A 57,671-nucleotide genomic window follows, 5' to 3' on the forward strand; every position below is an offset into this window, starting at 1 on the left:
GCATCAGGTCGACCACGATGGCGGGATAGCGGGCGCTGAAGGCGGCGATCAGTGGCACAACGGTCAGGCGGCCGTGGGCCAGGGCTGCGCTGACTCTGAGGCGTCCGCGGGGGGCGCCCTGGTCGGTGATGGCGTCTTCGATTTCGGCCATGTCGGCCAGGATCCGCCGGGCGCCGCGCAGGTAGGCTTCGCCTTCGGCGGTGAAGGTGATGGCGCGGGTGGTGCGCAGCAGTAGCCGGGTGCCGATGCGCCGTTCGGTGCGGGTGATGATGCGGCTGATGGACGACGGCGTCAGCCCCAGGGCGCGCGCGGCGCCCGACAGGCTGCCGTGCTCGGCGACCATGACGAACACTTCCATCTCTCCCGAGCGGCCGCCGATGTCCATTTGTGCCTCCTGCGCAAAGGTGTAGTTCCCAACCAGGGGCTACTGCTGCAAAAGGCTGGATTGTAGCATTCGGCACACAGATGAGGAGTCACCCATGCGTATCAATCCACCCCTTGTAGCCTTGTCCATCGGTGCCTTTGGCATCGGGGTCACGGAGTTTGCCCCCATGGGCATGTTGCCCGGTATTGCCGCCGACCTTGGCGTATCCATCCCCGCCGCCGGGCTGTTGGTGAGTGCCTATGCCATCGGCGTGCTGATCGGCGCGCCGATCATGACGCTCGCGACGGCCAGGGTGCCGCGTCGGTATCTGTTGATCGGGCTGATGGCGATTTTCACCTTGGGTAATCTGCTGTCGGCGCTGGCGACCAATTACCAGACCTTGATGATCGCCAGGCTGGTGACGTCGCTGAACCACGGGGCGTTTTTCGGTATCGGTTCGATTGTGGCGGCCAGTGTGGTCGCGCCGGAGAAGCGCGCGGGGGCTGTGGCCGCGATGTTTTTGGGGCTGACATTGGCGACCATTGGCGGCGTGCCATTGGCCACCTGGTTTGGCGAGAACTTCGGCTGGCGCACGGCGTTCTGGGGCATCAGCGGGCTGGGCGCGGTGGTGATGGCCGCGCTGTGGTGGGCGCTGCCGAATGCACCCGCGCCGAAGGGTGGCAGCCTGATGGCGGAAATCCGCGTACTGGGGCGCGGGCCGGTGCTGGCGGCGTTGGCACTGACCGTGGTGGGCTCCAGTGCAATGTTTACGGTGTTCACTTACATCGCGCCGATTTTGCGCGATGTCACCCATGCGTCGACCAACTTCGTCACCGGTATGCTCGTGCTGTTCGGTATCGGGCTGACCCTGGGCAACGTGTGGGGTGGCAAGTCGGCGGACCGTTCGGTAGACCGCACGTTGATTACCTCGCTGGTGGTGTTGATCGCCGTGCTGCTGGCCTTTTCGGTGCTGATGCAATGGCCGCTGCCCGCCGCGCTGTCGATCCTGCTGTGGGGCGCCGCGAGTTTTGCCCTGGTACCGCCGTTGCAGATGCGCGTGATGGAGGCCGCCAAAGATGCGCCTAACCTGGCCTCGGCAATGAACATCGGCGCGTTCAATTTCGGTAATGCCATCGGTGCGGTGCTGGGCGGTGCGGTGATCAATGCCGGGCTGGGCTACCCCGCCATTTCCCTGGCAGGTGCGTTGATGGCTGGCCTGGGTTTGTTGATGGTGCTCGGGTTGGGCTGGCGTTCGCGGCGCGCGGGTGCTTGTGGTAAAGACGCCCTGGCGTAGCGATCGTCTAGACTCCAGGCACCTTTCAACCTGAGGAGCCTGCGATGAACAATAAAAATACGATTTGCCTCTGGTACAACGGCGATGCGCTGGAGGCGGCGACCTTCTACGCCCAGACGTTTCCGGATAGCGAAGTGAAGGCGGTGCACTACGCGCCTGGCGACTACCCGGCCGGTAAGCAGGGCGATGAATTGACCGTGGAATTCAGCCTGCTGGGCATCCCTTGTCTGGGCCTGAATGGCGGCCCTATGTTCAAGCACAGTGAAGCGTTTTCCTTCCAGGTGGCGACCGATGACCAGGAGGAAACTGACCGGTTGTGGAACGCCATTGTCGGCAATGGCGGGCAGGAAAGCGCGTGTGGCTGGTGCAAGGATAAATGGGGCCTGTCGTGGCAGATCTCGCCACGGGTGTTGGTCGATGCGGTGACAAGCAAGGACCCGGCGGTCGCCAAGCGAGCGTTTGACGCGATGATGACCATGGGCAAAATTGACATTGCCACTATTGAAGCCGCCATCGCCGGGCGCTGATGGGGTGTATGAATGTGGGAGCGCACGAGCTTTAGCGAGGCCGCGATAGCGGTGGGTCAGGTGGTTTATAGGCCAGCAGTACCGCCGCCTTCGTAGCCTCGCTGGGGCTCGACAACTCCCACATTTGATCTGCATTGCCTGCGGGTGCTGTGCCCGCCATCCACCTCCCCCCTCACCCTCCATGCGCCAAAAAAAGTCATGCATCGGACCGCCTGGTTGCAGCCCGGGCGGGACCGGCCTATGTTTCTAGCCATGCTGTGCATTCTGCTGTCCCCCACCCTACGCCCATTCCGTAACCAGGTGACGACATGCCTAACCTCCCCCGCCCCGCCGTACTTGAACTGATCGGTAACACGCCGCTGGTCAAGGTCAGCCGCTTTGACACTGGCCCTTGCACCCTGTTTCTCAAGCTTGAATCGCAAAACCCCGGCGGTTCCATCAAGGACCGCATCGGCCTGGCGATGATCGACGCCGCCGAGCGTGACGGTCGCCTGCGTCCCGGCGGCACGATTATCGAGGCCACCGCCGGCAACACTGGCCTGGGCCTGGCACTGGTCGGCCGGGCCAAAGGCTACCGGGTGGTGCTGGTGGTACCGGACAAGATGTCCACGGAAAAAGTGCTGCACCTCAAGGCCATGGGCGCTGAGGTGCATATCACTCGCTCCGATGTGGGCAAGGGCCACCCCGAGTATTACCAGGACGTGGCCGCGCGCCTGGCCAAGGACATTCCGGGTTCGTTCTTCGCCGACCAGTTCAACAACCCGGCCAACCCCCTGGCCCATGAAACCAGCACCGCACCGGAGATCTGGGCGCAGACCCAGCATGATGTGGATGCGATTGTGGTAGGCGTCGGCTCGGCCGGCACCCTCACCGGCTTGACCCGTTTCTTCAAGCGCGTGCAGCCCGAGCTGGCCATGGTGTTGGCCGATCCGGTGGGTTCGGTGATGGCCGAGTACAGCCGCAGCGGTCGGCTTGAAACCCCTGGTTCCTGGGCGGTGGAAGGCATCGGCGAAGATTTCATCCCGTCGATTGCCGACCTGTCCAGCGTGCGCCAGGCCTACTCCATCAGCGATGAAGAAAGCTTCGACCATGCCCGCCAGTTGCTCAAGGCCGAAGGCATTCTTGGCGGCTCGTCCACCGGCACCCTGCTCGCCGCCGCGTTGCGCTATTGCCGCGAGCAGACCGAGCCCAAACGCGTGGTCACCTTCGTGTGCGACACCGGCACGCGCTACCTGTCCAAGGTCTACAACGACCAATGGATGAACGACGCCGGCCTGTTGCAGTACAAGCACTACGGCGACCTGCGCGACCTGATCGCCCGTCGCTTCGAAGATGGCCGGGTAATCAGCGTGAGCCCCGACGACACCCTGCTCACCGCCTTCCAGCGCATGCGCCTGGCGGATGTCTCGCAACTGCCGGTGCTGGTGGACGGCAAGCAACTGGCGGGCGTTATCGATGAGTCCGACCTGCTGCTGGGCCTGCACCAGGACGCCACGCATTTTTCCATGAGCGTGGCCAGCGCCATGACCCGCACCCTGCACACCCTGGCCCCCAGCGCCAGCCTGGCCGAACTGCAGGCGGAGCTGGATCGCGGCCTGGTCGCCATCATTGCCGACGCCTCGGGCTTCCATGGCCTGATCACCCGCGTCGACCTGCTCAACCACCTACGGAGATCCCTTGCATGAGCCAGCCCGATAAAAGCGCCTTCGCCACCCGTGTGATCCATGCCGGACAGTCGCCCGACCCGGCCACGGGCGCGCTGATGCCGCCGATCTACGCCAACTCCACCTACCTGCAAGATAGCCCCGGCGTGCACAAGGGCTTTGACTACGGCCGCTCCCATAACCCCACGCGCTTTGCCCTGGAACGTTGCGTTGCCGACCTTGAAGGCGGCACTCGGGCCTTCGCGTTTGCCTCGGGGCTGGCGGCGATTTCCACGGTGCTCGAATTGCTCGATGCCGGTGCGCATATCGTTTCCGGCAATGACCTGTACGGCGGCACCTTCCGTCTGTTCGACAAGGTGCGTCAGCGCAGCGCCGGGCATACGTTCAGCTATGTGGACTTGAGTGATGTATCGGCGTTTGAAGCGGCGTTGCGGGACGACACGCGCATGGTCTGGGTCGAAACGCCCAGTAACCCGTTGCTGAGCCTGACCGACCTCAGCGCCATCGCCCGCCTCTGCCGCGCCCGCGGCATCCTCTGCGTGGCCGACAACACCTTCGCCAGCCCGTGGATCCAACGCCCGTTGGAGCTGGGGTGCGACATCGTGGTGCACTCCACCACCAAGTACCTGAACGGCCACTCGGACGTGATCGGCGGCATCGCCATCGTCGGCGACAACCCTGATTTGGCTGAGCGCCTGGGCTTCCTGCAGAACTCGGTGGGCGCCATCGCCGGGCCCTTCGATGCGTTCCTGACCCTGCGCGGCGTGAAAACCCTGGCCCTGCGCATGGAGCGCCATTGCCGCAACGCGCTGGAACTGGCGACCTGGCTGGAGCAGCAACCGCAGGTGTCGCGGGTGTATTACCCGGGCCTGAAATCCCACCCACAGCATGAACTGGCCCAACGGCAGATGCGCGGGTTTGGCGGGATGATTTCAGTGGACTTGAATAGCGACCTGGCAGGCGCCACGCGCTTCCTGGAAAGCGTGAAGATCTTCGCCCTGGCCGAGAGCCTGGGTGGCGTGGAGAGCCTGATCGAGCATCCGGCAATCATGACCCACGCCAGCATCCCGGCGGCGACGCGCGCGCAGTTGGGGATTGGGGATGGGTTGGTGCGGTTGTCGGTGGGGGTTGAAGATGTGGAGGACTTGCGCGCGGACCTGGCCCAAGCCCTGGCCCGCATCTAAAGTCAGAAATCGATCAAATGTGGGAGGGGGCTTGCCCCCGATAGCAGTCTGTCAGCCACTGGGTCAGGTGACTGAACCACCGCTATCGGGGGCAAGCCCTAATGCCAGTCAGTTAAGGACGAACACTGTACCTGTGGCGAGGGAGCTTGCTCCCGCTGGGCCGCGAAGCGGCCCCAAAAATGGGACTGCTGCGCAGTCCAGCGGGAGCAAGCTCCCTCGCCACAGGTTACTTTTTACCCTTTCTACTTCTTAACTGACTGGCATTAGGGCAAGCCCCCTCCCACATTTTGCCCCTCATGCATCAGATAGCCATCAATGTGCCGAGGTAGCGTTTGCCCTTGCCGCATGCAGTTTCTTGTAGCTGTCGATCAGGCGCAAATGCCGGTCCAGCCCTTCCAGCTTCATGCTGGTCGGCGTCAGCCCATAAAACCGCACGCTGCCGTTGACCGAGCCAATCACCGCGTCCATGCGTTCGTTACCGAACATGCGGCGGAAGTTGGCTTCGTAGTCGGCCAGCTGCAAGTCGTCGTCCAGTTCCATTTCCAGCACCGCGTTCAACGCTTGGTAGAACAGCCCGCGTTCGACGGTGTTGTCGTTGTACTGCAGGAACATTTCCACGCATTCCTTGGCCTCCTCGTGCTGCTGCAGCGCGAGGAAGATCAGCAGCTTCAGCTCCAGAATGGTCAGTTGGCCCCAGGCGGTGTTGTCGTCGAACTCGATGCCGATCAGCGTAGTGATGTCGGTGTAGTCGTCCAGCTCGCTTTCGATCAAACGCTCCACCAGCGCTTGCAACTGCGCTTCGTCCAGGCGGTGCAGGTTGAGGATGTCTTCACGGAAAAACAGCGCTTTGTTGGTGTTGTCCCAGATCAGGTCGTCCACCGGGTAGATTTCCGAGTAGTCCGGCACCAGGATGCGGCAGGCGGTGGCGCCCAGGTGCTCGTAAACCGCCATGTACGACTCTTTGCCCATGCCTTCCAGAATACCGAACAGCGTCGCGGCTTCCTGGACGTTGGAGTCGTCGCCGTGGCCGGAAAAGTCCCATTCGACGAATTCATGATCGGACTGGGCGCTGAAGAAGCGCCACGACACCACACCGCTGGAGTCGATAAAGTGCTCGACGAAGTTGTTTGGCTCGGTCACCGCCTGGGCTTCGAAGGTCGGCTGCGGCAAGTCGTTCAAACCCTCGAAACTGCGGCCTTGCAGCAGTTCGGTGAGGCTGCGCTCCAGCGCCACTTCCATGCTTGGGTGCGCGCCGAACGAGGCGAATACGCCGCCGGTGCGCGGGTTCATCAGGGTCACGCACATCACCGGGAATTCACCGCCCAGGGACGCGTCCTTGACCAGCACCGGAAAGCCCTGGGCTTCCAGGCCTTCGATACCGGCCAGAATGCCGGGGTATTTGGCCAGCACCTCAGCCGGTACATCCGGCAGCGCAAATTCGCCTTCGATGATTTCGCGCTTCACCGCCCGCTCGAAAATCTCCGACAGGCACTGCACCTGGGCTTCGGCCAGGGTGTTGCCGGCGCTCATGCCGTTGCTCAGGTAAAGGTTTTCGATCAGGTTGGAGGGGAAATACACCACCTCGCCATCGGACTGGCGCACGAACGGCAGCGAGACGATGCCCCGCGCTTCGTTGCCCGAGTTGGTGTCGAACAGGTGCGAACCGCGCAGCTCGCCGTCGCGGTTGTAGACCTTCAGGCAGTAGGCGTCGAGGATTTCACGCGGCAACTCATCGTCCGGGCCCGGCTGGAACCAGCGCTCATCCGGATAATGCACGAAGGGCGCGTTGGCCAGTTCCTCACCCCAGAACTGGTCGTTGTAGAAGAAGTTGCAGTTGAGCCGCTCGATGAACTCACCCAACGCCGACGCCAGCGCGCCCTCCTTGGTCGCGCCCTTGCCGTTGGTAAAACACATCGGCGAGTGAGCATCGCGGATATGCAGCGACCAGACGTTGGGCACGATATTGCGCCACGAGGCGATCTCGATCTTCATGCCCAGGCCCGCCAGGATCGCGGACATGTTGGCGATGGTCTGCTCCAGCGGCAGGTCCTTGCCGGCGATGTAGGTGCCTGCTTCCGACGTCGATCTGGGCATCAACAGCGCCTGGGCGTCGGCGTCGAGGTTGTCGACTTCCTCGATCACGAACTCCGGCCCGGCCTGCACGACTTTTTTTACGGTGCAACGGTCGATGGAGCGCAGGATGCCTTGGCGGTCTTTGTCCGAGATGTCCGCCGGCAGCTCGACCTGGATCTTGAAGATCTGGTTGTAGCGGTTTTCCGGGTCGACGATGTTGTTCTGCGACAGGCGAATATTCTCCGTGGGAATATTGCGCGTGGCGCAGTACAACTTCACAAAGTACGCCGCACACAACGCCGATGAAGCCAGGAAGTAATCGAATGGCCCCGGCGCCGAACCGTCGCCTTTGTAGCGAATCGGCTGGTCGGCAATCACCGTGAAATCATCGAACTTGGCTTCAAGCCGAAGGTTGTCGAGAAAGTTGACCTTAATTTCCATGCGGGCACACCAGAATAACGGGCTAAACAAAATGGCCGCCATTATGAAGATTTTCGCCGGGAAGTCTCAGGGTTTTGCGTGTGGGCTGCTGATCGGTATCGCTATGCCAGCAGCGCTTGAGCCGCTGGCATAACGTGATGGCCGGTCAGAGTTCGCGCGAAATCAGGCGTTGCGCCAGGCTGGTTCGATTGATCGCCAACTCGCTGCTGACGTCCGGCCCGCGATAGACCATGGACGTCTCATGGTGCACGTAATCGCCCGAACGCGCCGCGCTCAGCCAATTGAACGAGCCCACGCACAACAGTGCTTCATCGGCCATCACCAGCTTGCTGTGCACCTTGTTGACCACACGCACCTGCACCGCGTGGTGCTTCAAAGTGGCCAGCGCATCCTTGAATTCGGCGACTTTGCCGGGGTCACCGTCGGACTTGCTGCGGCCGATGCCAGTGTTGAAGTGCAAATCGGTATACACCGTGACCGGCACCCCGCGCTGCACGGTGCCGCACATGGCTTCAAGGGCGCCGCTTTCACGCATCCCCCTCAGGCGCACCCAGGGCGTCACGATCTGTACCTGCTGCTGCGCCGTCTCCAGGGTCTGCAACAGGAACTGATCATGTTCGGCAAACTCATGCAGGTGGCTCAACCCGGTGCGCGCCGTCAGCAAATCCGCCCGAGGCTGGAAATCAAACGTGAGCGCATTGTCCGCGCTGTTCAACAAGTACTGCGCCAACCGGCCACGCGGCTTGCTGGCGGGGATCTGGCTAAACAGGTCCATATCGCCGAACACCAGAAAACTGTCTTTGGCGCGGGAAACCGCCACGTTCAACATGCTGTCCCTACGGTCGATAAACGCACCGTCGGCATGCTTGGAATACACCGCAGAAAAAATCACCACCGGGCGTTCGGCGCCCTGGAAGGAGTGCACGGTGCCAACGGTCATTTCACCGTCGCCTTTGCCGGTACGAATGCCCAGGGCGGCGCACGCCTCGGTAATGGCCTGGGTCTGCGCGCCAAAGGGGGTGATCACCCCGAGAATTTCCCAGAGTTCCTTGTTATAGCGCTGGGTCAGCTGCTGTTCATTGGCCTTGATCCAGGCAGCGATGGTCTGTGCTTCCAGCAGGTTATGGCGGCTGCCGCCCTGCTTCTGCTGGCACAGCCCGTCGATATGCAGGTAACCCAGGCCCGGCAAGCCACCCTGCGGTTTGGCGCCGCGTCGCGGTTGCAGCTTGCCTTTGTAGCAGAGCGCATTGCAGTAATCGATGATCGAGTCATAGCAACGGCGGTGTTCATACAGGTAAAGGCCGCGGGCCAGGTCGCGGTCGTAGTGATAGCGGCTGGTGGACTGCGCAATCGCCATGACGCTGCCACTGGCGGCACTGCGCCCGCTGTCACAGAAGGCCTCGTACTCATCGTCCACGCGGCTGCGCGACAGCAGGCCGGCAGCGAGCAGGTTGCCGATATCCACCGACGGCGGCACCGACCAAATGGGTTCGATTTGTTGCGTGTCGCCAATCACCAACGCCTGCCGCGCCAGGGCGAAAGACGGCGCCGCCACCTCGGGCAGCACCTGGCCCGCCTCGTCTACAATCAGCAGGTCGATGAAGTTCAGCGCGTAATCGGCGACATAACCATTGCCGTCACGGCGGCTGCACGACAGCTCGGCCGGCAAGCGGTAGAACGTCGCCACCACGCAAGGCGTGAGCTTCATCCAGCGCCGCCAGTTTTTTTCCAGGGTCTTGCGGCCGTTTTTTTTGCGGCTTTTAAGAATCAGTGGCAGCTCATCGGCGACTTCCAACAGCCAGCGGCCCTCCCAATAATGCGTGGTCAGCAGGAACGTCTCGAAGCGCAGCGAGGTGTCCGCCCAACGGTCGCAGTCCTCCAGCGTCACCTCGGCGGCGGGCTTGCCGACGGCATTGGGTAACCGACCAATCACCGCCTGCCAGTTCAACAGCTCACGCTGCTCATCGCGCCGCAAGTGCTCCACACGCTCACGCTGGGTTTCAAGGATTTTCAGGCTTTGAGCGGTGTGCGCCACGGCGGCCGTCAGCAGGCGCTCTATCTCATGCACATCGTTGGCGCTCTGCAGCTGTGCATCAGTTTCATCGATGTGCAGTTTGGCCAAGCGCAGGCGCTTGGCGGCAATCGGGCCGAACCAGCCGAACAGCGTGTAAATCAATGACTCATGGGCCAGGTAATGCTTGAAATCTTTCAGGCGTGCCTTGGCGCTTGCCAACTGATCGGACTGCGCCCGACATTGCCCTTCAAGCGCCGCAATTGCCGTGTATGGATTATCGCCGAGCAAGGCCTTCATGGCGTCGCGCGCCGCGTTCAATCTTGCCCAGCCCTTCTCGATATCGCCCAGTTGCTGCTGGCGCAGTTGAATCAGGGCCTGCAGCTTGTCGACGGTGCCCTTGAGCGTGGGCTGCGACGGCCCGGGAAAGGCGATGGCGGCATGCTCCAGATACGCCTGCTGCGCTTTATCCAGATAGGCCTGTGTCTCCAGCTCCAGGTAAAAGCTTTTGGTCTGGTAGGTGCGGGCCATCTCCGCTTCCGCAGCAGCCTTTGGAAAGTAAGCGCCAAAGCTGTTGATATCCGGAAGCCAGCGCCCAGCAAAGGGGCCGGTGCCTGCCGAGAAGTCCTTGCCAAATGCCTTGATGATGTTGGTGACCGCCTGATTGTTCGTAGAACTGGCGACAATCACCGGCGGTTCGCCGCCCTCGGCAGCGGCCTTGGCCCAGAGCGAGGCGACGACCGACAAGAGCAACGTGGTCTTACCGGTACCCGGCGGCCCGTTGACCGCCAGGATATCCCCGGCGTTACCCGCCAGCAGGTGCGCGAGGCTGTCGCGTTGGGCAGGCGCCAGCGCGTATTCGTCGCCGGCATGCCCTCCTCGCCCGGCGAACAGGCTGTTGGCGGCCAGGCACGGCTCATCGGGCATACGCTCGCGTTGTGCGAACCGCTCGAACAACGGCGCATCCGGTTTGCCAAGGCGCAAATGATCGTACAGCGCCACGATATTGCGGCTGAAACCTTCGGCCTTCTGTTCCTTGAACACATAGCAATAGTTGACCGGATCAAAACCGTCGTCCACGCCGTTCCAGGCGTTGCAGACCGTCTGGAACATCGTCTTGCAATAGCGCAGGTAGGTGATCCACTGCTCGCGGTAGTGCTCCGGCTGCACCTCTGTGCCGGCGGGTGGCGGCTCGAACTGCGGCGCATCTTGTGCGGTTAGAAACGTATCCAGGTCATGCTGGGCGCCGATGGTGAAGTTGTCGCGATCCAACGGCTCCAGAATATCGCGCGGCACCAGCGTGGGCCCGGTCGGATAGATCAGCCCGTCGCGGGTGACCGACACACGGCAAATGATCGGCGTGATGAACGCCGGCAGCCCGTTGCGCGCCTGGCGGTGCTCCTGGCGTGAGGCGTACACGAACGGGCGTAGCGTGACCTCCACCTGGAGCAGTTGGGCCGGCTCGCCGGCGAATAGGCTCTCCACTTGCTCAACCGGCAAACAACCGGCGGCTAATGCAGCCAGGGGCACGGCAGCGTAGGTTTTGACGTGGTTCGGGGATAACGCACCATTGCCGTTTTCCGCGTCGGCCAGCGAGGTGCGCCAGTAGTTGGCGAGTTTCAGAGAATAATCGTTCATCGTCCTGATTCAATGCAGACCGTGACTCACTGTTACGGTCGGTGGGTGGGGATGTGGACCGAGGGTAACGGTTCAGGCAGCAGGTGGGCAATCACCTGGGTATTTTAGCTGGACCCATGGCGTTGCCCGAGCTGCCGATCACGTGCACATACGGGCTTTCAGTTGGCTTGATCGCCCTCTTGCACCATCGCCTGCCAGATCTTGACGCTGGCGCGCTCGTTCATCCTGGCATGCCAAGCCAGCAGCGCCTGGCATTCCTCGGGCACGGGCAGCTTGACCAACGACGCGAAAATCAGCCCGCCCAGCAAGGCGATGTCGGCCATCGAAAACGCCTCGCCCGCCACATAGGGCCGGGTTTTGAGGATGGCGTCGAAGTGGCGCATACCTCTTACGGCTTTGTCGCCCATGCGCTGACCCCATTCAGCATTCTGATAGAGCTCGACTTCAGGCCCCAGCCCAGGAGTGGCGTGGTGAAAGTAAACGCTGACCGCATCCATCAATTCGATTTCCGCGCGCCGCGTCATCATATGAATCAGGCCTTGCTCGGTCGGCGTTTTGCCGGTGAGCAGCGGGTTGCCATCCAGCACATCCAGGTACTGGGTGATAGCCGTGCATTCGGCGATCAGGGTGCCGTCCTGCAACTCCAGCACGGGCAGTGTTCCGGAGTAATTCAGGGCCAGGAAAGCAGGTTGCTTGTGCTTGCCCTCCCAGAGGTTGATCGACACGAATTCAGTGCGAGGGAGCAGCTCCTTTTCTGCCAGGGCGATTCGAACACGTGCCGGGTAAGGCCCGTTATACCAGTCGTAGATTTTCATCATTGGGTGAGTGGAAGCATTGGAATGGGTTTGCTGAAAAGTCATGATTCTGTCCGACTACCTGTCAAGTGGTAGGTAGAGATTGAGGCCTTCATTTGGGACTGTCAACCACTACCTGTCAGTTGGCAGGTAGATTTTCTCAGGTGTAGACTTCGCACTTTCACCCAACCACCGAGGACTCTATACGTGAGCGAAAACGCCCGAGAAGCCATTCTGGAAGCCGCCCGGATCGCGGCGCAGCATTTCGGCTACAGCGGCATCAACTTTCGCAGCATCGGCGAAACGGTGGGGATCAAGAACGCCAGTATCTACTACCACTTCCCCAGCAAGGCCGACCTCGGCGCGGCGGTCGCAAAACGCTATTGGGAAGACACCGCCAACGTGCTCGACGCCCTCCACCGCGAAACGCCTGACCCGCGCGACTGCCTGCGGCGCTACCCGAGCATTTTTCGAACATCACTTGAAAACGGCAATCGCCTGTGCCTGTCCAGCTTCATGGCGGCGGAATACCAGGACTTGCCCGAACCGGTCAAAAAAGAGGTGATTGCGTTCGCTGATATCAACGTCGCTTGGCTGGCCGCACGGCTCACGGAGCTCAAGCTGGGCGATGCAGACAGCTGCCAGCGCCGCGCCCGTGCGATTTACACCGCTGTCGCCGGCGCGCAATTGATTGCTCGCACGCGTGCGGATATCGGTTTGTATGATGAACTGGTGGCGAGTTATCAGGAGGCCGGGTTGCTGCCGGTGTGACGGGTTGAGGGTCACGCACATTGCGCTCAGCTCACTGTTCGCCGCCCTGCCGTGGCTGCTATGTTTCACGCCTCACACGCAAAAGGACAGCTCATGGAACCGTTAGCGATAAATGCGGCGCTGGTGATCATCGACATGCAAAAAGGTATGGGCGACCCCACCCTTGGTCGACGCAACAACCCAGACGCCGAACTACGCATGCAGCAGCTTCTTACCGCGTGGCGACAGGCGCAACGTCCAATTATTCATGTGCGACATATCTCTCGTTCCCCTGGCTCGGTGTTCTGGCCTGGTCAACCCGGCTGCGAATTCCAGGTCGCGCTGCAGCCCCTCGCCCATGAACAAGTGATGGAAAAAAACGTTCCGGATGCGTTCACCGCTACGGGGCTTGAGCGCTGGCTGCACACGCGCTCGATCAGGCAAGTGGTGATCGCCGGGGTCATCACCAACAACTCGGTGGAGTCCACGGCCCGCTCGGCTGGCAATCTGGGCTTTGACGTGATCGTGGTTGCGGACGCCTGCTTCACCTTCGACCAGACTGATCTGTCGGGCCGGCTATGGCCTGCGGAAGACGTGCATGCGTTGTCGTTGAGTAACCTGGCGATGGACTATGCGAGGGTAGTTGAGACCCAAGCGCTGCTGGGCTGAGCGCTTGTTCGGACGCGCATTTGATTGATTCCTTTCCGATCACAACGGTCACTGTGGCGAGGGAGCTTGCTCCCGCTGGACTGCGCAGCAGGCCCATTCTTTTAAAGCGAAGAGCGGGGCCGCTTCGCGCCCCAGCGGGAGCAAGCTCCCTCGCCACAGGTTATGGGTTTATTGCCGCTGCGAGGCCATCCAGTCAAGGAATGCATCAAGACGCAGCAGGAACGCTTCACCCTCGGCGCTTGGATTTCTGGCCTCAAACAGGAAGTAGGCGATTTGGGTGATCATGGTCGGGTAACGCTGCCGGAACAGCGCCACATGCTCCTCCAGCGTCTGCGGCCACATCGCAGCTTCTGCTGACCGCAGCGTATGCGTGGAACGGATCAACTTGCGCGCGGCTTCGCGCTGCAAACGCAGGCGTTGCGGTGTGTTCGCGGCCTGCACGATGTCTGCGCGATAGCGGCTCAGCACTTCCACAAAATCATCGTTGAGTGCCAGGGCGATATCGCGGCTTGGCCGGAATGGCTCGAACCGCAACCCAAGGTCATCGCCCCACAGGCACCGGCAATGGTGCTTGAGCCAGAACCCCCAGCGATTATGGTTCTGCGGTGCCAATACCTGTGCGCGGTGGCCGATGTCGAAATCGACCTTCGTGACACAGGGATGCCGCGGCTCCAGCGCCAGCCGTGCCAGCTCAAGCTGCTTGAGCAGGCACTCGTCGGGGGCATCGCGCAGGATCAGGGTGAGGTCCAGGTCAGACGCTTCGACACTGGCATCGCCTCGGGCGACACTGCCGTAAAGGTAGATGCCATCCAGCCCGAATGCTGGCTGTGAAAGCGTCGCCACCGCATCCGCCAGCAAAGGTTCGAACTCAGACTGCACAGGCGCGGCGCCCACGGTGACAACATAGCCGTTGGCGTCAACACCGACAGGTGGTTCAGCACTCATAAGCTATGCACCTCGATCACCAGGCCTTCCTCTTCGCTCGGCACACGAAAGTGGCGGGTAATCAGGTCGAATTCGGCATCGGTGGCGGCGAAATCATGCTCGCCGCTGGCGTTGCGTGCGTGCAGTCGAGTCCGGCAGGTGGCGTCATCCAGCTCCAGATAATGCAGGCAATGCGGTGCCCGGGCGGCCTGCGCCAGGGTGAGCAGCCATTCGCGATTGGCCAGGGTGTTGGCCGGAAAATCCAGCACCACATTGACGCCCGACTTCAGCAGATCGATCACCAGCGGCTCCACGACACCGCGGATCTGCCGGGCACAGGCCAGGTAATCGGCAATCATCTTGATCTGACCGGGATACAGCGTGGCGAGCCAATGGTCTTCGCTGAGCAAGATGGCAGCGTGATCGGTGGCAAGACTGCTGGCGAGCGTAGACTTGCCGGACGCAATCTTGCCGCAAAGCAGATGCAGGGTAGCCATGGGACGGTTCCTTTGTGGGGCCGCAAAGCATGCCATGTTTCAGGCGGATCGGTGCTGCCAATGCGTGTAGAACGCCAGGGCGGCGATGTTCTTGTCCTTGGCTTCGAGCATGATGTCGAAGCGATCCAGAAACTGCAGGGCATAGTCGTTGGTCCAGCGGTTCCACATCTGCGCGCTGTGGGCGTAGAGGTCGCGTTTGGAAACCACCTTCAGCAACGCCGCCATTTCCAGTTTGTGCTCGGCGTCAAAGCCCAGGACCTGCAGGCTTTCCGGGGGCTGGGAGTAATGCATCGTGGGCCGCACGCCGCGCCAGCTGTCGATGACCTGGGCGACGCGTGGGGAGTCGGGGTCGATGTAGTGGTCTTCGTTGATCCAGCAATGGTGAATGTCCAGTACCACCGGCGCGAGGTCAGCGACTTGCAGGCAATGGTCCAGGCCGTAGGTTTTCTCGTCATTCTCGAAGGTGATGCAGTTGCGCGCCACTTCGGACAGGCGCGACCACACCGCCCGCGTGCCTTCGACACCCAGGCGCCCGGCGATGTGCACGTTGCACTTGAGGTCCTGGAAGCGGCGGCCGTAACCCATCATGCGAATCATGTCGGCGTGGTATTCGAATTCGGCCAGGCTGTTCTCCACCACGCCGGGGTTTTCCGAGGCCAGCACACAGTACTGGCCGGGATGAAACGACAGGCGGATATCCGACGCCCGCGCCAGCTCGCCGATGGCGGCAAACCCTTCCTGCAATTGGCGCTGGATCGCCGGGTCCTGATACACAGCGGCAACGTCGGGGTGGCTGTAGAACGGCAACAGGTCACTGCTCAGGCGCAGCATGCGCAAGGTCGGCGGCAGCTCGGCAACATAGGCCAGCAGGCGCAATTGGGCGGCGAGGTTGTGGGTGACTACCTCGACCAGTTTATCCCGCGCCACCTTGGGCTCGACGCTGTTCATCCAGCGCAACGTGGTGGTACGCGGGTTGAACGGGCCTTCGATCAGCTTCAAGGCACTGGCCGAAGGCAGTCGTTCGGGATGCTTGTACTGGCATGCAAAGCCGATGCGCGGGTGGGTCATGGGAACGCCTGTAATAAGCAATGAAGGTTAGAGGCTTAGGTGAATCCGGCGGCCAAGGGTTCGAAAAACATCCGGACACGAACCTTCGGTGAACTTTCTCACAAACAGCGCGCTCCTTTCCTATGCAAAGCCTATGTGCAAAGCCTATGCAAAGTCATCGCACGCCTAGCCAGGCGTGCCGAACGATAAGGAGCTGCATCCCCCATGACTACCCTTCCCGCCTATCGCTGCACGCCAGGCCCGCTGCATGCGACCTTGCTCGCCGGCAGCGTGCCGCTGTTCCTCGGCGCTACGCTCAGTGACATTGCCTACGGCCAGACCTACCAGATTCAGTGGGCCAATTTCGCCTCCTGGCTGATCGCCGGTGCGTTGGTGTTCAGTGGGTTTGCCCTGTTATTCGCCCTGGTCAATCTGCTGCGCGCCGAACGCAAGGCCGGGCGCCCTGCCGCCTACTTTCTGCTGTTGCTGGCCGCTTGGGTGTTGGGGCTGATCAACGCCTTCCAGCACGCCAAGGATGCCTACGCCATGATGCCGACCGGCCTGGTGCTGTCAGTGATCGTCACGCTGCTGGCGATGGTGGCGACGTGGATCGGCCTGACTAACCTGCGTTCGGGAGCTGACCAATGAAAACCACCCAAACCTTGACCCTGTTAAGCGCAGCGTTGCTGCTGGCCGCGTGCGGCGGCGAAGGCGACAAGACTCAGGTCCACGGCCCCGACCCCAAGTTACCGGCCCAACAAAGCAGCCTGCTGCCGAGCATGAAGATCGCCGAGCCCGTCGCCTGGGGCGACCAGAAACCCAAGGTACCCGAGGGCTACAGCATCACGGCGATCGCCACCGACCTCGCCATCCCGCGCCAGACCCTGGTACTGCCCAACGGCGACATCCTCGTCGCCGAAGGCCGTGGCGGCAGCGCGGCCAAGCTCAAGCCCAAGGATGTGATCGCCAGCCTGATCAAGGCCGAGGGCAATACCAAGGTCAAGAGCGGCAACCGCATCACGCTGTTGCGCGATGCCGATGGTGACGGCACTTATGAACTCAAGACCGTGTTCGCCGACAACCTCAACGCGCCCTATGGCCTGGCTTACGCCGATGGGAAAATCTACGTGGCCAACCAGGATGCGCTGGTGCGCTTCGACTATGCCGACGGCCAGACCAAGGCCAGCAGCGCCCCGGTCAAGGTCACCGACCTGCCGGCGCAGATCAATCACCACTGGACCAAATCCCTGGCGGTGAGCGAGGACGGTCGCCAGCTCTATGTCGGGATCGGCTCCAACAGCAACATCACCGAGCGCGGCATGGAAGTGGAAATCGACCGGGCGATGGTCTGGCAGATCGACGCCGCGACCGGTGCACACAAGCCCTATGCCACCGGCCTGCGCAACCCGACGGCGCTGACTATCCAACCGGGTTCGGGGCAGCTGTGGACGGTGGTCAACGAGCGCGATGAACTGGGCCCGGACCTGGTGCCGGATTACCTCAGCTCGGTGCGCGAAGGCGCCTTCTACGGCTGGCCTTATAGCTACTGGGGCCAGAACGTCGACCCGCGTGCACAACCGCAGAACCCGGCCAAAGTGGCTGCGGCGATCAAGCCCGATTACAGCCTCGGTTCGCACGTTGCGGCACTCGGTGTGGATTTCTCCATCCCGGCCATGGGCGAAAAATTCGCCGACGGCGTGTTCGTTGGCGAACACGGCAGTTGGAACCGCGATAATCCGGTGGGCTACAAGGTGATCTTCGTACCGTTCAGCAACGGCAAACCGGCTGGCGAGCCTGTGGACTTCGCCACCGGTTTTCGCGGGGAGGGTGGCAAGACCCGTGGTCGCCCGGTCGGTGTGACGGTGGACCCGAAAGGTGCGCTGATCATTGCCGATGATTTGGCCAACACAGTGTGGCGGGTAACGCGTAATCGCTGAACCGACACTGCCGGAGCGGCTTGCCCGCTCCGGCACTCTCACTCAGAGGTCGGTGATTTCCTTATGGCGCGGCACCAGCGTCTTCATCACGCTCCACGCCACCAGGTACGCCAGGGCACAGATCGCGAACATGATCATGTAGCCGGTGTGGATGTCGTTGATGGATTTGTAGTAGTCAAACACCCAGCCGCCGATCTTGGTCATCACCACTCCGCCCAAGCCTCCCGCCATGCCGCCGATACCGACCACCGAAGCGACGGTTTTCTGCGGGAACATGTCCGATACTGTGGTGAAGATATTGCACGACCACGCCTGGTGTGCCGAGGCGCCCACGCCGATCAGCAATACCGGGACCCAGAAGCTGATGTAGCCCAACGGCTGGGCCAGCAGCACCACCAGCGGGAACAGCGCGATCACCAGCATGGCTTTCATGCGGCCATCATAGGGCGCGTCGCCCCGTGCCATGAAGTAACTGGGAAACCAGCCACCCCCGATACTGCCAACCATGGTCATGCTGTACAGCACGGCCAGCGGCATCACGATATCGGCGCCCTTCATGCCGTATTGCGCCGACAGGTAAGTCGGCAGCCAGAACAGGAAAAACCACCAGACGCCGTCCGTCATGAACTTGCCGAAGGCAAAGGCCCAGGTCTGGCGATAGGTCAGCAATTTGAACCACGAGACTTTTTTCGGTGTTGCGCCCGCAGCCAATGGCGTGAAGGGTTGTACGGTCTGGTCGCTGCGAATGTAGGCCAGTTCTTCGGCCGACAGGCGTTTTTGCTGCTCAGGTTTTTCGTACACGGCGGCCCACACGGCCACCCACACGAAGCCCAGCATGCCGATGACCATGAAAGCCGCTTCCCAGCCCCACATCCCGGCGATCAATGGCACACAGATGGGCGCCAAAATCGCGCCTACGTTGGCGCCCGAATTGAAGATCCCGGTGGCGAACGAACGCTCTTTCTTGGGGAAGTACTCGGCCGTGGCCTTGATCGCGATGGGAAAGTTGCCCGCCTCGCCAATCGCCAGCACCGCGCGTGACAGCATGAAACCGGCAATCGACACCGGGATCACCGCCAGGCCGACGGCAGTGCTGACCGCCGCAAGGCCCTCGCCCATTTGCACCGAGAAGGCATGCATGATCGCGCCGGTGGACCAGATGCCAATCGCCACGACGTAGGCGGCCTTGGTGCCGATCTTGTCGACAAACCGCCCGGCAAACAGCATGGAAATCGCATAGACGAATTGGAACACCGCCGCGATGTTGGCGTAATCGGTGTTGCTCCAGCCAAATTGCGTGGACAACTGCGGCGCCAGCAGGCTGAGCACCTGGCGGTCGAGGTAGTTGACGGTAGTGGCGAAAAACAGCATCGCGCAGATCGTCCAGCGATAGCTGCCGACCGCCTGGCCGACACGATGGGCACTGATGGGCTCGTTCAGATTCATGGCATCACTTTTTATTTTTGTTAGGTAGGACATATGCAACGTCATATGTCGTCGTACAACTGTGGCTTTTATATCGGGCTGTCTGGGCAGTGTCAATCTGAAAGATTGCTGTGAACGAGGATTTACAGGGGTGTGAAAACTGTCAGGCTGAAGCAGTTGTAGGATGACAAACGCGCATCACTCGGCTGGGTGCTTGGCCGGGCACATCATCGAGCAGGCCGAATGGCTGCATGCCGATCTTCTCCAACACCCGGATCGACGCGGCGTGCTCCGGTCGCACCAACCCGAAAACCTCCGGCAAGCCCAGCGTTTCGAATGCCAGCACTAAGGCATCGCGCCCCACCTCGGTGGCATAGCCCTGCCCCCAGGCTTCGACGGCGAAGCGATAGCCGAGGTTGATGCGCGGCACTGTCAGGTAGTTGAGCGGCGCAATGCCGCCGAAGCCGATGATGTGTTCGGGGGCCTCACGCCGTGCAACCGCCCACCAGCCGTAGCCCAGGGCAGACCATTGGTCGAGCCAGCGCTGCAGCAGGCGCTGCGCATCATCGACACTGGCCATGGGGCCGGCAGGGTTGAACAGGTTGGTCTGGGGGTCGCTGTAGATGGCGAATAGTCGCTGAACATCCGTTGGCCGTGGTTGGCGGTAGATGAGGCGTGAATGGTTGTTTGGCATACAAATGACGTCCCTATTGGCGGCATAACGCTGCGAGCCCAGTTTAACCAGCAGGTACACGCCTCGGTAGGCACACAGCTGGACAATGTGGGAGGGGGCTTGCCCCCGATGGCGGTGGGTCAGCAGCAGATGCATTCATTGACAGCCCCTCATCGGGGGCAAGCCCCCTCCCACATTAGAGTTTCGCTGACGCTTGGATACGCGCACTGCCGGGTGGCATGGATCACGACATTTTGGCTAATTCGAGAAAAAGTAGCCCAATGGGTGAATTATTTAGTGTCCGCTTGTATCTGAAGTGACAGAGCGGTGCCATCGCGGCGATGGCGCCTCCCGTTCAGCTTCTAGAGTGGCCCGCATGATATTACGTAAGAAACGCGTCAAACCCATCGGTTTGAACGACATCACCATTGTCGACGACAACAAGATGCGCAAGGCAATCACCGCCGCCGCACTGGGCAACGCCATGGAATGGTTCGACTTTGGCGTCTATGGGTTTGTCGCTTATGTGCTGGGCAAGGTGTTCTTCCCAGACGCGTCCCCCAGCGTACAAATGATCGCGGCGCTGGCCACCTTCTCGGTGCCCTTCCTGATCCGCCCACTGGGCGGTCTGTTCTTCGGCGCTCTGGGTGACAAGTACGGACGACAGAAAGTCCTCGCCGCCACCATCGTGATCATGTCCCTGAGCACCTTCGCCATCGGCTTGATTCCGGGGTACGCGTCCATTGGCATCTGGGCACCGATCCTGTTGCTGTTGTGCAAAATGGCCCAGGGTTTCTCGGTGGGCGGCGAATACACCGGCGCGTCGATTTTCGTCGCCGAATACGCCCCGGACCGCAAGCGCGGGTTCCTCGGCAGTTGGTTGGACTTCGGCTCGATTGCCGGCTTCGTGCTGGGCGCCGGCCTGGTGGTGTTGATTTCCACTGTGCTCGGCGAGGCGGATTTCGAGGCCTGGGGCTGGCGCCTGCCGTTCTTCCTGGCCCTGCCTTTGGGCATCATCGGCCTGTACCTGCGCCACGCGCTGGAAGAGACTCCGGCGTTCCAGCAACACGTCGAAAAACTCGAGCAGGGTGACCGCGAAGGCCTCAGCCATGGCCCCAAGGTGTCCTTCAAGGAGATCGCCACCAAGCATTGGCGCAGCCTGCTGACCTGCATTGGTATCGTCGCGGCCACCAACGTGACCTACTACATGCTGCTCACCTACATGCCCAGCTACCTGTCGCACAACCTGCATTACGCCGAAAACAGCGGTGTGCTGATCATCATCGCGATCATGGTCGGCATGTTGTTCGTGCAGCCGTTCATTGGCTTTGTCAGCGACAGGATCGGCCGCAAGCCCTTCATCATCGCCGGCAGCATCGGCCTGCTGTTCCTGTCGATCCCGGCGTTCATGCTGATTACCAGCGGCAAGACCGGGCTGATCTTCAGCGGCCTGCTGATTCTGGCAATTGTGCTTAACTTCTTTATCGGCGTGATGGCATCGACGCTGCCGGCGATGTTCCCCACTCACCTGCGCTACAGCGCGCTGGCGAGTGCCTTCAACGTCTCGGTATTGATCGCCGGTATCACGCCCACTGCAGTGGCCTGGCTGGTAGAAAGCACCAACGACCTGTACATGCCGGCCTACTACCTGATGGTGTTCGCCGTGGTCGGTCTGGTCACGGGCCTGACCATGAAGGAAACTGCCAATAAACCATTGCGAGGGGCGGCCCCGGCGGCCTCCGACATGGAAGAAGCCAAGGAATTGTTGCAGGAGCACCATGACAATATCGAGCAGAAGATCGAGGACATCGATGCTGAGATTGCGGCGCTCCAGGCCAAGCGCGAAAACTTGGTGCAGCAGCACCCAAGGATCAATTAAGACCTGGCTGTGCGTGGTCGCTGTCTGCGGCCACGCCTTTGGAGCGTTCACATGATTCCAAGCGTCACCTCTGCCCAATCGCTGCTGAGCGCCGACGAACGCGCTGCCATCGCAGAAATCGAAGCGACCACCAACATCCTTAAACTGGTCACCCGCCTGACCGGCATGCGCTTCGCCGGCATCGCCAAATTCACTGACCTGGAATGGATAGTCTGCTCGGCCTACGACCCCATGCAGATGGGCATCCATGTCGATGACGTGCTCGACCTGGAAACCACCCTGTGCAGTGAGTTCTGCGTCGATCCCCAAGCCTTGTTCGTCCCGCAGATCAGCCTCGACGGCCGCTTTGCCGCACGCCCGGTGGTCAAGCAATACGCCATCGAAAGCTATGCCGGCGCGCCGATCTTCCTGCCCGACGGGCGCCTGTTCGGTGCACTGTGCGCGCTGGATTCGCGCGCCATGCTGTTCGACGACCCCAACCTGCCGGAAACCCTGAGCCTGTTCGCACGACTGATCGGGTGCATCTTTTACGCTAACTTGACTCCGTCAGATCAGTAACACCTGCCCTGCCCCGCAGCGCGGCCATGTCGCGCTTGGGCGGTACGCCGAACAGACGGCTGTACTCACGGCTGAACTGCGATGGGCTCTCATAACCGACTTTGAACGCGGCACTGGACACATCCTGGTGCTCGTTCAACATCAAGCGCCTGGCCTCGTTCAAGCGCAGCCATTTCTGATACTGCAGCGGACTCATCGAGGTCAGTTGGCGGAAGTGATGGTGAAAGGTTGCCGCGCTCATTTGCACGCGCGCGGCCAGCTCTTCCACGCGTAGCGCGCTGTCGAAATTCAATTTCAGCCAATCGATGGCCTTGGCGATCCGATACCCCTGCCCGTCCACTGAACAGATCTGGCGCAGTCGGCCGGCCTGGTCGCTCTTCAATAACCGGTAGTGAATCTCGCGTTGGATCAACGGTGCCAGTACCGGGATGGCGTCAGGTTCATCCAGCAATGCCACCAGGCGCGCGAATGCTGCCAGCATGCCGTCCGTCACCCGGCCGATGCCAACCCCCTTCATCATCGCGCGCTCACGGGTTGGCGGCAGGCCGCCCTGGGCGATCAGCTCGGCCAGCATGCGCAGGTCCAGCTTGAACATCAGCCCCAGGCACGGTTGCTCGGGGCTGGCGACCAGCACTTCGGAGTTGGCCGGAATATCCAGCGAGGTCACCAGAAATCGCGAGGTGTCATAGGGATAGCCCTCACCGCCGACCCACAACCGCTTCTCGCCCTGTACCACCAGCACGATGCTCGGTTCGACCATGCACACCACCGGCGCGGCCGGCTGTTCACGCCGATAGAACCCCAGGCCCGGGATCGGCATCGGGTAGTCGCCGGGCGCCGGAATGCGCGAGCCGATGGCCTGGATCAGCGCGTCCAGCGGCGATTGATGGATCGTCATAGGGCCCTTCCACTGCTTCACTGACTGTCTTGGCAGGACTTTACCCGCGCCAGCCCCAGGCGTCGCCGCCAAACCGTGAAACTCAGAGGATCAGGCAAGTAATCCACTCAAATGCACTACAGAAGCCGGGCCGCCATCGGGAAAATGCTCGGACACTTCGCAAGGAACATCCCTATGAAACGCCTCTTGCTCGCGCTGGGTTTGCTGGTGACCTCCCTTTCCTCATTAGGAGCCGATATGTCCAACGGTGCTGATAACTTCTACACCAGCGACACGGTGACGGCCGAGAACGTCACCTTCAACAATCAATACGGCATGCAGGTTGCGGGCACGTTGTTCACGCCTAAAAACCTCGCCGCCGGATCCAAAAGCGCCGCCATTGTCGTCGGCCATCCCATGGGCGCCGTCAGGCAACAAAGCGCCAACCTCTATGCCACCAAAATGGCCGAACAGGGTTTCGTTACCCTTTCCCTGGACCTGTCGTTCTGGGGCGAAAGCGCCGGCACGCCGCGCAACGCGGTGCTGCCCGACCTCTACACCGAAGACTTCAGCGCCGCCGTGGACTTCCTCGGCACCCGCCCCCAGGTCGATCGTGAACGCATCGGTGCCATCGGCGTGTGTGGCAGCGGCAGCTTCGTGATCAGCGCGGCGAAGATCGATCCGCGCATCAAGGCGATAGCGACCGTCAGCATGTACGACATGGGCGCCGCCAACCGCAACGGCCTCAAGCACGGCGTGACGCTGCAACAGCGCCAGCAGGTGTTGCGCCAGGCGGCCAACCAGCGCTACGTCGAGTTCCAGGGCGGCGAGACCGTCTACACCGGCGGCACGCCGCAGACCCTCACCGGCGACGCGGTGGGCGATGAGTTCTACGATTTCTACCGCACCCCGCGCGGCGAAGTCACGCCGCCAGGCGCCTCCAAGCTGACCACCACCCGGCCGACGTTGACCAGCAACGTGAAGTTCATGAACTTCTACCCGTTCAACGACATCGAGACGATCTCCCCACGCCCGCTGCTGCTGATTGCCGGGGCCGACGCGCACTCCCGTGAATTCAGCGAAGACGCCTTCCAGCGCGCCGCCGAGCCCAAGCAATTGCTGATCATCCCGAACGCGGGGCACGTCGATCTCTACGACCGGGTCAACCTGATCCCGTTCGCCAAACTCACCACCTTCTTCCAGAGCTATTTGAAGTGATGTCTGCTACATCCCAAACCCAACGCTGGGGCGCTGTGCTGGCCATGTCGCTGGCGGCGTTCGCGCTGGTTGCTTCCGAATTCATGCCGGTGAGCCTGCTGACACCCCTGGCCGCCGACCTGCACATCACCGAAGGCCAGGCCGGCCAGGGCATTTCGGTGTCCGGGGTGTTTGCCCTGCTCACCAGCCTGGTGATCGCCTCGATCGCCGCGCGGGTGGATCGCAAGCGCCTGCTGATGGCGCTGACACTGCTGATGATCGTCTCCGGCAGCGTGGTGGCGTTCGCCCCGAACTACCTGGTGTTCATGCTCGGTCGTGCATTGATCGGCGTGGCGATTGGCGGCTTCTGGTCACTGTCGGCGGCCACGGCGATGCGCCTGGTGCCGCAAGCCCAGGTGCCGCGTGCCCTGGCCATCGTCAACGGTGGCAATGCACTGGCGACGGTGATCGCGGCGCCACTGGGCAGCTTTCTGGGCGGCATCATCGGCTGGCGTGGCGCGTTTTTCTGTGTGGTGCCGGTGGCCGTGATTGCACTGGTGTGGCTGCTGGTGAGCCTGCCTGCGCTGAAGAACAAGGCCGAGGCGAAAGCCGGCAATGTCCTGAGCCTGATGAAAAACCCCACCGTAGCCCTGGGGATGGTGGCCGTCAGCGTGTTCTTCATGGGCCAGTTCATGCTGTTCACCTACCTGCGGCCGTTCCTGGAAAGCGTGACCCGAGTTGACGTCTCCACGCTGTCGTTGATGCTGCTGGTGCTCGGCCTGGCGGGCCTGGCCGGGACGTTCCTGATTGAACGCTTCCTGAAGCACCACCTGTACCCGACGCTGATTGCCATCCCGCTGATAATGGCAGGCATCGCCCTTGCACTGGTGGCGTTCGGCAGTTCCACCCTCATGACCAGCGTGTTGCTGGGCAGCTGGGGCCTGGTGGCGACCGCCGCGCCGGTGGGCTGGTGGACGTGGTTGTCGAGAACCACGCCTGACAACGCCGAGGCCGGCGGTGGCTTGATGGTCGCCATCATTCAATTGGCGATTGCCGCAGGCGCCACGGTCGGCGGCGTGGCGTTTGACCTGAGCGGTTACCAGGCGACCTTCGAACTGAGCGCGGCCTTGCTGGTGGTCGCCACCGTGCTGGCCTACCTGGCGTCACGCCGCCCGCGGCCTGCCCGCGTCATCAGCAGCGCTAGCTGAAAAACTGACTCGGCGTCTTGCCGAACTGTTTTTTGAACATGCTGGTAAAGGCGCTGGGGCTTTCGTAACCCAACTCAAGGGCCACATCGATAATTTTCTCGCCCACCGCGATGCGCTCCAGCGCCAACAGCAAACGGGCCTGTTGGCGCCACTGGCCGAAGGTCATCCCGGTTTCGCGGCGGAACAGGCGTTGAATGGTTTTTTGATCCAGGTCCAGGCGCTGGCTCCAATCGGCGACGGTGGACGCATCGCCCGGGTCTTGCTGCAGCGTCAGGCAGATGTGATTGATGCGCGGGTCGGCGGGCTGAGGAAGTGACAACGGCAACGCGGGCAGGATAGCCAGCTCATCGAGGATCAGGCGCATGATCCTGGCGTCGCGCGAATCCTCGGCAAAGGGCGGTTTCAAGCTGACCGAGACTTTGATCAATTCACTCAGCAGCGGCGACACCGTCACCGTCTTCGGCTCGGTCGGCAGGTCCGGAAAGCTGTCCGGGCGCACGAATACGCTGCGCATTTTCAAGGTGCCTACGCAACGCAGCGCATGCACCTGGCCACAGGGCATCCAGAACCCGCGATTGGGCGGCACCGTCCACTGGTTCAACGCCGAATACACCACCATCACGCCGCCAATGGCGTAGAGCAGTTGATGCTTGTTGTGGCTGTGCTCGGGAATCACCCAGTTTTCCGGGTAGTCAGTGGCCGAGCTGATGACGGCCCAATCGCCTTCATCGATCTCCTGGAGGAATTTGTCGAGGGATTTGATGATTTCGCCCTTTTTGCGATGAATTACGCCCGAATTGCGCGAGACAGGCATTTGCGTCGACTCTAGCATGGCTCCCGAAATAATTAGAAATGGGCCGCCCGCTCAAGTAGTGTCGGCCCCTGTTCGCTGCCTTGTATGGAATGCCTGCATGTCGACCCTCACCGCGACACCCGCCGCTGCCACCGCGACGCCTCAGGTCAGCCCTTTGGTCATGCGCGTGCTCGGCGCCTGCGCCCTGGCGCATCTGATCAACGACCTGATCCAGGCCGTGCTGCCGTCGATCTACCCAATGCTCAAGGCCAACTACGGCCTGACGTTTACCCAGGTCGGCCTGATCACCCTGACCTTCCAACTCACCGCATCGCTGCTGCAGCCCTGGATCGGCTACCACACCGACCGTCATCCCAAGCCCTGGCTGCTGCCGGCGGGCATGGTCTGCACCTTGATCGGTATTCTGATGCTGGCGTTTGTCGGCAGCTTCCCGCTGATTTTGCTGGCGGCGGCGCTGGTGGGTGTCGGCTCGTCAACGTTCCACCCGGAAACGTCCCGCGTGGCACGCCTGGCCTCCGGCGGCCGCTATGGCCTGGCGCAATCGACGTTCCAGGTCGGCGGCAACACCGGCAGCGCCTTCGGCCCACTGCTGGCAGCGGCCATCATTATTCCCTACGGCCAGAGCCATATCGCCTGGTTCGGCCTGTTCGCGGTGTTCGCGATCCTGGTGCTGTACGGCTTGAGCCGCTGGTACCGCCACCACCTCAACCTGTTCAAGCTCAAGCAAGGCGGCAAGCCGACCCATGGCCTGTCCAAAGGCCGGGTGACCTTTGCCCTGGTGGTGCTGGCGCTGCTGGTGTTCTCCAAATATTGGTACATGACCAGCCTGACCAGCTACTTCACGTTCTACCTGATCGAAAAATTCCAGCTGTCGGTCGCCAACTCCCAGATGTACCTGTTCCTGTTCCTCGGCGCGGTGGCCGTGGGCACCTTCGCCGGCGGGCCGATCGGCGACAAGATCGGGCGCAAGACAGTCATCTGGTTTTCGATTCTTGGCGCCGCACCGTTCACCCTCGCCCTGCCCTATGTCGACCTGTTCTGGACTGCCGTACTCAGCGTGATCATCGGCTTTATCATCGCCTCGGCGTTCTCCGCCATCGTGGTGTTCGCCCAGGAACTGGTGCCGGGCAATGTCGGCATGATCGCCGGGATCTTTTTCGGCCTGATGTTCGGCTTCAGCGGGATCGGCGCGGCACTGTTGGGTTTGCTCGCCGATAGCCACGGTATCGAATACGTCTACAAGCTCTGCTCGTTCCTGCCGTTGGCGGGCATCCTGACGATATTGTTGCCGTCGACAAAAGGCGTGTAGGCCTGCCGCTATCCAGGCGGGAGACGCTTAAACAATGTGGGAGGGGGCTTGCTCCCGATGGCGGTATGTCAGTTATAGAGGATGTGACTGAACCACCGCCATCGGGAGCAAGCCCCCTCCCACATTGGATTTCTAGCGTTCCGTGCGTCGCGTGAAACCATTGACGACGATATACAGCAGCGGCCCTATCGACACGAACACCGCCGTCAGCAGGAAATAGGGGATCAACGACGCCACAGAGCGCCCCCGCCCCCGCGCATCCCGGTACATCCACACACACGCCAGTATTGCCATCAGGTACAGGTCAATCACCACCTGCGCCGTGTCCGGCCGTGACAACAATTGCTGCCCAAACGCAATGAGCGATTGCTCGGCCGTCAACATGGTCGCCACGGTATACAACGAAAACCCGAGCAAACCGGCCAGGGCGATATAGGGTCTGGGCATGTTCTCCTCCTTGGAGTGCAATATGGATCATCAAGCTACTTACCTTAGCAGCAAGCTGGCACTGGGAAATATCTGTACGTAGACTGCCGCCATACCTCCACTTGAAGGCGGCGAAAAAAACCTGATGCAAGTTACCGAAGTCTCCATTGCCCAATTGCGCGCTGCGCTTGAATCCGGCCAGACCAGCGCCGTTGAACTGGTGCAGGCCTACCTGGCGCGGATCGACGCCTATGACGGCCCGCAGACCGCCACCGCGCTGAACGCCGTGGTGGTGCGCAACCCCGAGGCCTTGCAGGAAGCCGAGGCGTCCGATGCACGCCGGGCAAAAGGCCAGACGCTGGGGCCGCTGGATGGCATTCCCTATACGGCCAAGGACAGTTACCTGGTCAAGGGCCTCACCGCCGCGTCCGGCAGCCCGGCGTTCGCCAAGCTGGTCGCCCAGCGTGATGCCTTCACCATCGAGCGTTTGCGCGCTGGCGGGGCCATCTGCCTGGGCAAGACCAATATGCCGCCCATGGCCAACGGCGGCATGCAACGCGGCGTCTATGGCCGCGCTGAAAGCCCGTACAACGCCGATTACCTCACCGCACCGTTCGCCTCGGGTTCGTCCAACGGCGCCGGCACGGCCACGGCGGCAAGTTTCGCCGCGTTTGGCCTGGCCGAAGAAACCTGGTCGAGCGGTCGCGGCCCGGCCTCCAATAACGGCTTGTGTGCGTACACGCCTTCGCGTGGGGTGATTTCGGTACGCGGCAACTGGCCGCTGACTCCGACCATGGACGTGGTGGTGCCCTATGCGCGCACCATGGCCGACCTGCTGGAAGTACTCGACGTGGTGGTCGCCGAAGACCCGCACACCCGTGGCGACCTGTGGCGCCTGCAACCCTGGGTGCCGATCCCCAGCGTCAGTTCGGTGCGCCCGGCGTCCTACGCCGAACTGGCGGTGGGCAGCGCGGCCCTGGCCGGCAAACGCTTCGGCGTGCCGCGCATGTACATCAACGCCGACCCTGAGGCCGGCACCAGTGAGAAACCCGGGATTGGCGGACCGACCGGGCAGAAAATCCACACCCGCGCCTCAGTGATCGAGCTGTGGCAAGCCGCACGCCACGCCCTGGAAGCCGCAGGCGCCGAGGTCATCGAAGTGGATTTCCCACTGGTGTCCAATTGCGAAGGCGACCGCCCCGGCGCGCCCACAGTGTTCAACCGTGGCCTGGTGTCCCGACAGTTCCTCCACGATGAACTGTGGGAATTGTCGGCCTGGGCGTTCGATGACTTTTTGCGTGCCAACGGCGACCCGGCGTTGAACCGCCTGGCAGATGTCGATGGACCGAAGATCTTCCCCCACGACCCCGGCACCCTGCCCAACCGCGAAGACGACCTGGCCGCCGGCATGGACGAATACGTGCGCATGGCCCAGCGCGGCATCACGCCGTGGAACGAGATCAGCAGCTTGCCCGACGGCTTGCGCGGCCTCGAGCAAACCCGCCGGCTGGACCTGGAAGACTGGATGGACCGCCTGGGGCTCGACGCGGTGCTGTTCCCCACCGTGGCCGACGTTGGCCCGGCCGATGCCGATGTCAACGAAGCCTCCGCGGATATCGCCTGGAGCAATGGCGTGTGGGTGGCCAACGGCAACCTCGCCATTCGCCACCTTGGCGTGCCTACGGTCACCGTGCCGATGGGCGTGATGGCGGACATCGGCATGCCGGTCGGGCTGACATTTGCCGGGCGGGCGTATGACGATTCGGCGCTGTTGCGCTTTGCGTCAGCGTACGAAGCCACCGGCGGCAAACGCATGATTCCACCGCGTACACCGCCGTTGTCAGCCGGCTGATCACCGCCCCATGTGGGTGTGGACTTGCCCTAATGCCGGTCAGTTAAGAAGTAGCAGGAGCGAGAACTAACTTGTGGCGAGGGAGCTTGCTCCCGCTGGGGCGCGAAGCGGCCCCAAACAATGGGACTGCTGCGCAGTCCAGCGGGAGCAAGCTCCCTCGCCACAGGTTCGGTGTCGCCTTAACTCACTGGCATTAGGGCTTGCCCCCTCCCACAGGTTCAGCCGAGTTCCACGTCGGTAGATAAGTAATTTCAGAATATTTCAAGCCCCCCCTTTCCTTCCCCTGCCAATTTATTGCATGGTTGTACGACGACAGACCTCATCATGTCGCTCCCCCACAACAATAAGGACTCCCCATGCAAAATCTCAAAGTGCTGATCGCTTTCCTGTGCCTGTTCTCCGGCTACGTCGCGGCCGCACCGGCGCCCGCCGAGAAGGAAGTAGCCCAGGCGGTCGACCAACTGACCCAGGCTATGTTGCACCTGGACCTCAAGCAACTGCATGCGCTGACCGCAGATACCCTCACCTACGGCCATTCCAGCGGCAAGGTGCAGAACAAGGCGCAGTTCATCGAAGACCTGGAAACTCACAAGAGCGCGTTCAAGACCCTGGAAATGCAAAACCAGAGCATCACCCTCAATGGCGATACCGCTCTGGTGCGCAACCACTTTCACGCCCTGGCGGTGAACAGTGGCGTCGAAGTGCCGACCGATATCGATAACTTCCAGGTCTGGCAGAAACAGAAAGGCCAATGGCTGCTGATCGGCCGCCAGGCCTACAAATACTGACCCTTGCCGGTGAGCCGCTCAGCCACGGCTCACCATTGCACTACTTTGCGCACCTTGAGCAACGCCTCACGCAGCGCCGTCATCGACACCGACCCCAACGCCAGGCGCAGCGCGTGGGGCACATGGGCCGAGACGGCAAACGGCTCGGCGGTGGAAACGCCAATACCCTCGCGCTGTAAGGTCATGGCCACCTGATCGGCGCGGGCATCTTCAGCCAGCGGCAGCCACAAAAAATACGATGAAGGATGGCTGACATAGCTCAGCCCCGTCAGCACTTGCGCAGCCAAAGCTTGCCGTGCCTGGGCATCTGCGCGTTTTTGCGCCTCTAACTGCGCGACGGTGCCATCTTCGATCCAGGCCACGGCGATCGCACTCATCACCCCCGGCACGTTCCAGGTGGTGGCCATGACGGTGCGCTCCAATACCTTGACCCAAGCCAGGGGCGCCGCGATAAAACCGACGCGCAAGCCGGTGGCGACACTTTTGGAAAACCCACCCACGTAGACAGTGCATTCAGGCGCCAGGGTCGCCAGCGGCGGCGGCGCGTGTTCGGCCAGGAAGGCGTAGGCGGCGTCCTCGATGATCATCAAGTGGTGCTCTCGTGCAATCGCCACCAGGCGCTCGCGCTGCGCCAGGCTCATCACCCAGCCCAGCGGGTTATGCAGGGTCGGCATGCTGTAGACCGCGCGCACCGGCCGCTTGCGGCACAGGGCCTGCAGGTGTTCGAGGTCCGGGCCGGTGACGCTGGCCGGGATCGCGACGATTTCCAGGTGCAGGGTCTCGGCCAACACCTTGAAGCCCGAATAGGTCAATGCGTCGACGGCGATCACATCGCCAGGTTTGAGCAGCGCCATCAGGGTTACCGCCAAGCCGTGCTGGGCACCGCTGACCAGCAATACCCGTTCGGCCTGCACCGCCAGCCCGCGCTGCAACAGGTGCTGCGCGACCGCCGCACGTTCATGCGGGCGGCCGGCATGGGGCTGGTAACGCAACAGCGCTTCCAGGTCGCCGGATAACGCCAACTGGCGCAGTGCGCCACGCAAAAGCTCGGCCTGGCCGGGCAATGACGGGTAGTTGAAATTCAAGTCGAGCATGCCCGCCGCGACGGGCATCTGCCCACTGCCCTGGCCCGGCGGTAACGCCAGTTCGCGTACAAAAGTGCCACGCCCGGTTTCACCACTGACCAGCCCCATCGCCTCCAGCTCGGCGTACACGCGGCTCGCGGTGACCAGCGCCAAGCCATGCTCGGCGGCGAGTTGGCGGTGCGTGGGCAGGCGCGTGCCGGGCGGCATTTTGCCCGCACGAATGGCCTCGGCAAAGGTATCGACCAGCGACTTGTAGCGGGCGCGCGGCATTGGTGATGTATCCATGACAATTTTTTGATTGCCTCAATCTTCAGCCCTAGGATGCCGGGTACGCAACTTCCCTTTTTCGGACATACCCCCATGGAACGCACCTCGCCTTTCGCCACACTGGACAGCAGCACCCAAGGCTGGATCAACGGTTTTATTGGCGTGGTGATTTTCAGCGGTTCGTTGCCGGCCACGCGCCTGGCAGTGATGGAATTCGATCCAGTGTTCTTGACCATGATCCGCGCGACGCTCGCGGCCATCCTGGGGCTGTGCCTGTTGTGGTGGTTCCGCGAAAAACGCCCCACCCGCCCGCAATGGGCGCCCTTGGCTATCGTCGCGTTCGGCGTGGTGATCGGTTTCCCGCTGCTCACGGCGCTGGCGCTGCAATACGTGACCTCCGCGCACTCCATTGTGTTTATTGGCCTACTGCCGCTGGCGACGGCGATCTTCGGCGTGCTGCGCGGCGGCGAGCGGCCGCGACCGGTGTTCTGGTTGTTTTCGGGGCTCGGCAGTGCGCTGGTGATGGCTTACGCCTTCGCCCAGGGCCTGAGCGCTGCGCCCGCCGGGGACCTGCTGATGCTGTTGGCGGTGCTGGTCTGCGGCCTGGGCTATGCCGAAGGCGCCAAGCTGTCGCGCAGCCTGGGTGGCTGGCAGGTGATTTGCTGGGCCCTGGTAATATCGCTGCCCGTCGTCGCGCCGTTGAGCTGGCTGCTGGCACCCGCGTCGTTCACCGGCATCAGCCTGCCGGCCTGGCTGAGCCTGGGTTACGTCGCAGTGTTCAGCATGTTGGTCGGCTTTGTGTTCTGGTATCGCGGCCTGGCCCAGGGTGGCATCGCGGCGGTCGGCCAGTTGCAGTTGCTGCAACCGTTCTTTGGCCTGGCGCTGGCGGCGGGCCTGCTGCATGAGCAGGTCAGCCTGGGCATGCTGCTGGTCACGGTGGCGGTGATCGGCTGCGTGGCCGGCGCGAAGCGCTTCGCGCGCTAGCGCTAGGGGCCAGGGGCCAGGGGCTGCTAAACAGAAATGGCGTCCGCGCCCGTGGCCGCACGGGTTGATCCTGGTCTACATTTGACGGCAACCGCTAATCGAGGACTGCACCGATGACTCGTCTCACCGCCAAAGACTTCGCTCCCGAACTGCTGGAACTCTACGATGGCTACGCCCACGGCACGCTGAACCGCCGCGAATTCCTCGACCGCGCCGCGCTGTTTACCTTCGGTGGCCTGACCGCCTCGGCCCTGCTCGCCGCCCTGAGCCCCAACTACGCACTCGCCGAACAGGTGAAATTTACCGACCCCGCTATCGTTGCCGACTACGTCACCTACCCGTCACCCAAGGGTAACGGCACGGTGCGTGGCTACCTGGTGCGCCCGGCCAAGGCCGTGGGCAAACTGCCTGCGGTGGTGGTCGTGCATGAGAACCGTGGCCTGAACCCGTATATCGAAGACGTGGCGCGGCGCCTGGCCAAGGCCGGCTTTATCGCCTTGGCGCCCGATGGCCTGACCTCGGTGGGCGGCTACCCCGGCAACGATGAAAAAGGCGTGGCCCTGCAGCAGACCGTCGACCCCACCAAACTGATGAACGATTTTTTCGCCGCCATTGAGTGGCTGATGCACCACGACAGCAGCACCGGCAAAGTCGGCATCACCGGTTTCTGCTATGGCGGTGGCGTGACCAATGCGGCGGCGGTGGCCTACCCGGAACTGGCGGCGGCAGTATCGTTCTACGGGCGTCAACCCGAGGCCAAGGACGTACCCCGCATCAAGGCGCCGATCATGCTGCATTACGGGGAGCTGGATGCGCGCATCAACGAAGGTTGGCCGGCCTACGAGAATGCGCTGAAAGCCGCCGGTACAACGTATGAGGCATTTATCTACCCGGGAGCCAACCACGGCTTTCACAACGATTCGACGCCGCGTTATGACGAGTCAGCGGCAAACCTGGCCTGGGAGCGCACCCTGGGATGGTTCCGCAAATACCTCGCCTAGACTCAGTCCAACTGTGGGAGGGGGCTTGCCCCCGATGGCGGTGGCTCAGTCACATCATCTATAACTGACACACCGCAATCGGGAGCAAGCCCCCTCCCACATTAGCCAGCACTGGCTTGCAACCACCCCTTGAACGCCAGCATCGCTGGCGTCTCGGCCCGCGACTGCAAGCGCGTCAGCCAGTAACTGCCGGTGGTTATCCCCACCGCGAACGGCTGGCGAATCACATCACTCTCCAATTGCCGCGAAAACATCATCGCCGGCGCCAGTGCCACGCCAACGCCCTGCAGCGCCGCTTCCATCATCGCCAGCGACGAATCGAACACGATGCTGCGCGGTACCAGGGTGTCGGCCGGCAGCCCGGCGGCCTGGAACCACAGGCTCCATTCATCGGCGCGGTAAGAGCGCAGCAAGGTGTGTTTCAACAGGTCGGCCGGCGTGTGCAGCTGTTCGGCCAGGTGCGGCACGCAGAGCACGCTGAGCGGGGCTTCCAGCAGTTGGCAGGCCTCGGTGCCGTGCCAGGCGCCGGCACCAAAACGGATCGCGTAATCCAGGCCTTCGGCGGCTACATCGACGCGGTTGTTGTGAGTGGACAGGCGCAGGTCGATAAACGGGTAGCGGCTCTGGAAGTCCGCCAAGCGCGGCAGCAGCCAGCCCACGGCAAAGGTACCCACCGCGCCTACCGTCAACACTTCGCGGTAATGCCCGGCCTCGAACTGGCCGAGGGTCTGGGCAATCCGGTCGAACGAATCGCGCAGCACCGGCAGCAGGGTTTCGCCCTCTCGGGTGAGCATCAACCCGCGTGGCAGGCGTTTGAACAGTGTGACATTGAGTTGCGCCTCCAGGTTTTTTACCTGATGGCTGACCGCCGCCTGGGTCACACATAACTCAATGGCCGCGCGGGTGAAGCTCAGGTGCCGGGCGGAAGCCTCGAAGGCGCGCAGGGCATTAAGGGGAAGATGGGAGCGCAGCATGCTTGACCCTAGATTTACTAATGGCTCGTGCAAGATATCATCGTTTGTACCTCCCCTGGTTAAAGCCTAGATTGGCGGCGCCCGCGCAGGCCCTCAGCCTTAGTCAATCCGTTACAGGGAAGCGAAAATAACATGCAAGAAAAATCCTGTTTTAGCCTACGAAGCCTGCTGATTTCAGCGTCTCTGCTGGTTGCTGCTCCGTGCCTGGCTGCGACCGACCTGCGCGAAGTGGTGGACAGTCGCGTCAAACCGCTGATGCAGCAACAGGGCATCGTCGGGCTGTCGGTGGCCGTGGTGAAGAAGGGTCAGGCGCAATACTTTAACTACGGCGTGGCGTCCAGGGAAGGCAAGCAGCCCGTCACGCAAGACACCTTGTTCGAAGTCGGCTCAGTGTCCAAGACCTTCACTTCAACCCTCGGTGGCTATGCCCAGGCCAGCGGCAAGTTGAAGCTGTCGGACCGCGCCAGCCAGCACTGGGCCGAACTGGCCGGCAGTGCGTTCGATCACATCAGCCTGCTGCAACTGGCGACCTACACCGCAGGCGGCCTGCCGCTGCAATTCCCAGGTGCGGCCGACAGCGCCGCGACCATGCTCGATTACTACAGGCACTGGCAACCCACCGAGACCCCCGGTACGCGACGCCTCTACTCCAACCCGAGCATCGGACTGTTCGGCTACCTCGCGGCGAAAAGCCTGGGCCAGCCGTTCAATGTCGCCATGGAACAGACCTTGCTGCCGGCGCTGGGCTTGAAGAACACCTACCTCAACGTGCCCGCCGACAAGCTGGGCCGCTACGCCCAAGGCTACGACAAGCAGGACAAACCCGTGCGCGTGGGCCCAGGCGCACTCGACAGCGAAGCCTACGGCATCAAGACCAGCACCCAGGACCTGGCGCGCTACGTGATGCTCAACCTGCACCCCGAGACCTTGAGCGCGCCGCTGCAACAGGCGATCGCCACCACACACAGCGGTTACTACAGCGTCGACGGCATGACCCAGGGCCTGGGTTGGGAATACTACCCCTACCCCATCACCCAGCAGGCCTTGATAGAGGGCAACTCCACACCAATGGCGCTGGAGTCGCACACCGTCAAGTGGCTGCAACCGGCGCAGTCCCAACCGGCCAATGTGCTCTACAACAAAACCGGTTCAACCAATGGTTTCGGCGCCTACGTGGCGTATGTACCGAGCAGGGATATAGGCGTGGTGATCCTGGCCAACAGGAACTACCCGAATGCCGAACGGGTGAAAGTGGCGCATGCGATCTTGACTGCCCTGGATAACTGACTTGACACATAACCCTATGGTCGAGGCCGGCGTTAACAGTCTTTGACAGTTTCCCGACAAAGCACTCAAAGATTGCGTGCCGCCACGGCCCTAGCATTCGAGCATCCAAACCACCATCCGGGTGCTCTTCATGTTTCGCACGTTACGCGGTATCCCGCTGCTCGGTTGCCTGTTGGGCACGCTCGGTTGCCAGGGGCAACCGCCCGCCCCGCCGTCGATTCAAAAAGGCGATTACGGCGCGATCATCCGCTACCTGCAAAGCCGTATACCCCGTGAGATGGCCCGGGACAATGTGGCGGGCTTGTCGATTGCCCTGGTCAGTGGCCAGGAACTGATCTGGGCCCGTGGCTTCGGCCTGGCAGACAAGGCCCGAGGGGTGCCGGTCACCCCTAACACGGCATTTCGCGCCGGCGGCATCTCCACGTTGCTCACCGCCACGGCGGCCTTGCAACTGGTGGAACAACAGCGCCTGGGGCTGGATGCGCCGCTTCAGCAAACCTTGCGCGAGTTCCACGTACGCTCGCGGTTTCACAGCGATCAGGCCGAGGCGGATCAAGCGATTACCTTGCGCCGCTTGCTCAGCCATCAATCCGGCTTGCCCAGCGAGCATTTGCGCGATCTGCGCAGTAACTACGCCATGGGCCAGATGCCGCAACGCGTTTCGGGCGTGTGGCTGAGCAGCCCGCCGGGCTCCCAGGTGGCGTATTCCAATCTGGGCTACGCCCTGGTGGGGGCGGCCATTGAGCGCAGCACCGGTAAAAGCTTCGAGGCGCAACTGCAAGGCAGCCTGCTCAAGCCACTGGAGATGAACCAGTCAAGTTTCGTCGGCACCGGCACCCAATTGAGCTACCGCGCTTTGGGCTACGAAGAGGGCAAGGCCAGCAACGACGCGCAGGTCCGTGACCTCGCCGCCGCCAGCCTGTGGGCCAGCCCCAAAGACCTCAGCCATTACGTACACATGCTGTTCGCCAAAGGGGTCTACAAAGGCAACCGGGTACTGGACAGCGCTTCGATCGATGAGATGTTCACCCAGCAGAACACCGGCAATGCCCTGGATTTCGATTGCCAGATGGGCCTCGGCTGGTTTCTGGCGCCGTGCGGGGATGAACCCGGCCCTGGCATACGGGCCTATCAGCACAGCGGCGGCGGCGATGATTTCGCCGCGCAGTTGAGCATCCTCCCGGATCAGCAGTTGGCCGTGATCATCATGGCCAATGACAGCAATGCCGAACAGCTGGTGGTGACCTTGTCCACCGACACCCTGCGCCTGATGCTCCAGGCGCAGACCGGCAAGGCGGTCTGTGCCGACGACTGCGAGGCCCCGAACCACGGCCTCAAGCTGCGCCAGGTGCCGGCCGCAGTCGACCGCAAGCGCCTGGCCGGATTCTACGCGACCTCATGGGGCGTGTTCCGTCTCAAGGATGATCACGGGCGCTTATCCGGCGAACTGGGCGGGTGCGACTTCGAGCTGATGCGCGACGATCAAGGCTGGCTGCGCGCGCAGAAAAAGGTTTTCGGCTTCTGGCTGAAAGACCTTGGCGAACTGGGTCGCGTGCAACTGGACGTCGTCAGGGTACAGGGCCGGCAGATCCTCACTGCCCGCAGCCACGGCCAACGCGTTGCCGTGGGCGAACGCATCGAGCCGCCGCCGCTGCCCCTGGCGTGGGCGGACACCGTCGGCACTTACCAGGTGCTCAATACCCACGAGCCCGATGCGCCGCTGAGCGGCGTCAGCGTGCGCCTGGAGGAAGGCTTCCTGGTGATTCGCGGCCAACTGCATGATGAGCCCCTGACCGACTACATCCTGCTGCCCGTCGATAACGCCCACGCGGTCGTAGCCGGCAGCGGCTATGGCCTGGGCGATACCGTCAGCCGCCAGGTCAATGGCCTGAGCGCTTCGGGCTACGCCTTCAAACGTCTGCACTCGCCCCTCGACACGTTGAATTTTTAACCTGGGCGAGCAATCTGGGCTCACTGTAGGAGCGAGCTTGCTCGCGAAAAACGCCCAGGCAACGCGTTCATTCTGGATAAACGCGGGGGGCCTGAATGCTTCGCGAGCAAGCTCGCTCCTACAAAAAGCCCTAACTGACTGGCATGAGGGCAAGCCCACTCCCACATTGGCTTGTCGTTGTTTACGGATGCTTACTCGGCATACGCCCAGGTCATCCGAAACGACGCGCCACCCCACTCCGAGTCCAGCACTTGCACCTGCCCGCCATGCCATTGGCTGACCCGCTGGACCAGTGCCAGGCCCAGGCCGAAGCCGCCGGTACGGCGGTCGCGGCTTGAATCCAGGCGCATGAAGGGTTCAAAGATCTTGGCGCGGCCCTCCACCGGAATACCGGGACCATCGTCGCTGACCTGCAGTTCGTAACCGCTGCCGAACTTGATCAACGACACTTCAACCCGCCGGTCGGCATAGCGAATGGCATTGCGCAGCAGGTTGATCACCGCGCGCGCCATGAATCGTGGCTCGATGCGAATCACATCGACCTCACAGGTACGCAGCGACAACTGCACACCTGCGGCCTCGGCCTCCAGCGCCACGCTGCCGATCACGCTGTCCAGCCAACTGTGGGCCTCGATGCTTTCGCGGGTGACCTGGGTCGCGCCGCGCTCCAGGCTGGCGTAGGTCAACAGCTCGGAGACCATTTCTTCCAGCTCGCCAAGGTCGGCGTACATGTCGGCGATCAGTTCGCGGCTCTGGCGCGGATCGGCCTGCTGCTTGAGCTGGTCAAGCTCGAAGGACAAGCGCGCAATGGGCGTGCGCAGTTCGTGGGATACCGCGTTGGTCAGTTCGCGCTGGTTGGCGATCAGGCTTTCGATGCGCTCGGCCATCTGGTTGAAGTGCCCGGCCAGCGCACGCACGGTGGAGCGACGCGGCAACAGGATGCGCGAGCCGAGGTCGTTGTCGCCAAAGCGCTGCGCCGCCAGGCGGATGTGCTCCAGGTCGCGCCAGTGCGGGCGCACCCAGAAGTACAACACGATGGCCAGGCTCACGCCCAGGAGCCCGTAGGCCCACAGGTACAACCATTTCGGTTCTTCCGGCAACTGGATTTCGAGCAATTGCGGGCCATCGTCGATGGGCGCGAGGAACTTCATGAAGTCCTCGCGCACCACTACTTGGCCGGCCGCCAGCAGTGCCTGTTCGCGCGCGCTCAGGTGCTGGCTGTCGCGCTGCACCAGTTGCAGGCGCAGGCCGTAATGCGGTTGCAACTGATCCAGACGCGCCTGGCGCGCCTCGCCCTGCACCGGCCGCAGTTGTTCCACCAGGGCCCACGCCGGACCGCGCAGGGCCTCGCGATTATAGGTTTCATTGGACTCTGGCATGTACGCGTCCAGGCCATAGTTGACCAACCAGATCGCACCGGCCAAGCCAAGCGCGAGGATCAGGTACAAGCGCAGATACAGGCGCAGCATCTACAGCTCCCAGGCGAACGGATTGAACAGGTAGCCCTTGCCCCAGATGGTCTTGATGCACACCGGCTCGCGCGGGTTGTCATTGAGCTTGCCGCGCAGTTTGCTGATGTACACATCGACGCTGCGGTTCAGGCCATCGAACGCAATGCCGCGCATGCGGTTGAGGATGTCGTCGCGCGAAAGGATGGTTCCCGAGCTGCTCGCCAGTAGCCAGAGCAATTCGAACTCCATGGTGGTGAGGTCGATTTTTTCATCGCCCAGGCTGACCACCCGGCAACTGCGGTTGATCGACAACCGGCCGAATTCCAGATAATCGCGTACCGTCGTCTCGGGCACTTGCCGACGTTGCAGGGCCCGCAGACGCGCCAGCAATACCGGCGGTTTGATGGGTTTGATCACATAGTCATCGGCACCGGACTCCAGGCCTAGAATATGGTCCAGGTCATCTTCCTTGGCGGTGAGGATCACAATCGGTGTGTCGGACACTGCGCGGATCTCGCGACACACATGCAGGCCGCTCTGGCCCGGCAACATCAAGTCGAGCACGACCATTTTCGGTTTGAACGCCAGGAATGCCGCCAAGGCCAAATCGCCCCGGTGCACCGCCTGCACCTCGAAACCATGTTGCGACAGAAAATGCGCGATCAGTCCTGCCAGCTTCTCATCGTCCTCGACGAGCAGGACTTTGCCCAGACCCAGGTTTTCCATAAGTTCTCAGTGTGCGAACGCCGATTGAAAGGCTGGCAGTATAGGTGGCAAGCTGCCCAACGGGAGCCGCCGCATGCAGGGTGCCAGCAAGCTTCATGCTTTTAAGAGTTTTTAACAAATAGCCTGCACTCTTTTACGCCATTCACAGGGAGTTATATGCGCAAGGATTACCTGGCGTTCTTCGTTTCACTGTTTCTGTCGCGGCTGGCGGACCAGATTCTGCTGTTCATCGTGCCGCTGATTGTGTTCCAAACCACCCAGAGCGTGTCGTGGGCGGGCCTGGCGTTCTTTCTCGAGTCACTGCCGCGCTACCTGGCCTTTCCGGTGTGCGGGGCGTTGTGCGACAGGTTTTCACCCGTGCGCATCCTGCATGTCAGCCAAGTGTATCGGGCGTTGGCCTGCGTGGTAGCGGTGGCGCTGTACGGGCTGTTCGACGGTATCCAATGGCTGGTGATCCTGTCGGCGTTTTGCGGGGTATTGACCACCCAGGGCATCATGGCGCGGGAAGTGCTGATGCCGCATATTTTCCAGCATTACACCTATACCAAGACGTTGTCTTATTCGCAGATCGCCGACCAGAGCGGCCTGGTACTCGGCCCGTTGGTGGCGGCGCTGATGCTGGAAGTCTGGGCGTGGCCTTGGGTGGTGCTGGGCATCGCCGCACTGTTTGTGCTGGCAGACCTGGCGATGCTGGCCTGGCAGCGCAACACCCGCGTGAACCTGCAGCCCCATGAGCCGCAGCACCCGGGTCTCTGGCTGCAGCCGCTGCGCACCGCTTTGGGCCACATCCGCAGCCGGGTGGAGTTGAAGCGCATCATTACCCTGGCCATCGGTGTGAACCTGATCGTCGGCGTGACGCTGGCCACGTCGGCGGCCCTGGTCACCGGGCAATACGCGGCGGACAAGGACGCCTACGCCCTCCTGCAAGCCGCTGGCGCGGTGGTCACCCTGGTAATTCTGTTTTACCTCGCGCGTTCGAGCCTGGCGCTGAAGGTGCTCGGCGGGCTGTCGTATTCGATGATCGCCGTCGGCGCGCTGATCACCGCCCTCAGCCCCGGCGTGTGGGTGTACGCCGTGGGCTTCCTGCTGGTGAGCGGTTTCGACAAGATGTTCAACGTGTACATGCGCAGCACTCGTCAGCGGGTGATTCCGGTGCAGGATTTCGGCAAAACGGTGGGAGTGATCACCCTGCTCAACAACCTCGCCCAGCCCTTGGCGGGCTTGCTGATTGCGGTGCTGGCAGCGCCGCTTGGCACGCAAATGGTGATCCTGCTGCTGACCGGGATCAGCGCCTTGATCGGCGTAGCCGTGGCCTCAGGCTGGCACGCCACTGTGAAAGCGGAACTCGACGTCGGCTGACTCGATCAACGCCTGCTCGGCCGCCCTCACCCGCTCGATCACCTGGGCGATGTCCTTGGCATCACCGTACTGGTAGGCCAATTTCAAGTAACCCTGGAAGTGCCGCGCTTCGCTTTTGAGCAAACCGAAGTAGAACTTGCCGAGTTCTTCGTCCAAATGTGGCACCAGCGCCTCGAAACGCTCGCAACTGCGCGCTTCGATAAAGGCCCCCACCACCAGGGTATCCACCAGTTTGACCGGCTCATGGTTGCGCACCACCTTGCGCAAACCCGAGGCGTAACGGCCGGCGGACAATTGGCGCAGCTCAACCTTGCGTTTTTTCATCAGGCGCATGACCTGCTCATGGTGCACCAGCTCTTCACGGGCCAGCCGCGACATCATATTGATCAGGTCGAGGTGGCCGTGATACTTGGCGATCAGGCTCAGGGCGGTGCTGGCGGCTTTGAATTCGCAGTTCTTGTGGTCGATCAGCAGGGTGTCCTGGTCGGCCAAAGCGGCCTGGACCCAGGCGTCGGGGGTGCGGCAACCGAGGAATTCGTGGATTTCGGGCAGGATCATCGGGCTCACGGGCAAAGGATCACAAAAGGGCGCCGATTATACCGACCACGCCGCAGACCACCAGCCATGGGCCTTGATGTACATCAAGATGACGGCACGCGTGCAGCAACTATAGTTGTTGCAGGCCCACTCCTGGAGAACCGACCATGCAAGCCATCCGCAGCATCCTGGTGGTCATCGAGCCCGAGCATCCCGAAAGCCTGGCCCTCAAGCGCGCGAAGCTGATCGCCGGGGTCACCGACGCGCACCTGCATTTGCTGGTCTGTGACAGAAAGCATGAGTATTCGGCGCTGCTGAGCCTGCTCAAATCCGGCCTGCAGGAGGACGGGTACAGCGTCACGACCGAACAGGCGTGGAACGACAGCCTGCATGCAACCATCGTCGACGTGCAGCAGGCCGAGGGCTGCGGCCTGGTGATCAAGCAGCACTTTGCCGACAGCCCGCTGAAAAAGGCCCTGCTGACCCCGGCAGACTGGAAACTGTTGCGCTATTGCCCGACGCCCGTGCTGCTGGTCAAGACCGCCACGCCCTGGGCCGGCGGCGTGATTCTGGCGGCCGTCGACGTGGGCAATACCGACAGCGAACACCGCTCGCTGCATAACTCCATCATCGACCACGGCTTTGATATCGCCAGCCTGGCCAAGGCGCAGTTGCATGTGATCAGCGCGCATCCCTCGCCGATGCTGTCGGCGGCGGACCCGACGTTTCAACTGCGGGAAACCATCGAGGCGCGTTATCGCGAGCAGTGCCAGGCCTTCCAGGCCGAATTCGATGTGGATGACGCACACCTGCATATCAAGGAAGGCCCGGCGGATGTGCTGATTCCCCATATTGCCCACCAGTTGCAGGCGGCACTGACGATTATCGGCACCGTGGCGCGCACTGGAATTTCCGGGGCGTTGATCGGCAATACGGCAGAGGTGGTGCTGGATGCGGTGGAAAGCGATGTGCTGGTGCTCAAGCCGCAGACGCTGATGGACCATTTGGAAGAACTCGCCACCCAAGCCTGAAGCAATGAAGATCAAATGTGGGAGGGGGCTTGCCCCCGATGACTGAGTGTCAGTCACTGAATAAGCCAACTGATCCACCGCTATCGGGGGCAAGCCCCCTCCCACATTTTGATCTTTACCGTCAGGTAGATAGCGCATCTTTAAGGAATCCCGGTGCGATATAGCGCTGGTAATGCGCCTCGGACAAGATAAAGAACTCCCGATCAATCGCATCGCGCAGGTCTGGCAAGGGCCAGTCGCGAAACTCCGGCAGCAACACCATGCCGTAGGCCTCCAGGTTATTGATCACCCGCGCCCCACGCGCAATCAACTGATAGGCCCAGCAATACTCGGACTGGTGCGGCACGAAGCGAATCTTGCGCTGTTCCAACTGCCCGCGCAGGGTCTTGGGGGCAAAAACTTCGACTTTGCCGGCCATCACCTGCACCAGCAATTGCTCGAGCCTGAGCCAGACCGCACGCTTTTCTTCTTCGTTATAACCATTCCACTGGATCACTTCGTGGTGAAAGCGCTTGCAGCCGCGACACACGAGATCGCCGTAGACCGTGGAGCACAGGCCGACGCAGGGGGTCTTGATGGTTTGGTTGGACATGGGCGAAAACACGCAGATCAGCGAAACAGTGCGCCATGTTAGCCCTTTGTCTAAGGTTGATCACCCTGCAAACTTGGTGACGCAACTTACCTTTAGATTTTTTTTGCCGTAGAATCACCCGGCCTTGTAAGGCGCCAATAATCCGCTGGAAGCTGTTTTCAAAGCGTCACGAGCACAGTCGTTCCTTCAGAACGGTGTTGGCGCAGGTTTGACCCCGGTAGGTCAACACTTGCGCCGACCCTCATCAGCTCCGTTCTGCAGGCGTAAAACTTTGAAAGCAGCTTCTGTAAGGACGGTCGGCAGCGCTGGCTTTGCGGCCCAAAAAGCCCCCGAGCGCACGCGTGCCGGTCATTCCTGGATGAGCGTCCCGTGGGACCACTGATGAGGGTAATAACTGTGCTTGAAGCCTACCGCAAACATATCGAAGAGCGTGCCGCCCTGGGTATCGTGCCCCAGCCGCTTAACGCCGAACAAACCGCAGGCCTGGTCGAGCTGCTGAAAAATCCCCCGGCTGGCGAAGAAGAATTCCTCGTTGACCTGATCACCAACCGCATTCCACCGGGCGTTGACGAAGCTGCCTACGTCAAGGCCGGTTTCCTGTCCGCCCTGGCCAAGGGCGAAGCCACCTCCCCCCTGATCGACAAAAAGCGCGCTGTTGAACTGCTTGGCACCATGCAAGGCGGCTACAACATCGTGACGTTGGTCGAGCTGCTGGACGACGCCACGCTGGCGCCTGTCGCGGCCGCCCAACTCAAACACACCCTGCTGATGTTCGATGCGTTCCACGACGTGGCGGAAAAAGCCCGCAACGGCAACGAACACGCCAAAGGCGTGATCCAGTCCTGGGCCGACGGCGAATGGTTCCGCAACCGTCCGACCCTGGCCGACAAGATCAGCCTGCGCGTGTTCAAGGTCACCGGCGAAACCAACACCGACGACCTGTCCCCTGCCCCGGACGCCTGGTCGCGCCCTGACATCCCGCTGCACGCCCTGGCCATGCTGAAAATGGCCCGTGAAGGCATCGTGCCGGACGAGCAAGGCAAGACCGGCCCGATGAAGCAGATCGAAGAAATGCGCGGCCAAGGCTTCCCGATCGCCTACGTCGGCGACGTGGTCGGTACCGGTTCGTCGCGTAAATCGGCGACCAACTCCGTGCTGTGGTTCTTCGGCGACGACGTTCCCTTTGTTCCGAACAAGCGCGCCGGCGGTTTCTGCTTCGGCAGCAAAATCGCTCCGATCTTCTACAACACCATGGAAGATGCGGGCGCACTGCCGATCGAGTTCGACGTCACCAACATGCACATGGGCGACGTGATCGACCTGTACCCGCATGCTGGCAAAGTCTGCAAACACGGCACCGATGAAGTCATCACCACCTTCGAAATGAAGACCCCGGTGCTGTTGGACGAAGTACGCGCCGGCGGCCGTATTCCGCTGATCATCGGTCGCGGCCTGACCGACAAGGCCCGTGCCGAACTGGGCCTGGGCCCTACCGACCTGTTCAAGCTGCCTGAAGCGCCTGTCGACACCGGCAAGGGCTTCACCCTGGCGCAGAAAATGGTCGGCAAGGCGTGCGGCCTGCCGGAAGGCAAAGGCGTGCGCCCTGGCACCTACTGCGAACCGAAGATGACCACCGTCGGTTCCCAGGACACCACCGGTCCGATGACCCGTGATGAACTCAAAGACCTGGCGTGCCTGGGCTTCTCGACCGACCTGGTGATGCAGTCGTTCTGCCACACCGCGGCTTATCCAAAGCCGATCGACGTGACCACCCACCACACCCTGCCTGACTTCATCATGACCCGTGGCGGTGTATCGCTGCGTCCAGGCGATGGCATCATCCACAGCTGGCTGAACCGCATGCTGCTGCCGGACACCGTCGGTACCGGTGGTGACTCCCACACCCGCTTCCCGATGGGCATCTCGTTCCCGGCCGGCTCCGGTCTGGTCGCGTTCGCCGCTGCCACCGGCGTGATGCCGCTGGACATGCCGGAATCGATCCTGGTGCGCTTCAAAGGCAAGATGAAGCCTGGCATCACCCTGCGTGACCTGGTGCATGCCATTCCTTACTACGCGATCCAGGCTGGCCTGCTGACCGTAGAGAAGAAAGGCAAGAAAAACGCCTTCTCCGGCCGCATCCTGGAAATCGAAGGCCTGAACGACCTGACGCTGGAACAGGCTTTCGAGCTGTCCGACGCCTCGGCTGAACGTTCGGCTGCCGGTTGCACCATCAAGCTGTCCAAGGACTCCGTCACCGAGTACCTGAACTCCAACATCACCTTGCTGCGCTGGATGATCGGCGAAGGCTACGGCGATCCACGCACCCTGGAACGTCGCGCCCAAGCGATGGAAGCCTGGGTTGCCAACCCGGAGCTGATGGAAGCCGATGCCGACGCCGAATACGCCGAAATCATCGAGATCGACCTGTCGGAAATTAACGAGCCGATCCTCTGCGCCCCGAACGACCCGGACGATGCCCGTCTGCTGTCGAGCGTTGCCGGTGAGAAGATCGACGAAGTGTTCATCGGTTCGTGCATGACCAACATCGGTCACTTCCGCGCTGCCGGTAAGCTGCTGGAGCAGGTCAAGGGCCAGTTGCCGACCCGTCTGTGGCTGTCGCCGCCGACCAAGATGGACGCCCACCAGCTGACCGAAGAAGGCTACTACGGCATCTACGGCAAGGCTGGCGCGCGCATGGAAATGCCGGGCTGCTCGCTGTGCATGGGTAACCAGGCGCGTGTGGAGCCGAATTCGACCGTCGTGTCGACCTCGACCCGTAACTTCCCGAACCGTCTGGGCGATGGCGCCAACGTCTACCTGGCCTCGGCCGAGCTGGCGGCAGTCGCCTCTACCCTGGGTCGCCTGCCGACCGTCGAAGAGTACATGGGCTACGCGGCGAAACTGGACACCATGGCCAGTGACGTCTACCGCTACCTGAACTTCGACCAGATCGCCGAGTTCCGCAAGATCGCGGCAAGCGCCAACATCCCGGTGATTCAAGCTTAACGGTGTGTTGATGTGACAGGCGCCGCGTATCGCAAGGTACGCGGCGTTTTTTATGCCTGGAATACAAACAAATATGGGAGGGGGCTTGCTCCCGATAGCAGTGGTTCAGTCAATTCATAGGTGACTGATACACCGCCATCGGGGGCAAGCCCCCTCCCACATTTGGTCCTCTGTAGCCCTTGCAGGCGGTGTCAGACCTTAGCCATCAGCGAGTCAACCAGAGCAGTGATCGCCATCTGGAGATACGCGGCATTTTCATGCCTGGAATACAATCCCAGCAACACCACCAAACACATGTGGGAGGGGGCTTGCTCCCGATAGCAGTGGTTCAGTCAATTCATAGGTGACCGACATACAGCTATCGGGAGCAAGCCCCCTCCCACATTTGGTTCTGGGACAGCCTTGGAGATTGTGTCAGACCTTAAGCCATCAGCGAATACACCAATGCAGTAATCGCTACCAACCCCACCGCCGTGACAAACACATTCGACGCCTGCCCCCGGTACTTGGCCATGGCCGGCACTTTGCGGATGGCGTACATCGGCATCAGGAACAGGATCGATGCAATCACCGGCCCACCCAGGGTCTCGATCATACCGAGGATGCTTGGGTTAAGCGTGGCGACGACCCAGCACACCACCAGCATTAAGGCGGCGGTCATGCGGTCCAGAGACTTGGCTGCCGGGCGGCGACCGGTCTTCAGCACCAGGCCCTTGAGGCCTTCGCTGGCACCGATGTAGTGGCCCAGGAATGACTTGGCAATCGCCACGAATGCAATCAACGGCGCGGCGAAGGCAATGGTCGGGTTGTCAAAGTGGTTGGCCAGGTACGACAGGATCGACAGGTTCTGCGCTTTCGCCTCGGCCAACTGCGCCGGTGACAGGGTCAGTACGCAACTGAACACGAAGAACAGCACCATCACCACCATCAACAGGTGCGCGCGGGACAGGATCTGCGAGCTGCGCTCGTCGGCGTGTGCCCCATACTGACGTTTCTGGTCTACCGCGAAGGCCGAGATGATCGGCGAGTGGTTGAACGAGAACACCATCACCGGAATCGCCAGCCACAAGGTGTTGAGCAAGGCCGACGGCGCCGGAATCTCACGGGCGGTACTCAGGATGCCGCCCGTCCAATGCGGCACCAGGTACACGGCGAGGAACAGCAAGGCAACGATAAACGGATACACCATCAGGCTCATGGCCTTGACGATCACCTTTTCGCCGCAACGCACCACCGCCAGCAAGCCCAGGATCAGCACAAACGCCAGGACTGCCCGAGGCGGCGGCATGATGTGCAGTTGGTGTTCCATGAAGCTGCTGACGGTGTTGGTCAGGGCCACGCTATAGATCAGCAGGATCGGGAAGATCGCAAAGAAGTACAGCAAGGTGATCAACGCGCCGGCTTTAATGCCGAAATGCTCTTCGACCACATCGGTAATGTCGGAACCTTCCCGGCCGGAGAGTACGAAACGGGTCAGCCCACGGTGGGCAAAGAACGTCATTGGAAAGGCCAGCAGCGCCAGGATCACCAGCGGCCAGAAGCCCCCCAGGCCCGCGTTGATCGGCAAGAACAAAGTACCGGCGCCGATGGCGGTGCCGAACAGCCCAAGCATCCAGGTGGTGTCCTGGCGGCTCCAGCTTGTGAGCGTTGCAGGTGTCGTTGCATAGCGTTCGTCGACGCTATTGGCCTGATCATTCATCCGGTCGGATCTCCGCATTCACACGGCCGGGACGAGTCAGAAAAACCTGACAGGCAGCGCCCCGACCTCAACAGGGGCGCGATTGTCCGGGATTCTCGTGCATAAGCAAAGACTTAGCTGAGGAATGGTTCGGCGGTGCAGCTGTCCCAGCCTGGCATCAGGCGTCGCTGGCCGTGGAAGAAACCGGAAACATCCGTTGACAGTCTTTCACCCGCACCAGCATGATCGGTACATGAGATCTATTCAGTTGTTCCTTACCCGCACCACCACCACGACCGCTTATGGCGGGCCGTGCGGTTGCTGTGGGTGGTTCATCTAACGACACCCTGAAGCACCCAAAGGCCCCGCCAGCGATGGACGGGGCTTTTTTATTGCTCCGCCATCCGGCACTCAACAGGAGCAACACCATGACAGCCGCCCTTTTGATTATCGACATGCAAACTGGCCTGTACGACGGACCGCACAAACCCTTCGAGCGTGAACGGGTGCTGCACACCATCAACCAGCTGATCCGGCGCGCCCGCACGGCCGGCGCCCCGATTTTCGTCGCACGTCATACCGGGCCCGCCGGCTCGTCCATCGCAGCGGGCAGCCCGCTGTGGCAGCTGTGGAGCGGCCTGGAGGTCGACGAATCCCGCGATTACCTGTTCGACAAGACCCGCCCGAGCTGTTTCCTGGGCACCGATCTGGCGCAACAATTGAAGCAAGCGCAGGTCGACGAACTGGTGATTGTGGGCATGAAAACCCAGTTCTGTGTCGACACCACCTGCAGAGTGGCGATAGAGCTGGGCTTCTCGGTGATGTTGCCGGAGGACGCCCATACGTGCATGGATACCCCGGCGTTGACGGCCAAGGCGATCATTGATCACCACAATGAGACGTTGGCCGGAGCGTTTGTGAAGCGCATGCAAGCCGCCGAGATTGGCTTTTGAAACTACTGTAGGAGCGCCAGCTCCTACAGCAACCTACGTTCCGTCTTACAAATCCCGCATACTCATGCGCTCAAGCACTTCAGGAAGAACCTTGCATGACTACCACTGTTCTGGTCCTGGTTGAGACCATCAACGAATACCTGCAAATCATCGAGAGCAATGATTTCCATGTAATCCTGGCACCGACGCCTGTCGAACGTGCCCAGGCGATCAAGGCCCACGGCGGGCAGATCAAGGCCGTGCTCACCCGTGGCCCGCTGGGGCTGTATGCCGAGGAAATCGCCGCGCTGCCGTTGCTGGAGATCATCTGCGTGATTGGTGCCGGCTACGAACATGTAGACCTGCAGGCCGCCGCCAACCGTGGGATTGTGGTGACTAACGGCGCCGGGGTGAATGCGCCGTCGGTGGCTGACCATGCCATGGCCTTGCTGCTGTCGCTGGTGCGCGGTATCCCCCAGACTGACGCCGCCGTGCGCCGCAGTGAATGGCCGAAGGTGATGCGCCCTTCCCTGGGCGGCAAGCAATTGGGGATTCTCGGGCTGGGCGCCGTGGGCCTGGAGATCGCCAAGCGCGCGTCCCTGGGGTTTGGCATGGAGGTCAGCTACCACAACCGCCAACCACGCGATGACGTGGATTACACCTACTGCTCAACCGCCGTGGAGCTGGCGCGCACCTCGGATTTCCTGATCCTGGCCACGCCCGGTGGCGCCGGCACTCGCCACCTGATCGACCGCCACGCCCTCGACGCCCTGGGGCCGAACGGTTATCTGGTCAATATCGGTCGTGGCAGCGTGGTGGTCACCGCCGACCTGGTGGCTGCGCTGGAACAGCGACGTATCGGCGGCGCCGCGCTGGACGTCTTCGACGACGAACCCAAGGTGCCCGATGCGCTCAAGCGCCTGAACAATACCGTGCTGACTTCCCATGTAGCCGGCCTGTCGCCCGAAGCCACCCACGACACCGTGCAGCGGGTCGCCGACAATCTGGTGGAATACTTTGCCGGTCGCCCTGTACTGACCCCCGTGACACTCCCGTCGCGCAATCCGTAGCGAATACCCGCGCCGGGGCCGTGCCGCCCTGGTGATTTGCGTGGATCAGGCCCGCTGATCATTCCCCAACACGCTAACCTATTAAGCCGCCCCGACCTTGTCGCTGGGCGGTGACGCGCATTAGATTAGCCAATAGTCCAAGGCCTTTAAAATAAGCAGAAGGGATAAGCATGCCGCTTAACGACCAATCGACCCAGATTCGCCCAGGCGAAGAACTTGATGCCGGCCTGATCGATCCCTACCTCAAGGCCCATATTCCCGGCCTGCACGGCACGCTCAAGATCAGCCAGTTTCCCGGCGGCGCCTCCAACCTGACCTATCTGCTGGAATACCCGGACCGGGAATTTGTGTTGCGTCGCCCGCCATTCGGCCACAAGGCCAAGTCCGCCCACGACATGGGGCGTGAATACCGCATTCTCAACCAGCTCAAGGATGGCTTTCCGTACTGCCCCAAGGCCTACGTGCACTGCACCGATGAAACGGTGATCGGCGCTGAGTTCTATGTCATGGAACGGGTCAATGGGATTATTTTGCGCTCAGACCTGCCGGCCGAACTGGGCCTGGACGCGAGCCGAACCGAAGCGTTGTGCAAAAGCTTTATCGACAAATTCGTCGAACTGCATCAGGTCGACTACACCGCCTGCGGCCTGGCCGACCTGGGCAAGCCCCAAGGCTACGTGGAACGCCAGATCCGCGGCTGGAGCGAGCGCTACGAAAAAGCCCTGACCCCCGATGCCCCGCGCTGGGAAGCCGTGCGCGCCTGGCTCAACGACAAAATGCCGGCCGACCACCCGACCTCCAGCATCGTGCACAACGACTATCGCTTCGACAACGTGATTCTCGACCCGCGCAACCCGATGCAGATCATCGGCGTGCTGGACTGGGAGCTGACCACCCTCGGCGACCCGTTGATGGACTTGGGCAACACCCTCGCCTACTGGATCGAAGCCGCTGACCCCGCGCCCGTGCAGTTGATGCGTCGCCAGCCAAGCAATGCGCCTGGCATGCTCACCCGCCGCCAGTTCGTCGACTACTACGCCGAACGCTCGGGCATCCAGATCGACAATTTCGACTTCTACTACACCTACGGCCTGTTCCGCCTGGCCGGCATCGTGCAGCAGATCTACTACCGTTTCTTCCATGGCCAGACCCAGGACAAACGCTTTGCCCAGTTCATCCACATGAACAAGCTGCTGGAGCAGATGAGCCTGGCGGTCATCGGCAAATCCGCCCTCTGATAACAATCATAAGGAACCCTTCATGTCCAAGACCCACCTGTTCGACCTCGACGGCAAGATCGCTTTCGTTTCCGGCGCCAGCCGTGGCATCGGCGAGGCCATCGCCAAGCTGCTGGCCCAGCAAGGCGCCCATGTGATTGTCTCCAGCCGCAAAATCGAAGGCTGCCAGCACGTTGCCGACGCGATCATCGCCGACGGCGGCAAGGCCACTGCGGTGGCCTGCCATATCGGTGAAATGGAGCAGATCACCCAGGTGTTCGCCGGTATCCGTGAACAGTTCGGCCGCCTGGACATCCTGGTCAACAACGCCGCGACCAACCCACAGTTCTGCAACGTGCTGGACACTGACCTCGGCGCGTTCCAGAAGACCGTCGACGTGAACATCCGTGGCTACTTCTTCATGTCGGTGGAAGCCGGCAAACTGATGCGCGACAACGGCGGTGGCAGCATCATCAACGTCGCCTCGATCAACGGCATTTCCCCTGGCGTGTTCCAGGGCATCTATTCGGTGACCAAGGCCGCCGTGATCAACATGACCAAAGTTTTCGCCAAGGAATGCGCCGAATTCGGCATTCGTTGCAACGCGCTGCTGCCAGGCTTGACCGACACCAAGTTCGCCTCGGCGCTGGTCAAGAACGACGCGATCCTGAAGATGGCCCTGGCGCAGATCCCGCTCAAGCGCGTGGCCGACCCCAGCGAAATGGCCGGCGCGGTGCTGTTCCTGGCCAGCGATGCGTCGAGCTACACCACCGGCGTGTCGTTGAATGTGGACGGTGGTTTCCTGTCCTGAGGCCGCCGGGTTTCTTCCAATCGATTTGCGCGTAACCTTGGCGCAGATCGATCTGCCCCAGGATGAAACATGGAACTGCACCTCGTCATCAACGGCCGCAAGGACCTGGCAGCCCAGCTTTACCAGCAACTGCGTGAGGCCATCGCCACCGGGCGGCTGGCAGCCGGCGCGCAATTGCCGCCCAGCCGGCTGCTCGCCGAGCAATTGGGCGTATCGCGCAAAACGGTCTCGGATACCTACGCCACTTTGACGTATGAAGGCCTGCTGGTCGGCAGGATTGGCCGAGGCACCTTCGTCAATGCGTGGGCACCGCAGCCCGACCGTGTACAGACCGCCACCGACCTAGCTTGCGCCGCCAACCTGAGCAAATGGGCGGCACTGCCCTCGCCTATGCACCACCCCGCCAGCGGCGACATCCTGCGCTACGAATTCATCGGCGGGGCAACCACGCGCAGTCAGTTCCCCCAGGAAGAATGGCGGCGCTGCACCCAGGATGCATTACGCCGTATCGCCAGGAACAGCGGTTTCTATAGCCAACCGGAGGGCTTGCCGGCACTGCGCGAGGCCATCGCCGGGCATATCGCGTTTTCACGCGGGGTGAAATGCCGCGCCAGTGACATCGTGGTGACCAATGGCGCGCAACAGGCACTGGACCTGATCGCCCGCGTGGTCCTCGAGCCAGGCAGCATCGTCGCCATGGAAGACCCTGGCTACAGCCCGGCGCGCCAGTTGTTCGTGGCGATGGGGGCGAAGGTCGCCAGCGTTCCGGTCGATGCACAGGGCATTCAGGTTGACCAGATCCCCGAGGGCACGCGGCTCGTCTATGTGACGCCGTCCCACCAGTTTCCCCTCGGCATGCCCATGAGCCTGGCGCGGCGCAAAGCCTTGCTGGACCGCGCGATCGAACTCGGGGCGATCATCATCGAAGACGACTACGACAGTGAATTCCGCTACCAGGGCCGCCCCACCGACTCCCTGCAAAGCCTGGACACGCGAGGCGTGGTGACCTACGTCGGGACTTTTTCGAAAACCCTGCTACCCGAGTTGCGCCTGGGCTACGCGGTGCTGCCGCCGGCGATCCATGGCGCGGTGCTCAAGGCCAAGCAATTGACCGACCAGCACAGCTCCACCCTGCCGCAATGGGCGCTGGCCAAGTTCATCAGCGAAGGCTATCTGCTCAAACATATTCGCCGCTGCCACAGCGTGTATGCGGGGCGGCGCGAACGGATCCTGCAGCGCCTGGCGGGCGACCTGTCGCCCTGGTTCGAGGCGGTGCCGACGGTGGCCGGGTTCCACCTGGCGGCACTGTGCAAAGTGCCGGTGGACATCCCGCTGTTGATGCAGCTGGCGCGCGAGGTGGAGGTCGGCTTGTATCCCCTGGATGGGTTTTTCCACGACGTGCCGCCACGCGCGGGGCTGATTCTCGGCTTCGGTGCCATCGAAACCCTCGATATCGACCCGGCGCTGGATAGGGTGCGCGACATCCTGTTGCGGATTGGCTAGGGGGTTTTCCGGCGGATTGGTCATTGGTCGATCCTGCCCCCGGGCGTAGGGTGAACAGGTCTCCAACCCCGTGGAACCCCATCATGAAACGACTGCTCGCCACCGCTGCGATACTCACCTCGCTCACGGCCTACGGCCACGAGCCGGTGTACAACCAGGAAACCCTCAAGGTGCTGCAAGCGCACGCCTTGACCAATGTGCCCGGCAAGAAAACCATCATGCTCACCGTGGACTACGCCCCCGGCCAGGCCACCGTGCCCCACAGCCACACCGGCACTGCCGTAGCTTATGTGCTGGAAGGTGCAGTCACTTCACGGGTCAACGATGAGAAAGCCGTGACCTACAAGGCCGGCGAGTCGTTCTACGAGCCCGCCGGTTCGCGGCACTTCGAATCGAGCAACGCCAGCCAGACCCAGCCTGCCAGGCTGCTGGTGGTGATGGTGCTGGATGACAAGGCCGAGGTGCTGACGCCGCTTGCCCACCAAGCCGCCTCGGAATAAAAAATGTGGTAGGGGGCTTGCCCCCGATGGCCATAGGTATCTACACAACTTTGGCGTAGCCCTGAACCTGTGGCGAGGGAGCTTGCTCCCGTGGCGACCTGGAGGCCTATAGCTAACTGACTGATGCCGCGCGATCCAAATGTGGGAGGGGGCTTGCCCTAATGCCAGTCAGTTAAGCGAAAGTGGTCCACTGTAGGAGCGAGCTTGCTCGCGAAAAACGCCTAGGCAACGCGTTCATTCTGAATAAACGCGGAGGCCCTGAGTTCTTCGCGAGCAAGCTCGCTCCTACAAAAAACCTTAACTGACTGGCATTAGGGCTTGCCCCCGATGGCGGCCTGACAGCCGACCAGGATGTCGGATCAGGGCGAGTACATATCCGTTGCTGCGGTAACGGCGACTTAGGGTTCCGCCCTGACGGCGGGTCACTTTGGAAAAGAGCCCCAAAGTAACCAAAGGGCTCTTGCCCCACCACTCGGCACCTCGCCTAGGCTCGGTGTGCCCGTAATCCGACATTGATTTGGGGGGCCGCCGCCACGCGCCATCCATGGCGCGGGGCGGCTAAACCGGCATCCCTGCCGGTTTACCCCCCAAATCAATATCGAATTCCGGCCAGCGTGGTTTAACGGGGCGCCTAGATCAAAAGCAAAATCAAGAGCGGCTCGCTTCGCATCGTGGTTACCGATGGCTGCGTGTCAGTTGCTGAATAAGCCAACTGATGCACCGTTATCGGGGAGCAAGCCCCTCCCACATTTCGAATGGTGAGATTCAGCCTTCGCGTGTCAGGCAAGGCTCTTGCTGACCACCTCGAACACATCGCTGGACAGCTCGCCCGAGCCCAGGATGCGTTCCAGTTCTGCCTTCATCAGCGCTTGCCGTGCGGCGTCGTATTTACGCCAGCGCGTCAGCGGTGCCAACTGGCGCGACGCAATCTGTGGGTTCAGCGTGTTGAGCTGGATCACCAGGTCCGCCAGGAAGCGGTAGCCCGAGCCATCCGCCGCGTGGAAGTTGATCAGGTTCTGCCCGGCAAAGGCGCCAATCAGGGCGCGCACTTTGTTCGGGTTCTTGATGGTGAACGCCGGGTGTTCCATCAACGCCTTGACCCGCGCCAGCCCGCCCGGCAGGGTGCTGCCGGCCTGTACGCTGAACCATTGATCCATGACCAGCGGGTTGTCCTTGAAGTTCTCGGCAAACACCGCCAGCGCCTGGGCTTTTTCCGCTTCGAACGGCGAGTTCACCAACACGGCCAGGGCCGTCAGGCGCTCGGTCATGTTGTCGCTGGTGTCGAATTGGTCCAGGGTCGCCGCCAGCACTTCTGGCTTGCCGCTGAGCATCAGGTAGGACAGCGCGATGTTTTGCAGGGCACGCCGGGCAAAGTGCTCGGCCTCTGCCACGTAGGGCGTTTTCCGGGACAGGTCACGGTTGGCCTGATAGCGCAGCCACAGCCCTTCAAACAGGTTGTCGGCCAACTGCTTGCGGGCAAATTCGCGGGCGGCGTGGATCGCATCGACATCCGCCACTTCACTGATTTCGGCCAGGTAGGCTTCGCTCGGCAACGAGAGCATCTCGGCGACCATGGCCTGGTCCAGGCGTTCGTCGCTCAATACCGTGCGCAACGCGTCGATCAGGCGTTGATCGAGCTTCAGCGGCTGCCCGGCCTGATGCTGGCCGATCAGTTCCTGCAACACCTGCACCGACAACTGCTGGCCGGCGTCCCAGCGGTTGAAGCCGTCGCTGTCGTGCTGCATCAGGAACATCAATTGGTCGCGGTCATACGGGAAGCTCAGTTTCACCGGTGCCGAGAAGCCACGCAGCAGTGAAGGCAACGGTTTTTGCGCGACGTCAACAAAGGTGAAGGTCTGCTCGGCTTCGGTCACCGAGAGCACTCGGGAGGTAGCGCCTGCAGTGGCTTCACCTTCCAGGCGCAAGGCGATACCGGCGCCCTTATCGTCCAGCAGGCCCAGCTCGACCGGGATCACGAACGGCAGTTTTTCCACCTTGTCCGGGGTTGGCGGGCAGCTCTGGCGGAAGGTCAGGCTGTAGGTCTTGGCCGCCGCGTCAAAGGACTCGCTCACCGCCAAACGCGGCGTGCCGGCCTGGCTGTACCAGCGCTTGAATTGGCTGAGGTCGACGCCGTTGGCGTCTTCCATGGCCTTGATGAAGTCATCGCAGGTCACGGCCTGGCCGTCGTGGCGCTCGAAATACAGGTCGCTGCCTTTGCGAAAGCCTTCGGCGCCAAGCAAGGTGTGGAGCATACCGACGACTTCCGAACCCTTTTCGTACACGGTCAGGGTGTAGAAATTGGAGATTTCGATAAAGCTGTCCGGGCGTACCGCGTGGGCCATGGGGCCGGCGTCTTCGGCGAACTGGTGGGTACGCAGGTACGCCACATCCTGGATGCGCTTGACCGTGGCCGAGTTCATGTCGGCGGAAAAGCCCGAGTCACGGAACACGGTGAAGCCTTCCTTGAGCGACAGCTGGAACCAGTCGCGGCAGGTCACGCGGTTGCCCGACCAGTTATGGAAGTATTCGTGGGCGACGATGGCTTCGACACGCTGGTGGGCAGCATCGGTAGCGGTTTCGGCGCGGGCCAGCACAGCGCTGGAGTTGAAGATATTGAGGCCCTTGTTCTCCATGGCGCCCATGTTGAAGTCGTTGACCGCCACGATCATGAAGATGTCGAGGTCGTACTCGCGGCCGTAGGTCTGTTCATCCCAGCGCATGGATTTCTTCAGGCTGGTCATGGCGTGCTGGCACTTGTCGATGTTTTCCGGCTCGACATAGATGCGCAGCGCGACTTCGCGCTGGGTCATGGTGGTGAAGCTGTCTTCGACACACCACAGGTCACCGGCCACCAGGGCAAACAGATAGGCCGGTTTCTTGAACGGGTCT

The 57,671-nt window shown here is 61.9% G+C and carries 48 protein-coding genes (2 of these 48 only partly in view); 28 read left to right on the forward strand and 20 right to left on the reverse strand.

The features are described 5' to 3' along the window. Positions 1 to 385: the start of a LysR substrate-binding domain-containing protein gene (locus tag C4J84_RS13745; protein ID WP_124435544.1), read on the reverse strand. It extends 509 nt beyond the left edge of the window; the window shows 385 of its 894 coding nt (coding positions 1-385); the start codon lies at positions 383 to 385; its stop codon lies off the left edge, out of view. 94 nt (positions 386 to 479) lie between these two features. Here C4J84_RS13745 and C4J84_RS13750 point away from each other — a divergent pair, with 94 nt between their 5' ends. From C4J84_RS13750 to C4J84_RS13765, 4 genes are all read left to right on the forward strand, one after another. After that, a complete protein-coding gene (locus C4J84_RS13750; RefSeq protein ID WP_124370881.1) occupies positions 480 to 1,658 on the forward strand; it encodes an MFS transporter in 1,179 nt (392 codons plus the stop codon). A 44-nt stretch (positions 1,659 to 1,702) separates the two neighbouring features. Beyond that, positions 1,703 to 2,185 carry a VOC family protein gene (locus tag C4J84_RS13755; protein WP_124370882.1) on the forward strand — a complete coding sequence of 161 codons (483 nt, stop codon included), beginning with the start codon at positions 1,703 to 1,705 and terminating at the stop codon, positions 2,183 to 2,185. A gap of 308 nt (positions 2,186 to 2,493) precedes the next feature. Continuing rightward, positions 2,494 to 3,870, forward strand: a complete 1,377-nt coding sequence (locus tag C4J84_RS13760; protein ID WP_124367223.1) for a cystathionine beta-synthase — start codon at positions 2,494 to 2,496, stop codon at positions 3,868 to 3,870. Beyond that, complete coding sequence (locus C4J84_RS13765) at positions 3,867 to 5,033, forward strand: cystathionine gamma-synthase (RefSeq protein WP_124370883.1); 1,167 nt, start codon at positions 3,867 to 3,869, stop codon at positions 5,031 to 5,033. Before C4J84_RS13760 ends, C4J84_RS13765 begins: the two co-directional genes overlap by 4 nt. 312 nt (positions 5,034 to 5,345) lie before the next feature. Here the strand turns inward: C4J84_RS13765 and C4J84_RS13775 are convergent, their stop codons facing one another. The 3 genes from C4J84_RS13775 to C4J84_RS13785 form a co-directional block, all read right to left on the reverse strand. After that, positions 5,346 to 7,547: an OsmC domain/YcaO domain-containing protein gene (locus C4J84_RS13775; protein ID WP_124370884.1), complete on the reverse strand. Its 2,202-nt coding sequence runs from the start codon at positions 7,545 to 7,547 to the stop codon at positions 5,346 to 5,348. Between the two features lie 145 nt (positions 7,548 to 7,692). Further along, entirely contained in the window at positions 7,693 to 11,196 is a 3,504-nt protein-coding gene (locus C4J84_RS13780) for an AAA domain-containing protein (RefSeq protein ID WP_124370885.1), read from the reverse strand. A 158-nt stretch (positions 11,197 to 11,354) separates the two neighbouring features. Continuing rightward, positions 11,355 to 12,056, reverse strand: a complete 702-nt coding sequence (locus tag C4J84_RS13785) for a glutathione S-transferase (RefSeq protein ID WP_124370886.1) — start codon at positions 12,054 to 12,056, stop codon at positions 11,355 to 11,357. A 141-nt stretch (positions 12,057 to 12,197) separates the two neighbouring features. Here C4J84_RS13785 and C4J84_RS13790 point away from each other — a divergent pair, with 141 nt between their 5' ends. Next, positions 12,198 to 12,761 (forward strand): TetR/AcrR family transcriptional regulator, encoded by a 564-nt coding sequence (locus tag C4J84_RS13790; RefSeq protein ID WP_124370887.1) that lies wholly within the window; start codon positions 12,198 to 12,200, stop codon positions 12,759 to 12,761. A gap of 93 nt (positions 12,762 to 12,854) precedes the next feature. Further along, positions 12,855 to 13,409 (forward strand): cysteine hydrolase family protein, encoded by a 555-nt coding sequence (locus tag C4J84_RS13795; protein WP_124370888.1) that lies wholly within the window; start codon positions 12,855 to 12,857, stop codon positions 13,407 to 13,409. Positions 13,410 to 13,577: 168 nt separating this feature from the next. Here the strand turns inward: C4J84_RS13795 and C4J84_RS13805 are convergent, their stop codons facing one another. Genes C4J84_RS13805 through uvsE form a run of 3 tightly spaced genes read right to left on the reverse strand, consistent with a single transcriptional unit; the run spans position 13,578 to position 15,898 of the window. Further along, positions 13,578 to 14,354 (reverse strand): nucleotidyltransferase domain-containing protein, encoded by a 777-nt coding sequence (locus C4J84_RS13805; RefSeq protein ID WP_124370889.1) that lies wholly within the window; start codon positions 14,352 to 14,354, stop codon positions 13,578 to 13,580. Further along, a complete protein-coding gene (locus tag C4J84_RS13810) occupies positions 14,351 to 14,830 on the reverse strand; it encodes an ATP-binding protein (RefSeq protein WP_124435545.1) in 480 nt (159 codons plus the stop codon). Before C4J84_RS13810 ends, C4J84_RS13805 begins: the two co-directional genes overlap by 4 nt. A gap of 39 nt (positions 14,831 to 14,869) precedes the next feature. Next, complete coding sequence (uvsE, locus tag C4J84_RS13815; protein ID WP_124435546.1) at positions 14,870 to 15,898, reverse strand: UV DNA damage repair endonuclease UvsE; 1,029 nt, start codon at positions 15,896 to 15,898, stop codon at positions 14,870 to 14,872. 204 nt (positions 15,899 to 16,102) lie between these two features. On the opposite strand from uvsE, the gene C4J84_RS13820 reads away from it, so the two are divergent. Then, entirely contained in the window at positions 16,103 to 16,525 is a 423-nt protein-coding gene (locus C4J84_RS13820; protein ID WP_124367232.1) for a DUF2231 domain-containing protein, read from the forward strand. Then, complete coding sequence (locus C4J84_RS13825) at positions 16,522 to 17,814, forward strand: sorbosone dehydrogenase family protein (protein ID WP_124435547.1); 1,293 nt, start codon at positions 16,522 to 16,524, stop codon at positions 17,812 to 17,814. The genes C4J84_RS13820 and C4J84_RS13825 overlap by 4 nt, the downstream gene beginning before the upstream one ends. A gap of 42 nt (positions 17,815 to 17,856) precedes the next feature. Here C4J84_RS13825 and C4J84_RS13830 read toward each other — a convergent pair whose 3' ends face one another. Both C4J84_RS13830 and C4J84_RS13835 read right to left on the reverse strand, forming a co-directional pair. Then, positions 17,857 to 19,260, reverse strand: coding sequence for an MFS transporter (locus C4J84_RS13830; protein ID WP_124363076.1), 1,404 nt, complete (start codon positions 19,258 to 19,260; stop codon positions 17,857 to 17,859). Positions 19,261 to 19,402: 142 nt separating this feature from the next. Beyond that, positions 19,403 to 19,933 carry a GNAT family N-acetyltransferase gene (locus C4J84_RS13835; RefSeq protein WP_124370893.1) on the reverse strand — a complete coding sequence of 177 codons (531 nt, stop codon included), beginning with the start codon at positions 19,931 to 19,933 and terminating at the stop codon, positions 19,403 to 19,405. Positions 19,934 to 20,288: 355 nt separating this feature from the next. Here C4J84_RS13835 and proP point away from each other — a divergent pair, with 355 nt between their 5' ends. Then, complete coding sequence (proP, locus tag C4J84_RS13840) at positions 20,289 to 21,791, forward strand: glycine betaine/L-proline transporter ProP (RefSeq protein ID WP_124435548.1); 1,503 nt, start codon at positions 20,289 to 20,291, stop codon at positions 21,789 to 21,791. A gap of 51 nt (positions 21,792 to 21,842) precedes the next feature. Next, positions 21,843 to 22,349 (forward strand): GAF domain-containing protein, encoded by a 507-nt coding sequence (locus C4J84_RS13845; RefSeq protein WP_124370895.1) that lies wholly within the window; start codon positions 21,843 to 21,845, stop codon positions 22,347 to 22,349. On the opposite strand, the gene C4J84_RS13850 is transcribed toward C4J84_RS13845, so the two are convergent. Next, entirely contained in the window at positions 22,324 to 23,247 is a 924-nt protein-coding gene (locus C4J84_RS13850) for an AraC family transcriptional regulator (protein WP_124370896.1), read from the reverse strand. The two genes, C4J84_RS13845 and C4J84_RS13850, sit on opposite strands and share 26 nt — an antisense overlap. Positions 23,248 to 23,421: 174 nt before the next feature. Between C4J84_RS13850 and C4J84_RS13855 the strand changes: the two genes are divergently transcribed. Together C4J84_RS13855 and C4J84_RS13860 are read left to right on the forward strand one after the other, a co-directional pair. Further along, complete coding sequence (locus tag C4J84_RS13855; protein ID WP_124370897.1) at positions 23,422 to 24,444, forward strand: alpha/beta hydrolase; 1,023 nt, start codon at positions 23,422 to 23,424, stop codon at positions 24,442 to 24,444. Then, positions 24,444 to 25,631: an MFS transporter gene (locus tag C4J84_RS13860; RefSeq protein WP_124370898.1), complete on the forward strand. Its 1,188-nt coding sequence runs from the start codon at positions 24,444 to 24,446 to the stop codon at positions 25,629 to 25,631. Before C4J84_RS13855 ends, C4J84_RS13860 begins: the two co-directional genes overlap by 1 nt. Here the strand turns inward: C4J84_RS13860 and C4J84_RS13865 are convergent. Beyond that, on the reverse strand, positions 25,624 to 26,445 hold the full coding sequence (locus C4J84_RS13865; protein WP_124363083.1) for a helix-turn-helix domain-containing protein: 822 nt from the start codon (positions 26,443 to 26,445) through the stop codon (positions 25,624 to 25,626). The genes C4J84_RS13860 and C4J84_RS13865 overlap by 8 nt on opposite strands. 97 nt (positions 26,446 to 26,542) lie before the next feature. On the opposite strand from C4J84_RS13865, the gene C4J84_RS13870 reads away from it, so the two are divergent. Beyond that, the gene (locus C4J84_RS13870; RefSeq protein WP_124370899.1) at positions 26,543 to 27,754 is read left to right on the forward strand and encodes an MFS transporter; all 1,212 of its coding nucleotides are present in this window, start codon (positions 26,543 to 26,545) and stop codon (positions 27,752 to 27,754) included. Between the two features lie 132 nt (positions 27,755 to 27,886). Here the strand turns inward: C4J84_RS13870 and C4J84_RS13875 are convergent, their stop codons facing one another. Next, on the reverse strand, positions 27,887 to 28,201 hold the full coding sequence (locus C4J84_RS13875; protein ID WP_124435549.1) for a DUF2834 domain-containing protein: 315 nt from the start codon (positions 28,199 to 28,201) through the stop codon (positions 27,887 to 27,889). A gap of 121 nt (positions 28,202 to 28,322) precedes the next feature. Here C4J84_RS13875 and C4J84_RS13880 point away from each other — a divergent pair, with 121 nt between their 5' ends. Beyond that, on the forward strand, positions 28,323 to 30,032 hold the full coding sequence (locus C4J84_RS13880) for an amidase (RefSeq protein ID WP_124435550.1): 1,710 nt from the start codon (positions 28,323 to 28,325) through the stop codon (positions 30,030 to 30,032). 356 nt (positions 30,033 to 30,388) lie between these two features. After that, complete coding sequence (locus C4J84_RS13885) at positions 30,389 to 30,820, forward strand: nuclear transport factor 2 family protein (protein ID WP_124367244.1); 432 nt, start codon at positions 30,389 to 30,391, stop codon at positions 30,818 to 30,820. A gap of 29 nt (positions 30,821 to 30,849) precedes the next feature. On the opposite strand, the gene C4J84_RS13890 is transcribed toward C4J84_RS13885, so the two are convergent. Further along, on the reverse strand, positions 30,850 to 32,175 hold the full coding sequence (locus C4J84_RS13890) for a PLP-dependent aminotransferase family protein (RefSeq protein WP_124435551.1): 1,326 nt from the start codon (positions 32,173 to 32,175) through the stop codon (positions 30,850 to 30,852). A gap of 90 nt (positions 32,176 to 32,265) precedes the next feature. On the opposite strand from C4J84_RS13890, the gene C4J84_RS13895 reads away from it, so the two are divergent. Both C4J84_RS13895 and yghX read left to right on the forward strand, forming a co-directional pair. Then, positions 32,266 to 33,156, forward strand: coding sequence for a DMT family transporter (locus C4J84_RS13895; RefSeq protein ID WP_124435552.1), 891 nt, complete (start codon positions 32,266 to 32,268; stop codon positions 33,154 to 33,156). 113 nt (positions 33,157 to 33,269) lie between these two features. Continuing rightward, on the forward strand, positions 33,270 to 34,157 hold the full coding sequence (gene yghX, locus C4J84_RS13900) for a YghX family hydrolase (RefSeq protein WP_124435553.1): 888 nt from the start codon (positions 33,270 to 33,272) through the stop codon (positions 34,155 to 34,157). A gap of 101 nt (positions 34,158 to 34,258) precedes the next feature. Here the strand turns inward: yghX and C4J84_RS13905 are convergent, their stop codons facing one another. Next, complete coding sequence (locus tag C4J84_RS13905) at positions 34,259 to 35,131, reverse strand: LysR family transcriptional regulator (protein WP_124435554.1); 873 nt, start codon at positions 35,129 to 35,131, stop codon at positions 34,259 to 34,261. Positions 35,132 to 35,263: 132 nt separating this feature from the next. Between C4J84_RS13905 and ampC the strand changes: the two genes are divergently transcribed. Both ampC and C4J84_RS13915 read left to right on the forward strand, forming a co-directional pair. Further along, the gene (gene ampC, locus C4J84_RS13910; RefSeq protein ID WP_124435555.1) at positions 35,264 to 36,418 is read left to right on the forward strand and encodes a class C beta-lactamase; all 1,155 of its coding nucleotides are present in this window, start codon (positions 35,264 to 35,266) and stop codon (positions 36,416 to 36,418) included. A 130-nt stretch (positions 36,419 to 36,548) separates the two neighbouring features. Continuing rightward, on the forward strand, positions 36,549 to 38,369 hold the full coding sequence (locus tag C4J84_RS13915; RefSeq protein ID WP_124435556.1) for a serine hydrolase: 1,821 nt from the start codon (positions 36,549 to 36,551) through the stop codon (positions 38,367 to 38,369). 191 nt (positions 38,370 to 38,560) lie between these two features. On the opposite strand, the gene C4J84_RS13920 is transcribed toward C4J84_RS13915, so the two are convergent. After that, the gene (locus C4J84_RS13920; RefSeq protein WP_124363093.1) at positions 38,561 to 39,838 is read right to left on the reverse strand and encodes an ATP-binding protein; all 1,278 of its coding nucleotides are present in this window, start codon (positions 39,836 to 39,838) and stop codon (positions 38,561 to 38,563) included. Continuing rightward, positions 39,839 to 40,546 (reverse strand): response regulator, encoded by a 708-nt coding sequence (locus tag C4J84_RS13925; protein ID WP_124370910.1) that lies wholly within the window; start codon positions 40,544 to 40,546, stop codon positions 39,839 to 39,841. It abuts the gene before it with no gap. Between the two features lie 156 nt (positions 40,547 to 40,702). Here C4J84_RS13925 and C4J84_RS13930 point away from each other — a divergent pair, with 156 nt between their 5' ends. After that, the gene (locus C4J84_RS13930) at positions 40,703 to 41,905 is read left to right on the forward strand and encodes an MFS transporter (protein ID WP_124435557.1); all 1,203 of its coding nucleotides are present in this window, start codon (positions 40,703 to 40,705) and stop codon (positions 41,903 to 41,905) included. Here the strand turns inward: C4J84_RS13930 and C4J84_RS13935 are convergent. After that, positions 41,861 to 42,463, reverse strand: coding sequence for a tRNA-(ms[2]io[6]A)-hydroxylase (locus C4J84_RS13935; protein ID WP_124363096.1), 603 nt, complete (start codon positions 42,461 to 42,463; stop codon positions 41,861 to 41,863). The two genes, C4J84_RS13930 and C4J84_RS13935, sit on opposite strands and share 45 nt — an antisense overlap. Before the next feature lie 146 nt (positions 42,464 to 42,609). Between C4J84_RS13935 and C4J84_RS13940 the strand changes: the two genes are divergently transcribed. Further along, complete coding sequence (locus C4J84_RS13940) at positions 42,610 to 43,473, forward strand: universal stress protein (protein WP_124429757.1); 864 nt, start codon at positions 42,610 to 42,612, stop codon at positions 43,471 to 43,473. A gap of 121 nt (positions 43,474 to 43,594) precedes the next feature. Here the strand turns inward: C4J84_RS13940 and C4J84_RS13945 are convergent, their stop codons facing one another. Continuing rightward, a complete protein-coding gene (locus C4J84_RS13945; RefSeq protein WP_124407444.1) occupies positions 43,595 to 44,065 on the reverse strand; it encodes a DUF1289 domain-containing protein in 471 nt (156 codons plus the stop codon). Positions 44,066 to 44,461: 396 nt separating this feature from the next. On the opposite strand from C4J84_RS13945, the gene acnB reads away from it, so the two are divergent. Further along, positions 44,462 to 47,071, forward strand: a complete 2,610-nt coding sequence (gene acnB / locus C4J84_RS13950) for a bifunctional aconitate hydratase 2/2-methylisocitrate dehydratase (RefSeq protein WP_124372434.1) — start codon at positions 44,462 to 44,464, stop codon at positions 47,069 to 47,071. A 421-nt stretch (positions 47,072 to 47,492) separates the two neighbouring features. On the opposite strand, the gene C4J84_RS13955 is transcribed toward acnB, so the two are convergent. Then, a complete protein-coding gene (locus tag C4J84_RS13955) occupies positions 47,493 to 48,770 on the reverse strand; it encodes a serine/threonine transporter (RefSeq protein WP_124435558.1) in 1,278 nt (425 codons plus the stop codon). 407 nt (positions 48,771 to 49,177) lie between these two features. Here C4J84_RS13955 and C4J84_RS13960 point away from each other — a divergent pair, with 407 nt between their 5' ends. From C4J84_RS13960 to C4J84_RS13985, 6 genes are all read left to right on the forward strand, one after another. Then, positions 49,178 to 49,702, forward strand: coding sequence for a cysteine hydrolase family protein (locus C4J84_RS13960; RefSeq protein WP_124435559.1), 525 nt, complete (start codon positions 49,178 to 49,180; stop codon positions 49,700 to 49,702). Between the two features lie 95 nt (positions 49,703 to 49,797). Then, a complete protein-coding gene (locus C4J84_RS13965; RefSeq protein WP_124370916.1) occupies positions 49,798 to 50,751 on the forward strand; it encodes a 2-hydroxyacid dehydrogenase in 954 nt (317 codons plus the stop codon). Between the two features lie 170 nt (positions 50,752 to 50,921). Then, positions 50,922 to 51,989 carry a phosphotransferase family protein gene (locus tag C4J84_RS13970; RefSeq protein WP_124367257.1) on the forward strand — a complete coding sequence of 356 codons (1,068 nt, stop codon included), beginning with the start codon at positions 50,922 to 50,924 and terminating at the stop codon, positions 51,987 to 51,989. A gap of 22 nt (positions 51,990 to 52,011) precedes the next feature. Beyond that, on the forward strand, positions 52,012 to 52,779 hold the full coding sequence (locus tag C4J84_RS13975; RefSeq protein ID WP_124435560.1) for an SDR family oxidoreductase: 768 nt from the start codon (positions 52,012 to 52,014) through the stop codon (positions 52,777 to 52,779). Positions 52,780 to 52,848: 69 nt separating this feature from the next. Continuing rightward, positions 52,849 to 54,282, forward strand: a complete 1,434-nt coding sequence (locus C4J84_RS13980) for a PLP-dependent aminotransferase family protein (RefSeq protein WP_124435561.1) — start codon at positions 52,849 to 52,851, stop codon at positions 54,280 to 54,282. 83 nt (positions 54,283 to 54,365) lie between these two features. After that, a complete protein-coding gene (locus tag C4J84_RS13985) occupies positions 54,366 to 54,782 on the forward strand; it encodes a cupin domain-containing protein (protein ID WP_124435562.1) in 417 nt (138 codons plus the stop codon). Between the two features lie 779 nt (positions 54,783 to 55,561). Here C4J84_RS13985 and pepN read toward each other — a convergent pair. After that, positions 55,562 to 57,671, reverse strand: the 3' portion of a protein-coding gene (gene pepN / locus C4J84_RS13995) for an aminopeptidase N (RefSeq protein ID WP_124435564.1). The gene runs 548 nt beyond the window's last position; only the last 2,110 of its 2,658 coding nucleotides appear in the window; its start codon lies beyond the right edge, outside the window — the gene reads right to left on this strand; it ends in the stop codon at positions 55,562 to 55,564.

Origin of the sequence: Pseudomonas sp. R11-23-07 (assembly GCF_003852295.1) — a bacterium.
Lineage (GTDB): Bacteria > Pseudomonadota > Gammaproteobacteria > Pseudomonadales > Pseudomonadaceae > Aquipseudomonas.

Excerpts from the sequence above, each read along its gene's own strand:
- ampC (WP_124435555.1), top strand. The coding sequence starts at position 35,264 with ATGCAAGAAAAATCCTGTTTTAGCCTACGAAGCCTGCTGATTTCAGCG.
- C4J84_RS13985 (WP_124435562.1), top strand. The coding sequence starts at position 54,366 with ATGAAACGACTGCTCGCCACCGCTGCGATACTCACCTCGCTCACGGCC.
- C4J84_RS13960 (WP_124435559.1), top strand. The coding sequence starts at position 49,178 with ATGACAGCCGCCCTTTTGATTATCGACATGCAAACTGGCCTGTACGAC.
- C4J84_RS13850 (WP_124370896.1), bottom strand. The coding sequence starts at position 23,247 with ATGACGATCCATCAATCGCCGCTGGACGCGCTGATCCAGGCCATCGGC.
- C4J84_RS13930 (WP_124435557.1), top strand. The coding sequence starts at position 40,703 with ATGCGCAAGGATTACCTGGCGTTCTTCGTTTCACTGTTTCTGTCGCGG.
- yghX (WP_124435553.1), top strand. The coding sequence starts at position 33,270 with ATGACTCGTCTCACCGCCAAAGACTTCGCTCCCGAACTGCTGGAACTC.
- C4J84_RS13750 (WP_124370881.1), top strand. The coding sequence starts at position 480 with ATGCGTATCAATCCACCCCTTGTAGCCTTGTCCATCGGTGCCTTTGGC.
- C4J84_RS13940 (WP_124429757.1), top strand. The coding sequence starts at position 42,610 with ATGCAAGCCATCCGCAGCATCCTGGTGGTCATCGAGCCCGAGCATCCC.
- C4J84_RS13830 (WP_124363076.1), bottom strand. The coding sequence starts at position 19,260 with ATGAATCTGAACGAGCCCATCAGTGCCCATCGTGTCGGCCAGGCGGTC.
- C4J84_RS13920 (WP_124363093.1), bottom strand. The coding sequence starts at position 39,838 with ATGCTGCGCCTGTATCTGCGCTTGTACCTGATCCTCGCGCTTGGCTTG.
- C4J84_RS13845 (WP_124370895.1), top strand. The coding sequence starts at position 21,843 with ATGATTCCAAGCGTCACCTCTGCCCAATCGCTGCTGAGCGCCGACGAA.
- C4J84_RS13755 (WP_124370882.1), top strand. The coding sequence starts at position 1,703 with ATGAACAATAAAAATACGATTTGCCTCTGGTACAACGGCGATGCGCTG.
- C4J84_RS13965 (WP_124370916.1), top strand. The coding sequence starts at position 49,798 with ATGACTACCACTGTTCTGGTCCTGGTTGAGACCATCAACGAATACCTG.
- C4J84_RS13970 (WP_124367257.1), top strand. The coding sequence starts at position 50,922 with ATGCCGCTTAACGACCAATCGACCCAGATTCGCCCAGGCGAAGAACTT.
- C4J84_RS13795 (WP_124370888.1), top strand. The coding sequence starts at position 12,855 with ATGGAACCGTTAGCGATAAATGCGGCGCTGGTGATCATCGACATGCAA.
- C4J84_RS13905 (WP_124435554.1), bottom strand. The coding sequence starts at position 35,131 with ATGCTGCGCTCCCATCTTCCCCTTAATGCCCTGCGCGCCTTCGAGGCT.
- C4J84_RS13935 (WP_124363096.1), bottom strand. The coding sequence starts at position 42,463 with ATGATCCTGCCCGAAATCCACGAATTCCTCGGTTGCCGCACCCCCGAC.
- C4J84_RS13895 (WP_124435552.1), top strand. The coding sequence starts at position 32,266 with ATGGAACGCACCTCGCCTTTCGCCACACTGGACAGCAGCACCCAAGGC.
- C4J84_RS13980 (WP_124435561.1), top strand. The coding sequence starts at position 52,849 with ATGGAACTGCACCTCGTCATCAACGGCCGCAAGGACCTGGCAGCCCAG.
- C4J84_RS13780 (WP_124370885.1), bottom strand. The coding sequence starts at position 11,196 with ATGAACGATTATTCTCTGAAACTCGCCAACTACTGGCGCACCTCGCTG.
- proP (WP_124435548.1), top strand. The coding sequence starts at position 20,289 with ATGATATTACGTAAGAAACGCGTCAAACCCATCGGTTTGAACGACATC.
- C4J84_RS13785 (WP_124370886.1), bottom strand. The coding sequence starts at position 12,056 with ATGACTTTTCAGCAAACCCATTCCAATGCTTCCACTCACCCAATGATG.
- C4J84_RS13810 (WP_124435545.1), bottom strand. The coding sequence starts at position 14,830 with ATGGCTACCCTGCATCTGCTTTGCGGCAAGATTGCGTCCGGCAAGTCT.
- C4J84_RS13865 (WP_124363083.1), bottom strand. The coding sequence starts at position 26,445 with ATGCCTGTCTCGCGCAATTCGGGCGTAATTCATCGCAAAAAGGGCGAA.
- C4J84_RS13885 (WP_124367244.1), top strand. The coding sequence starts at position 30,389 with ATGCAAAATCTCAAAGTGCTGATCGCTTTCCTGTGCCTGTTCTCCGGC.
- C4J84_RS13775 (WP_124370884.1), bottom strand. The coding sequence starts at position 7,547 with ATGGAAATTAAGGTCAACTTTCTCGACAACCTTCGGCTTGAAGCCAAG.
- C4J84_RS13875 (WP_124435549.1), bottom strand. The coding sequence starts at position 28,201 with ATGCCCAGACCCTATATCGCCCTGGCCGGTTTGCTCGGGTTTTCGTTG.
- C4J84_RS13975 (WP_124435560.1), top strand. The coding sequence starts at position 52,012 with ATGTCCAAGACCCACCTGTTCGACCTCGACGGCAAGATCGCTTTCGTT.
- C4J84_RS13890 (WP_124435551.1), bottom strand. The coding sequence starts at position 32,175 with ATGCCGCGCGCCCGCTACAAGTCGCTGGTCGATACCTTTGCCGAGGCC.
- C4J84_RS13870 (WP_124370899.1), top strand. The coding sequence starts at position 26,543 with ATGTCGACCCTCACCGCGACACCCGCCGCTGCCACCGCGACGCCTCAG.
- C4J84_RS13825 (WP_124435547.1), top strand. The coding sequence starts at position 16,522 with ATGAAAACCACCCAAACCTTGACCCTGTTAAGCGCAGCGTTGCTGCTG.
- C4J84_RS13860 (WP_124370898.1), top strand. The coding sequence starts at position 24,444 with ATGTCTGCTACATCCCAAACCCAACGCTGGGGCGCTGTGCTGGCCATG.
- C4J84_RS13835 (WP_124370893.1), bottom strand. The coding sequence starts at position 19,933 with ATGCCAAACAACCATTCACGCCTCATCTACCGCCAACCACGGCCAACG.
- C4J84_RS13760 (WP_124367223.1), top strand. The coding sequence starts at position 2,494 with ATGCCTAACCTCCCCCGCCCCGCCGTACTTGAACTGATCGGTAACACG.
- C4J84_RS13855 (WP_124370897.1), top strand. The coding sequence starts at position 23,422 with ATGAAACGCCTCTTGCTCGCGCTGGGTTTGCTGGTGACCTCCCTTTCC.
- C4J84_RS13820 (WP_124367232.1), top strand. The coding sequence starts at position 16,103 with ATGACTACCCTTCCCGCCTATCGCTGCACGCCAGGCCCGCTGCATGCG.
- uvsE (WP_124435546.1), bottom strand. The coding sequence starts at position 15,898 with ATGACCCACCCGCGCATCGGCTTTGCATGCCAGTACAAGCATCCCGAA.
- C4J84_RS13945 (WP_124407444.1), bottom strand. The coding sequence starts at position 44,065 with ATGTCCAACCAAACCATCAAGACCCCCTGCGTCGGCCTGTGCTCCACG.
- C4J84_RS13915 (WP_124435556.1), top strand. The coding sequence starts at position 36,549 with ATGTTTCGCACGTTACGCGGTATCCCGCTGCTCGGTTGCCTGTTGGGC.
- C4J84_RS13955 (WP_124435558.1), bottom strand. The coding sequence starts at position 48,770 with ATGAATGATCAGGCCAATAGCGTCGACGAACGCTATGCAACGACACCT.
- C4J84_RS13925 (WP_124370910.1), bottom strand. The coding sequence starts at position 40,546 with ATGGAAAACCTGGGTCTGGGCAAAGTCCTGCTCGTCGAGGACGATGAG.
- C4J84_RS13805 (WP_124370889.1), bottom strand. The coding sequence starts at position 14,354 with ATGAGTGCTGAACCACCTGTCGGTGTTGACGCCAACGGCTATGTTGTC.
- C4J84_RS13765 (WP_124370883.1), top strand. The coding sequence starts at position 3,867 with ATGAGCCAGCCCGATAAAAGCGCCTTCGCCACCCGTGTGATCCATGCC.